Genomic DNA, 57,671 nt, shown 5'->3' with positions numbered 1-57,671 from the left:
CCGCTCGATGTCATCAACGCTGAACGCCAGATGGCGCAGACCGCAGGCCTCCGGGCGGCTGACGCGGGCCGGCGGCGAAGGGAAAGAAAACAGTTCGATAGTGTATTGCCCGTTGAGCGCGAGATCCGCTTTCCAGGAGTCGCGCTCCTCGCGGTAGACTTCGCCCAACAGGGTAAAACCGAGAATATTGCAGTAAAAATGCTTGCTGGCAGCGTAGTCCGCGCCAATGATCGCGATATGGTGTACCTGACGTAATCCCAGCATAGAAACCCTCTCCTGTTCATTCTGATGGGGCACGGTATCCGGCGGCGGCGATGACGTCAACGGCAAAAACCCCGCGGATTGCCGCGGGGCATGATTCAGCACACGGCGTCTCAGGCCTTCAGATCCACCAACGCCGCGCCGAAGTTGATGTGCAGCACCTGCCCATCGACCACCAGCGCCGGTACACTCTGCACGCCGAGGCGCTCAGCTTCCGCCACGCGCGTTGGGCGTTCCCCCAGGTGCACCACTTCCACCTGCACGTTATCGCTCAACAGTCCCAACAGCTGCTGTTCGGCACTCACGCATACCGGGCAGCCGGCATGATAAAACACGGCCTTAGTCATCCTCATTCTCCTTGGTATTGACGGTTTCGGGCACGTTTACTTACCCATATTGTTTCGAATCGAAACAATGTGAACAGTATGCCAGCATCAATGACTTGTCAATATAGTTTTTAATCGATACTATTTACGCAGCCTGATGAGGATACGATGCTAAAACTGTTTGATCTGCTTGAACGCCTGAATAGCCTGCAACGCAGCTGGCTGCGCAGCCACGAAGAATTGGAAAGCCTGCCGCCGGTGCAGCTGAGCGCGCTCTACTATCTGGCACGCTGTAATCATTACTCCAACACGCCGATGGCCGTGGCGGAATACCTTGGCCTGACCAAGGGAACGGTGTCCCAATCGCTGAAAAAGCTGGAGCTGAACGGCATGATCGCCCGCACGGCGGACGCAAAGGATCGCCGCAGCGTGCGGCTGCGGCTGACAGAAAAATCGCGAAGTTTAATGGAGACTCTGTTTCCTCCTGCCTATCTGCAGCAGGCGCAAGACGCCATGCAGCAGGACGGCGAACAGTTGCAGGCGCTGTTAACCCAGCTGCTGCGCCAACTGCAGCGGCAGGAAAATGCGGCGCTGTTCGGCGAATGCCACCGCTGCCGCTATCACCAGCAGCGCAATGGCCAACCGTTTTGCGGCCTGACACAGGAACCGCTGCCGCTCGACAGCGTGAACCTGATCTGCCGAGAATTCGCCTAAACGATTATGCTGGCGCTTTCAACACCTTCACCAGATAGCGCCCGTCCTCCGTCAGTTTGGCGCCGTGGATGTCGGTTTCAAAACCGGGATAGCGCTCACCGATAGAGCACAGCATCAGCAGGAAATCGAGCACCGCCCGGCTCTCTTCGGTGATCATTTCTCCCGGCATCACCAGCGGCACGCCCGGCGGATAAGGCAGGATCATATTGGCCGCCACCTTGCCCACCAACTGATCCAGCTCGCAGGTTTCCACATTGCCGCGCACCTGCTCCTGGAACATCTGGTGCGGCGTCAGCTTCATTTCAGGCAGCACGTCGAACGCCCGCTGCATCAGGCGCGGCAGATCGTGTTGGCGGATCAGCCGATGAATGCCGGCAGCCAGATCCTGGATACGCATATGGCGATAAAAATCCGGATCCTCGGCGTACAGATCCGGCAGCATGTTCTTCACCCGCAGGTTGAGATCGTAGGCGCGCTTGAAATCAGTCAGGCCGCGCAACAGGCTCATCGCCTTGGTTTTGTCGATGCCGATGCTGAACAGGAACAGCAGGTTGTACGGCCCGGTCTTCTCCACCACGATGCCGCGCTCGTCGAGATACTTCGCCACCAGCGCCGCCGGGATCCCCTCTTCCTCCAGCGCCCCCAGCTCATTCATGCCCGGCGTCAGGATCGTCACCTTGATCGGATCGAGGTACATATGATCGCGATCGGTCTGGCCGAAGCCGTGCCAGTTATCGTCAGGATCCAATGGCCAACACTGCGCCTCATCGATCTCCTCCGGCTGCCAAATGTCAAAGAACCAACTGTCGCTCTCCTCGCGCAGCCGCTGCACTTCACGGCGAAAATGCAGCGCGCGCTCCACCGATCGATTGATCAAGCGGCGCCCCGGGTTGCCGCGCAGCATGGCGGCGGCGGTCTCCATCGATGCCACAATGCCATAGTGCGGCGAGGTGGTGGTGTGCATCATGTAGGCTTCGTTGAAGGTGCTCTCGTCGTAGTCGCCCTTGATATGAATCATCGAGGCCTGGGAGAAGGCCGCCAGCAGCTTGTGGGTGGACTGGGTTTCGTAGATGACCTTACCGGGCACCCGATCGCCGCTCATGCCGCTCTTGCCGTCGTAAATCGGATGGAAGTTGGTGTAAGGCACCCAGGCGGAGTCAAAGTGGATCGACGGCACTGCCAGCGTCTGCTTGATGTAGTCGGTGTTATACAGCAGGCCATCATAGGTGGAATTGGTGATCACCGCATGCACCGGCCAGGTGGCGTTCGGGGTCTCCTGCACCCGAGCGGCGATGCTGGCGCGGGTGAACTCACGCTGCGGAATGCCGCCAAGGATGCCGTAGGCGTTGCGCAGCGGGCGCAGATAGATCGGAACGATATCGCTCATCATCAGCAAGTGGCACAGCGATTTGTGGCAGTTGCGGTCGATCAGCACCGTGCTGCCCGCCGGCGCCGAATACATGCCGACGATCTTGTTGGCGGTGGAGGTGCCGTTGGTAACCAGATAGCTCTGCTCGGCGTTGAAAGTACGCGCAATATACTCTTCGGCCTCGAGGTGCGGCCCGGTGTGATCCAACAGCGAGCCGAGCTCGGTGACCGAAATCGAAATGTCGGCCTTCAGGGTATTGGCGCCGAAAAAGTCATAGAACAGGCAGCCCACCGGGCTTTTTTGGAACGCGGTACCGGCCATGTGGCCCGGCGTGCAGAAGGTGTACTTCCCTTCACGCACGTAGTTGAACAGCGCCTTGGTCAGCGGCGGCGTAATGGTATCAATATATTCTGCGGTGTACTGCTGGATGCGCTGCGCGATATCGTCCGCCGCATTCAGGCCATACTCGAAGAAATAGAGCACCATGCGCATTTCATGCAGGCTGACGTCGAAGGTGGAGTGGGTATTGATAAAGGCGTACAGCGGTAGGTATTCGTTCAGCTCGTTGATCTCGCTGCACAGCTCCAGGCTGTAGTCGTCCCAGTCGAAGATCACCCCACAGATGCGGGCATTGGCTTCGATCAGCTTCAGCAGGTCACCGCTGTTTTTGGGGTACACCAGTTGGAATCCCATGGTGGCCAGCGCAGCGTGGAGCTCGCGGATCGGCTCATCTTTGTAGTAGACGCCCGTCGGGCCCATGATGGCGATGATATTCATCGGCAGCTCCTGTCAGTTAACGGCCAAGTCTCTATAACACCACGAAAATCCGGCGGTGTGTAGCCAAAAAAAAACCGCCCGGAGGCGGTTTCTTGCAGCGAAGAACAGAACTCAGCAGTAGCCGTAGTTCATCAGACGCTGGTAGCGACGGTTGAGCAATTCTTCGTCGTTCAGACCATCCAGATCTTTCAGATCGGCCAGCAGCTGCGCTTTCAGCGCGGCAGCCATCGCCGGCACGTCGCGGTGCGCGGAACCCAGCGGCTCCGGGATCACCGAATCGATCAGCTTCAACTCTTTCAGACGCGGTGCGGTAATGCCCATCGCTTCTGCGGCCAGCGGCGCCTTGTCGGCACTCTTCCACAGGATGGAGGCACAGCCTTCCGGCGAAATCACCGAGTAGGTGCTGTACTGCAGCATGTTCACCTTATCGCCCACGCCGATCGCCAGCGCGCCGCCGGAGCCACCTTCGCCGATGACGGTGCAGATGACCGGGATGTTCAGACGCGACATCTCACGCAGGTTGCGCGCGATGGCTTCTGACTGGCCGCGTTCTTCCGCACCCACGCCCGGATAAGCGCCCGGAGTATCGATAAAGGTGATGAGCGGCATCTTGAAGCGGGCGGCCATTTCCATCAGGCGCAGCGCCTTACGGTAACCTTCCGGCGCCGGCATGCCGAAGTTGCGGCGGATCTTCTCTTTGGTTTCACGGCCTTTCTGGTGCCCGATGATCATCACCGGGCGGCCATCCAGGCGCGCAATGCCACCGACGATCGCTTTGTCGTCAGCGTAAGCGCGATCGCCCGCCAACTCTTCGAAGTCGGTAAAGATGTGTTTGATATAATCCAGGGTATAAGGACGGCGCGGGTGGCGTGCCAATTGGGCAATCTGCCAGGCCCCAAGATCGGCAAAAATCTTGCGCGTCAGCTCAACGCTCTTTTCACGCAGGCGCTGAACCTCTTCGTCCAGATTAATATCTAATTTTTCGTCTTGACGGCTGACTGCAGTCAGCGAGTCAATTTTCGCTTCCAGCTCTGCAATCGGCTGTTCAAAATCAAGAAAATTCAGACTCATAGCATTCCTATTTTAGTCAAATTCCAAGTCCACCTGCTCATTGCCTACCAACGTCCGCAAATCGATCAACAAGCGGTCGGTGGGCGTCACGCGCCAGGTTGCGCCAAAACGCAGCTTGGCTCGTGCATCTTCCCGTTGATAGTAGAGATGCACTGGAATCGTCCCCGAGCGATGGGGTTCCAACGACTGACGGAGACGGTTCAAAAGCTGGTCATCAATTTGCCTGTCAGTCAGCGAGATAGCAAGCCCGCGAGCGTATTTTTCCCGGGCTTCACTGATGTCCATTACCTCGCGGGCCATCATTTTAAGCCCGCCGCTAAAGTCATCAAAGCTGACCTGTCCACTGGCGATAAGGATACGGTCTTTTTCCAACAAATGCTGGTATTTTTCTAGCGCTTCGGTGAATAGCATCACTTCCAGACGGCCCGAACGGTCATCCAGCGTGCAAATGCCGATACGGTTGCCGCGCTTGGTCACCATGACCCGCGCGGCGACCACCAACCCGACGGCGGTAGTCATTTTGCCCCGATCCGTCGGGTGCATGTCTTTCAAACGCTGGCCACCGGCGTAACGTTCGATTTCCTTCAGGTACTGGGTGATCGGGTGGCCAGTCAGGTACAGCCCCAGCGTCTCCCGTTCACCGTCCAGCACCACCTGCTCCGGCCAGGGCGCGATATTGGCGTAGGATTGCTCCACCTGCTCCGGCGCTTCCGCCAGCACGCCAAACATATCCACCTGGCCAATAGCTTCGGCTTTCGCATGCTGATCCGCCGCTTTCAACGCGTCGCCGAGCGAATTCATCAGCGCAGCGCGGTGCGGCCCAAGGCGATCGAACGCCCCGGACATGATCAGTTTTTCCAGAATGCGGCGGTTCAGTTTCTTGATGTCAGAGCGCGCGCACAGGTCGAACAGGTCTTTGAAGTAACCTTGTTCGCCGCTGTTGCGCGCCTCGATAATGGCCTCGATCGGCCCTTCCCCCACGCCCTTGATCGCGCCGATGCCATAAACGATCTCGCCGTCGTCGTTGACGTGGAAGTGATACAGGCCACTGTTGATGTCCGGCGGCAGGATCTTCAGCCCCATGCGCCAACATTCGTCCACCAGCCCCACCACTTTGTCGGTGTTGTCCATATCGGCGGTCATGACCGCCGCCATAAACTCGGCCGGATAGTGCGCCTTCAGCCACAACGTCTGATACGACACCAGCGCATAGGCGGCGGAGTGCGATTTGTTGAAGCCGTAACCGGCGAATTTCTCCACCAGGTCGAAGATTTTCACCGACAGTTCACCGTCGATGCCGCGCGATTTCGCGCCGTCTTCAAAGCCGCCGCGCTGCTTGGCCATTTCGACCGGGTTCTTTTTACCCATCGCACGACGCAGCATATCCGCGCCACCCAAGGTGTAGCCGGCCAACACCTGGGCAATCTGCATCACCTGTTCCTGATACAGGATGATGCCGTAGGTCGGTTCCAGCACCGGCTTGAGCGACTCGTGCTGCCACTGAATGTCCGGGTAGGAGATCTCTTCGCGGCCATGCTTGCGGTCGATGAAGTTATCCACCATCCCTGACTGCAGCGGCCCCGGACGGAACAGCGCCACCAGTGCGATCATGTCTTCGAAGCAGTCGGGCTTCAGGCGTTTGATCAAATCTTTCATGCCGCGCGATTCAAGCTGGAACACCGCCGTGGTTTCCGAGCGCTGCAGCATGTCGAAGCTTTTCTTGTCGTCGAGCGGAATGGCGGCGATGTCGATCGGTTCCAGCCCGGTCTTGGCGCGCCGGGCGTTGATCATTTCCAGCGCCCAGTCGATGATGGTCAGGGTGCGCAGGCCGAGGAAGTCGAACTTCACCAGCCCGGCATATTCCACGTCGTTCTTGTCGAACTGGGTCACCGGATGGTGCCCTTCGGCGTCGCAGTACAGCGGCGCGAAGTCGGTGATCTTGGTCGGCGCGATCACCACGCCCCCGGCGTGTTTACCGGCGTTGCGCGTTACCCCTTCCAGCTTGCGCGCCATGTCGATCAGCGCCTTGACCTCTTCATCGGCCTCGTAAATCTCCGGCAGCTGCGGTTCGGCGGCAAAGGCTTTCTCCAGCGTCATGCCCGGATCCGGCGGCACCAGTTTGGAGATGCGATCGACGAAGCCGTACGGGTGCCCCAGCACCCGGCCTACGTCGCGGATAACCGCTTTCGCCGCCATGGTCCCGAAGGTGATGATCTGCGATACCGCTTCGCGGCCGTACATCTCCGCCACGTGCTCGATCACCTGGTCGCGCTTCTCCATGCAGAAGTCGACGTCGAAGTCGGGCATCGAAACACGTTCCGGGTTCAGGAAGCGTTCGAACAGCAGGTCGAATTCCAGCGGATCGAGGTCGGTGATTTTCAACGCATAGGCCACCAGAGAACCGGCGCCGGAGCCGCGCCCTGGGCCCACCGGCACGTTGTTGTCCTTCGACCACTGGATAAACTCCATCACGATCAGGAAGTAGCCGGGGAACCCCATCTGGTTGATCACCTTCAGCTCGACGTCCAGACGCTCGTCGTATTCCGGGCGGCGCTGCGCGCGCACTTCAGGATCGGGGAACAGGAACTCGAGACGCTCTTCCAGCCCTTCTTTAGATTTGAGCACCAGGAAGTCCTCGGTGCTCATATCGCCGGTTGGGAACTGCGGCAGGAAGTATTCGCCGAGGCGAATGGTGACGTTACAGCGCTTGGCGATCTCGACGCTGTTCAGCAGCGCTTCCGGGATGTCGGCGAACAGCTCGCACATCTCGTCTTCGCTGCGCATGTATTGCTGCGGGCTGTAGTTGCGTGGCCGCTTGGGATCGTCCAGCGTAAAACCGTCGTGAATGGCGACGCGAATTTCATGAGCGTCAAAATCGTCTTCCACCAGGAAGCGCACGTCGTTGGTGGCCACCACCGGCAAACCGCGCTCGGTGGCCAGCGCCACCGCCGCATGCAGATAGTTCTCTTCGTCCGGGCGGCCGGTGCGGATCAGTTCCAGGTAGTAACAGTCCGGGAAATACTGTTGGTAGAAGTCCAGGCATTGATCCACCTGCGCCTGGTTACCGCGCAGCAGGAACTTGCCGACGTCGCCCTGACGCGCGCCGGAAAGCAGGATCAGCCCTTCGCGATGTTCAATCAGCCAGTCGCGATCAATGGTCGGGCCGGCGGCGCCGTAGCCACGCTGATAGGCGCGGGAAATCAGCAGCGTCAGGTTCTGGTAGCCTTCGTTGTTGCTGGCCAGCACCGTCAGCTGAGCCAGTTCGTCGCCCAGCTCATCGCTTTGCACATGGAAATCCGCGCCGATGATCGGTTTGATCCCGGCGCCGTGCGCGCTGCCGTAGAACTTCACCAGCCCGCACAGGTTGGTGAAATCAGTGATTGCCAGAGCAGGCATGGCTAACGCGGCGGCTCTTTTCACCAGCGGCGCCGTCTTGGCCAATCCATCAATCATGGAGTAGTCACTGTGGACGCGCAGGTGAATAAAACGAGGTTCGGCCATCTCCAGATACCTGATTGAAGGGGCTCAGCAGGCTGAGCCCGGGTTAATGCTATCGTCGAGCCCGGTCAGGCCCGCAGACTACAGCGCCAGCGCTCTTTTCACCGGCGCGAAGCTGCGGCGATGATGCTCGGTGGCGCCCAACGCAGCCAGCCGCTCCAGGTGGAGGGCGGTCGGGTAGCCTTTATGCTGCGCGAAACCGTAGTCCGGGAACTCGCTGTCCAGCTCGGCCATTTCGCGATCGCGCGTGACCTTCGCCAGAATGGACGCCGCGCTGATCTCCGCCACACGGCTGTCGCCCTTCACCACCGCCTGCGAACGCATCGGCAGGTTCGGGCAACGGTTACCGTCGATTAAAACCATGTCCGGCGCGATATGCAACCCGGCCACCGCGCGCTGCATCGCCAACATGGTGGCGTGCAAAATATTCAGCTGGTCGATTTCCGCCGGTTCGGCGCGCCCCAGGCTCCAGGAGAGCGCCTTGGCGACGATTTCGTCATACAGCGCCAGGCGGCGTTTTTCACTGAGTTTCTTGGAGTCCGCCAGACCGACGATCGGCTGCGCCGGATCGAGGATCACGGCAGCGGTGACCACCGCGCCGACCAACGGGCCGCGGCCCACTTCGTCCACACCGGCAATCAGCGTGGCAGCGGGATAGATAAAGGGTTCAATCATGCTTTCGCCAGCTCCAACACAGCCTGAGCGGCCTGTTCGTCCGCACCGCAACGAATGCTTTGGTGCAAGGTAAGGAAAGTTTGTTTCAGCGCGTCGGTTTCCGGGCTCTCTTCCAACAGTGGCATCACGGCGGCGGCCAGTTTGTCCGGCACGCAGTCATGCTGCAGCAGCTCGGTGACAATTTCGCGCCCCGCCAACAGATTCGGCAGCGAAACGTAAGGCGTTTTCACCAGCTTCTGCGCCAGCCAGAAAGTGAACGGCTTCATGCGATAGCCCACCACCATCGGGCACTTGGCCAGCATGCACTCCAGCGCCGCCGTGCCGGACGCCAGCAGCGCCGCGTCGCTGGCGATCATCGCCTCGCGCCCCTGGCCGTTCAGCAGATGTACCGTCAGATCCGGCGCAACCTCGGCCTTGATGCGCTCAAACTGCTCGCGCCGTTTGGCGTTAACCAGCGGCACCACCACTTCCAGCTCGGGATAACGCGTGCGCAGCAGCTGCGCGGTTTTGAGGAAGTCGGCGCTCAGCATCTCGACTTCGGCGCCGCGGCTGCCCGGCAGCAAGGCCAAACAGCGCGCCTGCGGAGCGATGCCAAGCTGAGCGCGCGCCGCCAACCGATCGGGCTGCAGCGGCATGGCGTCCGCCATGGTGTGGCCGATAAACCGGCAGGGGACGTTGAAACGATCGTAAAACGCTTTTTCGAAAGGGAGAAAGGCCAGCACCAAATCGGTGGCTTTGCCTATTTTGAAAACGCGCTTTTGTCGCCAGGCCCACACGGACGGGCTGACGTAGTGGATGGTGCGAATGCCGCGCTGCTTGAGGCGGCCTTCCAGCGTGATGTTGAAGTCCGGCGCGTCGATGCCGACAAACACGTCCGGCCGCAGCTCAACGAAGCGGCGAGTGAGATCCTTGCGGATCTTCAACAGGCGTGGCAAGCGCTCGAGCACTTCCACCACGCCCATGACCGCCAGCTCTTCCATTTCGTACCAGGCTTCGCAGCCTTCGGCCTGCATCAGCGGGCCGGCGACGCCAACGAAACGCGCGTCGGGGATCTGCGCCTTGAGCGCGCGGATCAAACCGGCGCCGAGAATGTCACCGGAGGTTTCTCCGGCGACCAGTCCGATAGTCAATGGACGATTCGACATAACTCAGCGAATGATGCCGCGGGTAGAACGGGTGAAGAAATCGAGGTACTGCTGCACCACCGGCTGCTCTTTGGCCAGGGCTTCGATTTCCGCCTTCGCTTCATCCAGCGTTTTTTCACTGCGATACAGGATTTTGTAGGCGTTGCGGATCGCCTGCATTTCATCCTTATCAAAACCGCGGCGCTTCAGGCCGACCGCGTTGACGCCGAACGGCGTCGCGTGGTTGCCCTGAGCGATGACGAATGGAGGCACGTCCTGAGCGACACCGGAACAACCGCCTACCATCACATGCGCACCGATAATGCAGAACTGGTGGATCGCCGTCATGCCGCCGATAATGGCGTGATCGTCGATTTCCACGTGCCCTGCGAGCGTAGCGTTGTTGGCCAGCACGCAAGCGTTGCCGACCACGCAGTCGTGTGCAACGTGCACATTGACCATCAGCAGGTTATCGTTGCCCACTTTGGTCAGGCCGGTGCCCTGCGCGGTGCCGCGGTGAATGGTGACGCTTTCGCGGATGCGGTTGCGATCGCCCACTTCAACGCGCGTCGGTTCGCCTGCGTATTTCAGATCCTGGTTCACTTCACCGATGGAAGCGAACTGATAAATCTGGTTATCGCAGCCAATCTTGGTAATACCGTTCACCACCACGTGGGATTTCAGCACCGTGCCGGCGCCGATTTCCACCTGGGAGCCGACGTAGCAGAAAGGGCCGATATGCACGTTGGCGCCGATCACGGCGCCCTCTTCGACTATCGCGCTAGGATGGATAAAGGCGGTTTGGTCAATCACGGATTAAGCCTCCCGGCTGCGGGCACACATCATGGTTGCTTCGCAGACAATTTTACCGTCAACGGTCGCCACGCCTTTGAAGCGAGTCAGACCGCGGCGAGTTTTCTCGAAGGTGACTTCCATGACCATCTGATCGCCTGGCACCACAGGGCGCTTGAAGCGTGCTTCGTCGATACCGGCGAAGTAATACAGCTCGCCCGGCTCCAGTTTGCCGACGCTTTTAAACGCCAGGATACCGGTGGCCTGCGCCATGGCTTCCAGGATCAATACGCCTGGGAAAATCGGTTTGCCAGGGAAGTGGCCCTGGAAAAACGGTTCGTTCACCGATACGTTCTTCACCGCACGCAGATATTTGTGCTCTTCAAACTCGAGGACGCGGTCGACCAGCAAGAACGGGTAACGGTGAGGAAGCAGATCCAAAATTTCTGCAATATCCAGAGTATGAGTGTCAGTAGTCAAAATACTCTTCCTGTCTCTAAAAACTGATGGCATCAACAACACGGCCTGCGCTGACCCCAAAAGGAGATCATCATGCAGGCCGCAAATTAACATCTCTTTGCGCTTTTGGTCTCACGACCAACGCGTTTCGTTTTGTACCCGCCAGGGCGGGCGGCAATGATTAGTCTTTTCCGACTTTACGTTCGACAGCTTTCAAGCGTTTGCTGATCTCATCGATATTCATCACCAACGCAGCGGTTTTACGCCAAACCTTGTTAGGCTGCAACGGAATGCCCGAAGAGTATACCCCAGGTTCGGTGATTGGTCGCATAACCATTCCCATTCCGGTGACAACCACCTTGTCGGCAATTTCCATGTGACCGTTGATCACGCTGGCACCGCCAATCTGGCAGTAGCGGCCGATTTTCAGGCTGCCGGCCATGATCACACCGCCGGCGACGGCGGTATTGTCGCCAATCACGACGTTATGTGCAATCTGGCATTGGTTGTCGATGATAACACCATTCCCGATTTGGGTGTTATCCAAAGCGCCGCGGTCAATGGTGGTGCAAGCGCCGATTTCGACGCGATCGCCGATAATCACCGTGCCCAACTGAGGGATTTTGATCCACTCGCCGCGCTCATTCGCATAGCCGAAACCGTCTGCGCCGATCACGGTGCCCGACTGGATCAGGCAACGCTGGCCGATTTCGACCGCATGATAAATCGTGACGTTCGCCCACAGACGCGTTCCCGCGCCGATGCGTGCGTGTTTGCCGATGAAGCAGCCCGGGCCGATAACCACGTTATCGCCAAGCACCGCACCCGACTCGATCACCGCGTTCGCCCCAATGGCGACGTTCTGCCCCAGCTGCGCTTCAGGTGAGATCACCGAGCTTGGCGCGATATCCTGGGCCGGCGACGGCGTGGTGTCCATCAGCTGCGCCATGCGCGCATAGGTCAGGTAAGGGTTCTTAACCACCAGCGCCGCAGCACGGCAGTGTGGTAAATCCGCTTCGGTAAGCACCACGGCGCTTGCCTGGCAGGAAGACAGCTGCTCTTGATAGCGGCTGTTTGACAAAAACGTGATTTGGCCAGGCTGTGCCGAATGCATAGAAGCAATGCCGGTGATGACGAGATCGCCATCACCGTGCAATTGTGCATCCAACTGCTGCGCTAAATCAGCCAGTCGAATTGAAAGCATGTGTTATTTAACCTGTTTCAGCACGTCAGCAGTGATATCTTTGGAAGAGTCTGCATAGGCAACGGCGTTGGCGTCGATCACCACGTCATAACCGCCTTTGCTGGCGACAGATTTCACCGCGTCCTGAATGCGGCTCAGGATCTTGTTACGCTCTTCCATCTGGCGACGACGGTTGTCCTGCTCGAAAGCCTGCGCTTTCTGAGAGAACTGCTCGCGCTGCGCCATCACGTCTTTTTCCAACTTGCTGCGATCGCTGGCTTTCATGGTAGCGCCGTCACGCTGCAGACGCTGCATTTTGGTCTGCAGGCTACGTTCCATGTTCTGGAGTTCGCTTGCACGGCCTTTAAACTCGTTTTCCAGCTGTTTAGCGACCGTTTCGCGGGCCGGCAGCTGTTGGAAAATGCTGGAGACGTTAACGACAGCGATCTTATCTGCTGCCTGAACGCCAGCTGAAGCAGCCATTGCTAAACCGAGGCCTGCGGCACACAACCACTTTTTCACTATAAACTCCTTACCATCACCCATTTGTGTCATATGACACTGAAGTACACAATTTGCCAGACTTGTCCCACCAAACAATGAGAATCATCTCCCTCTGCCGGCGGGCGCCTGGCCATTGCGATTCTTAATAACTGTTATGCCCAGAGGCGAGACCCGTTACCAGGTCTTACCGATGTTAAACTGGAACTGTTCGGACTTGTCGCCTTCGTATTTCTTGATCGGGTTGGCGTAAGAGAACACCAACGGCCCCAGTGGCGACATCCACTGCAGCGCGATACCGGCGGAAGAACGAATATTACTGGCTTTACTGTAGTCCGGCACGCCGTACATCAGCGTTTCGTTGGTATTCTTCCACTTGGTGTCCCACACGGTACCGGCATCGATGAACAGCGACGTCCGCACCGAGTTGGCGTATTTCTCGCTGATGAACGGCGTCGGGGTGATCAGCTCCAGGCTGGCGACCGCCATGGCGTTACCGCCTACCGCGTCATCCGAGCTACAGATGCTCTGACGATCGGTCGTGCTGCCGGCGTTGAACTGACACTGGTACGAGTTGGAATTGTAGTACACCGCCTTCGGACCAATGGTGTTGGACTGGAAGCCGCGCACGGTGCTCGAACCACCGGCATAGAAGTTCTCATAGAACGGCATTTCCTTGCCGCCCAGCCCATCCGCGTAACCCAGACGACCGCGACCCAACAGCACCCAGGTGCGGTCGTCGTTGATCGGCACGTACTGTACGCTGTCCAGCGTCACCTTGTAGTATTCGTTGTCCGAGCCCGGAATGGTGACCTTGCCGTTCAACGTGGTACGGTTACCCGAGGTCGGGAAGTAGCCGCGGTCCAGGTTGTTATAGGTCCAGCCCAGGTTCAGCGTAAAGTCGTCCGTCGAGTAGCTGGCGCGGTCGGTCTTGTTCGCATCCACGCCCATCGAGTCGAGGTAACGCCACATGGCGATCTGCGGCTGCATGTTCGACAGACCGTTGTGGACGTAGCCCAGGCCGGTGCGCAACGAGTTGTTTTCGTTGATCGGGAAGCCCAGCGTGCCGTCGATACCGTAACTCTTGTTGGTATAGTCCGACAGATCCGCGTCATCCGCCTTAAAGTCGTTGTAGAAAATGCGGCCGCCCAGGCTCACACCGTCAACGGTGAAGTACGGGTTGGTGACCGACAGTTCGGTATAGGTCTGGTAGTCGTTCTTAGTGCCGCTGATGCCGACCGAGTAGCCGGTACCCAACCAGTTATCCTGCTGCACGCCGGCCTGGAAGCTGACGCCGCTCTCGGTGCCGTAACCGACGCCGAAGTTAAAGGTACCGGTGTTGCGTTCTTTCACCTTATAGGTCACGTCGACCTGATCGGCGGTGCCCGGCACGCGCTGGGTTTCCACGTCAACCGTTTCGAAATAGCCCAGACGGTTCAGACGCTCTTTACCCTGCTCGACCTGCTCGTTGCCGAGCCAGGCGCCTTCCATCTGGCGCATTTCGCGACGCAGTACGGAATCCTTGCTGGTGTCGTTACCTTCGAACTTGATGCGACGCACGTAGAAGCGGTTGCCCGCGTCAACGTTGACGTGCAGCTTGACGGTTTTATCCGCGTCGTTGATCTCAGGCTGAGTGCCGACGCGCGGGTAGGCGTAACCATAACGGCCCAACATCGTTTTGATGTTGTCTTCCATTTTGGTCACCTTGCTGCCGTTGTACAGCTCGCCTGGCTCAATTTTGGTGATCTGAGCGACTTCCGCCGAGTGGCCGGCCAGGTTGCCATTCACGACAACATCGGAAAGCTTGTACTGCTCGCCTTCGGTGATGTTGATGGTGATGTAGATGCCTTTTTTATCCGGCGTCAGGCTCACCTGGGTAGAATCGATGTTGAAGCGGGCATAGCCGCGATCCAGATAGAAGCTGCGCAGGGTTTCGAGATCGCCCGCCAGTTTCTGCTTCTGGTATTTGCGGTCGCCGACCAGGTTCCACCACGGCACTTCGTCACGCAGTTGGAAGCGTGAGATCAGTTCGTCGTTGGTGAAAGCATGGTTGCCGACGATGTTGATTTGTTGAATCTTGGCGGAGACCCCTTCCGTGAACACCAGTTTCAGGTCGACACGGTTGCGCGGCAACGGCGTGACTACGGCTTTCACCGAGGCGCTGTATTTACCGACGCTGTAGTAGAAGTCTTCCAGCCCTTTTTCAATGCTGGAGATCGTGGTGCGGTCGAGCGCCTCGCCCACCCGGACGCCGGAGGCTTCCAGGTTCTGCTTGAGCATGTCATCTTTCACCGACTTGTTGCCGGAGAAAGTGATGCTGGCGATGGTAGGACGTTCCTTCACCTGCACGATCAAGGTATTACCATCGCGCAGTACGCGCACGTCCTCGAAGTTGCCGGTGGCAAACAAGGCACGAATGGTATTACTGATGTCATCGTCAGTGACGGTATCGCCGACGCGAACCGGCATGTTGAGTAACGCCGCACCGACGGCAACTCGCTGCAGGCCTTCGAAATGAATGTCTTTCACTACGAACCCGTCTGCACCGTATACGGTGGCGCTGCCAAACAGCAGCGACGCTATGAGCAACTTTTTCATCGCCATCGTTGTTATGCGTTCTTCCTAACCTATCCCCGCCCCTAGAGGCGGGAAAAATCATTGAAAAGTGCAAGACCCATCAACAACACCAGCACGATCGAACCTATGCGGTAGCTGTAGTCCTGTACTCGCTCGGAAACCGGCCCACCCTTCAGCTTTTCTATCGCCAGGAAGAGGAGATGCCCACCATCTAACACCGGTAATGGGAACAGGTTGATGATCCCCAGGTTGACGCTAATCAACGCCAGGAACATCAGATAATACACGAATCCGACTCCGGCTGACGCCCCAGCTCCCTGTGCAATCGAGATCGGGCCACTCAGGTTGTTCAGCTTTACATCACCGGTTATTAATTTGCCCAGCATGTTGACCGTCAGCCGCATCAGCTGCCAGGTCTTGTCGCCGGCCTGATACAGCGCCGGGAACGGTCCATACTGGCGAATCGTCTTATACTCTTCCGGCAGCGGCAGCACCTTTGGAATGATGCCTGCAAACCCCACCGATTTGTCTTTTCCCACCGGCTTTGTATCCGGTATCAGCGTCAAAGACAAGGGGGCGCCGTTTCTTTCAATCTCCAAAGCCAGCGGCTGCCCCGGGCCATCGTGGATACGCTTCACCAGCGTCTGCCAACGACCCAACGGCTGACCATCGACTTTAACGATCCTGTCCCCCGCTTGTAAACCCGCCTTTTGCGCCGCCGAGTTAGGCTGCACTTCCGCCAACACGGATTCGATCTGCGGGCCGCGCGGCATAATGCCCAGCGCGACAACGGGATCCTGCTTGTCCGGTTCAAAGTTCCACTGGCGCAAATCCAGGGTTTTGGTCACCACCTGCGAAGAGCCGAACGGCGCGACGCCGACTTCGGTTTGCGCATCGCCAATCTTCGCCACCAGCGCCAGACGAACTGATTCCCAATCAGGCGTTTCGATGCCGTCAACCGACTTTAGTTCCATGCCAGACGAAATTTCGGCCTTGGCGGCGATGGATTGCGGCGCGATTTCGCCGATCACCGGGCGGAAACTCGGCACGCCGATGATGAACACCAGCCAATAGGCAAGGATAGCAAACAGGAAGTTGGCGATGGGGCCGGCGCTGATGATGGCCGCGCGCTGCCAGACGGTTTTGTTGTTAAAGGCCTGATGGCGCATTTCCGGCGCCACCGACTCCACGCGCTCGTCCAGCATCTTCACGTAACCGCCAAGCGGGATCAAGGCGATGACGTACTCGGTGCCCTGGCGATCGGTACGGCGCCACAGCGCCCGGCCGAAGCCGATGGAAAAGCGTTCAACGCGTACGCCGCAACGACGGGCAACCCAAAAGTGTCCGAACTCATGCACGGTAATCAAGATACCGAGCGCAATCAGAAACGCCACCAGGTTCCAAAGCACGCTGACCATCATCCCTCACTTTCCGTCATCGACGGATTAAAACACCAACAGCATCAGGCAGGCAAACACCGGCACCGCCGCGGTCAGGCTGTCGATACGATCCAGTATGCCGCCGTGACCGGGAATCAAATGCCCGCTGTCCTTGATGCCCGCTTCGCGTTTGAACATGCTTTCGGTCAAATCGCCCAGCACCGAAGCCAGCGCGGCGAGCACCGAACAGGCCAACAGCGTGGTCGGCACCACGTTCAGTGGCGCGTAGCGGCCGAACAGCCAGGAAATGACCGCCGACGTCAGCAGCCCGCCGATCAACCCTTCCCAGGTTTTACCCGGCGAGACCTTCGGCGCCAGTTTATGCTTGCCGAACAGCTTGCCGAACATGTAGGCGCCGGAATCCGCGCCCCACACCAGCAGCATCACGTACAGCAGCCACCAGGCGCCGGTAAACGGATTTTGCTCGTAGCCGAACTGGCGCAGCGCCAGCATGCCCCAAAAGAACGGCACGATGGTCAGCAAGCCGAACAGCAGGCGCAGCGGACGCGAATTGCGCCAGATAGAGGCCGAGCCGGGATAGAACAACACCAGCAGCAACGCCGCCAGCCACCAGGCCAGCGACAGCCACAGCGAGCCGCTTATCTGCGGCACGGATTGATGGTAAGCGGGGACGCTGAGCATCATCAACGCCAGCAGAAAACCGCACAGTATCGCCAACCAGATGCGCTGCGAACGGGAGGTAAAACCGGCCAATTGGCCCCACTCCCAGGCTGCTAACATGCACACGACGAGCGTTACCAGAGCAAAGGCCAGCGGCGGCAACAGGAACAGCGCCGCGATAACGATCGGGATTAAAATCAGAGCAGTTATGAGGCGATACTTCAGCAAAAGTTCTCCCTAGGACGCATCGGCGCCGATAGGTGTTGTTCCCCCGAAGCGGCGCTCACGTTGTGCAAATGCATTCAGCGCACCTTCAAAGACAAGTTCATCGAAATCAGGCCAGAGCACATCAGTAAAGTAAAGTTCAGCATAGGCGATTTGCCACAGCAGGAAGTTACTGATGCGATGCTCGCCACCGGTGCGGATAACCAGATCCACCGGCGCCAGGTCGCTCATGCAAACCCGCTCGCTCAATAATTCCTCGCTGATCTGATCCGGGTGCAACTCCCCTACCCGTACCTGTTCGGCCAGTTCCCTTACTCCCTGAATGATATCCCAACGGCCACCGTAGTTGGCAGCGATATTGAGCGTCAGGCCATCGTTATTTTCCGTCAGTGCTTCAGAGCGGCGGATCCGCTCCTGCAAACGCGCGCTGAATCGGCTGATATCGCCGATCACCCGCAGCCTGACGTTATGTTTATGCAGGCTTTTTACTTCACTATCCAGAGCGCGGACAAAAAGCTCCATCAGGGCGGAGACTTCCTGCACCGGACGGTTCCAGTTTTCGCTGCTGAAGGCATAAAGCGTGAGTGCATCTAAATGGTGGCTGGCGGCAAAACTGACCGCGCGGCGAACCGATTTCACCCCTGCTTTATGACCGAAGACACGTAACTTGCCCTGACGTTTGGCCCAGCGTCCGTTACCGTCCATGATAATGGCGACATGGCGCGGCCCCTGGGAAGATGGATTAGCCTCTTGTTGGTTTGCGGACGACATAACTCGTACTTATTTCCTCAGTAGAAATATAACTGCCTTTCCGGAACATCAGGCCCTTACGCGCAAAAAAAGCCGTGTGCCCGACACGGCTTTCAGCCTGCCCTCGCGATACCCGGCACAGCCGGGCCGCCATTGGCGCACAGAGCGCCAATCGGGCCATAATTCAACGGTATAACCGCTGACAGGTGGCGCAGACTATACCACCTCAGCGGGGCATGAACAAACGGCCCCGCTGCGGCACGCGCGAATTACGAGCAAAATCGGATAATCGCCGTGATCAGCCGCACAACGCGCGAACGCGCTCCTCGGCAGCGGCGCGCGCCTGACGGTCAATGTCTAAGACCGCGTCGATGCAGGTCGGTTCCTGCAGCGCGAGACGTTCCACCACCTGGCGGTTGACCGCGGCAATGTCGGTAAAGCGGATCTGCTGCTGCAAAAATGCCGCCACGGCGATTTCGTTGGCCGCGTTCAGTGCGGTGGTCGCCGCCTGACCGGCCTCGAACGCCTCGATCGCCAAGTACAGGCAAGGATAACGTTCGCGTTCCGGTTCGGCGAAGGTCAGCGAACCGATGCGGCAGAAGTCCAGCGCTTCCACGCCGGAGTTCACGCGCTGCGGATACGCCATCGCGTGGGCGATCGGCGTGCGCATATCCGGCGTCCCCAACTGCGCCAGCACACTGCCGTCGGCATAGCGCACCATCGAGTGAATCACCGACTGCGGGTGCAGGATCACTTCCATTTGCTCGGCCGAGGCGTTAAACAGCCAGCGGGCCTCAATGTATTCCAGACCTTTGTTCATCATGGTGGCGGAATCCACCGAGATCTTGCGGCCCATCGACCAGTTCGGGTGGGCGCAGGCTTGATCCGGCGTCATCGCGGCGAACTGTTCCAACGGCGTGGTGCGGAACGGGCCGCCGGAACCGGTAAGCACGATGCGCGAAACACCATGACTGTCCAGTGAAGAGTATCCCAACTGACGCTGAATGTTCTCAGGCAAACTCTGAAAAATTGCGTTGTGCTCGCTGTCGAGCGGCAGCAGTTGCGCCTGGCTTTGCCGCACCGCGTCCATAAACAGACGGCCGCAGGTGACCAGCGATTCTTTGTTGGCCAGCAGTACCTGTTTGCCGGCGCGGATCGCCGCCAGCGTCGGCAATAGCCCCGCAGCGCCGACGATGGCCGCCGTCACTTGATCGACGTCATCCAACGCTGCCAGCTCGCAGGCCGCTTGTTCTCCGGCCAAGACTTCGGTAGCGACACCGTTTTCCGCCAGGACAGCGCGCAGCTCGCGCGCGGCGTTTTCATCCGCCATCGCGGCGAAGGCGGGCCGGAATTCCATGCATTGCTGCGCCATGAGCGCGACGTTACGGCCGGCCACCAGCGCTTTGATCGCAAAACGGTCGGGATTCGCCCTGACCACGGCCAGGGTACTGGTCCCTACCGAGCCGGTCGAGCCAAGAATGGTCAGTTGCTTCATGAGTTCACTCTGAATAACTGTCTGATGAGATCGGAGGTGTTCCAGTGTGGAACCTTGGACACCGCTTGTCCATGATCTTTCAGTACGATGAAACGGGATCTGCGCCACAAAAAACAAAGCGCCGCCCAGGCGACGCTTTCTTTCTGCGCGATGCTGATTAGAAATCCATCAGCTCTTTTTCTTTCTCCGCCAGCGCGGCGTCGACCAGCTTGATGTAAGCGTCAGTCATTTTCTGAATCTCGTCTTGTGAGCGACGTTCTTCGTCTTCGCTGATCTCTTTGTCTTTCAGCAGCGCCTTGACCTTGTCGTTGGCGTCACGACGCACGTTACGCACCGCTACGCGGCCCTGCTCGGCTTCGCCGCGCACGATCTTGATCAGATCCTTACGACGCTCTTCGGTCAGCGGAGGCAGCGGAACGCGAATGTCAGAACCGGCGGAAGACGGGTTGAGGCCCAGATCGGAGCTCATGATCGCTTTCTCAACGGCCTGGCTCAGGCTGCGGTCGAACACGTTGATTTTCAGCGTGCGGGAGTCTTCTACGGTTACGTTGGCCAGCTGACGCAGCGGCGTAGCGGCGCCGTAGTATTCCACCATGATGCCGTCCAGAATGCTTGGAGAAGCGCGGCCGGTGCGGATCTTGCTGATTTGGTTTTTGAATGCTTCTACGCTTTTTTCCATGCGTGAATCAGCATCTTTTCTGATTTCATTAGTCACGTTGCAAACCCTTGGAAGCTGGTTACTTGGCAGGCGATACTCAAGTATAGCCCGTAATCGTACTCGAAGAGCGCGCGGCGCCTGGCGTCACGCGCTCCGAAAAAGGGGGGCGAACAGCCTTACTTGCTGATCAGCGTACCTTCGTTCTCACCCATCACCACGCGGCGCAGTGCGCCAGGCTTGTTCATGTTGAACACGCGGATCGGCAGACCGTGATCGCGGGCCAGCGTAAACGCCGCCAGATCCATCACTTTCAGCTCGCGCTCCAGCACGTCCTGATAGGTTAATTGTTCATACAGCGTCGCATCCGGGTTTTTCACCGGATCGGCGGAGTATACGCCATCCACTTTGGTGGCTTTCAGCACCACGTCCGCTTCGATCTCGATACCGCGCAGGCAAGCGGCGGAATCGGTGGTGAAGAACGGGTTGCCGGTACCGGCGGAGAAGATCACCACGCGGTTGTTGCGCAGCAGGCTGATCGCCTCTGCCCAGCTGTAATTATCACACACGCCGTTCAGCGGGATCGCCGACATCAGGCGGGCGTTCACATAGGCACGGTGCAGTGCATCACGCATAGCCAGGCCGTTCATCACGGTAGCCAGCATTCCCATGTGGTCGCCCACTACGCGGTTCATGCCGGCTTGCGCCAGGCCCGCGCCGCGGAACAAGTTCCCGCCGCCAATAACTACACCGACCTGAATTCCCAGTTCGACCAGCTCTTTCACTTCCTGAGCCATGCGATCCAAAACGCTGGCGTCGATACCAAAACCTTCTGCACCTTGCAGGGCTTCGCCACTCAGTTTAAGCAGAATACGCTGATATACGGGTTTTGCATTGGTTGCCATGGTGTTCTGTCCTAAGAAGCAGTATTAGTATTGGGGATTTCAGCCGATGAAACGCGCCTGAGGTGAGTATCACGCTGCAGGGCCTGCCACCGGTGTAATTCTGGCTGGATAGTATGGAACCGCCAGACGGCGGTTCCATCGACAGTCATTAAGACTGTTTGCTCATCGCGGCAACTTCAGCAGCGAAGTCGGTTTCGACTTTCTCGATGCCTTCGCCCACTTCGAAGCGAATGAAGTTGGTCACGTCAGCGTTGTGCTCTTTCAGCACCTGAGCAACAGATTTGCTCGGATCCATAACGAAAGGCTGACCGGTCAGAGAAACTTCACCGGTGAATTTCTTCATGCGGCCTTCAACCATTTTCTCTGCGATTTCTTTCGGCTTGCCGGACTGCATGGCGATGTCCAGCTGAACCTGGTACTCTTTTTCTACCACTTCAGCAGACACGTCTTCTGGCTTCACGAACTCTGGCTTGCTCGCCGCAATGTGCATTGCGATTTGCTTGACCAGCTCGTCGTCAGCGCCTTTAGCCGCAACCAGAACGCCGATACGCGCGCCGTGCAGGTAGCTGCCCAGCACGTCGCCTTCCAGGGAAGCAACGCGGCGAATGTTGATGTTTTCACCGATTTTTGCCACCAGCGCTACGCGCTCTTCTTCGAACTGTGCTTTCAGCACGTCAACGTCAGTGATTTTGCCGGCCATAGCGGCATCCAGCACTTTGTCGGCGAACGCCTGGAAACCGGCGTCTTTCGCGACGAAGTCAGTCTGGCAGTTAACTTCCAGAATGATGCCGTAGTTGCCTTCGATCTTGGTTTTGATCACGCCGTCAGCAGCTACGTTGCCTGCTTTTTTAGCGGCTTTGATCGCACCGGACTTACGCATGTTTTCGATTGCCAGTTCGATGTCGCCGTTGGATTCAACCAGCGCCTTCTTGCAATCCATCATGCCAGCGCCGGTACGCTCGCGCAGTTCTTTTACCAGGGCAGCGGTAATATCAGCCATTTATTTTTCCTCGGTTATCTCGCGTGGAGACAGTTCTCATTCAGATAAGCAAAGGGGGCCTTTACAGGCCCCCCTAACCAACATATGTCAATACCTGGTTAATAAGGGCTCAGTGACGAGCTTGCCTTATTATTCAGCTTCTACGAAGCCTTCTTCCGCCTGAACGGCCAGATCTTGAGAACGACCTTCACGCACAGCGGCAGCAACAGCAGTCAGGTACAGGTTTACTGCACGGATTGCGTCGTCGTTACCAGGGATGATGAAGTCAACGCCGTCTGGGTTGGAGTTGGTATCAACGATAGAGAATACCGGGATACCCAGGTTGTTGGCTTCTTTGATCGCGATGTGCTCGTGATCGGCATCGATAACGAACAGTGCGTCTGGCAGACCGCCCATATCCTTGATACCGCCCAGGGAGTTTTCCAGCTTGGCCAGTTCACGAGTGCGCATCAGCGCTTCTTTCTTGGTCAGCTTGTCCAGGGTGCCGTCTTGAGACTGGATTTCCAGATCTTTCAAACGCTTGATGGACTGACGAACGGTTTTCCAGTTAGTCAGCATGCCACCCAACCAGCGGTGGTTCACGAAGAACTGATCACAGCTGTTCGCAGCGTCTTTTACCGCTTCGCTTGCTGCGCGTTTGGTACCAACGAACAGGATCTTGCCTTTACGGGAAGAGATCTTGCTCAGTTCAGCCAGAGCGGCGTTGAACATTGGTACGGTCTGCTCCAGGTTGATGATGTGAACCTTGTTACGAGCGCCGAAGATGAAAGGCTTCATTTTCGGGTTCCAGTAACGGGTCTGGTGACCAAAGTGAACACCAGCCTTGAGCATGTCGCGCATGGAAACAGTTGCCATGATTAAACCTCTATAGATTAATTGGGGTTATGCCTCCACGTATCCCATAACGCCGACCCTGGCGGCGACAAGTCACCTCAGGGCACCCCGGCGGATGTGCCGATACGTGTGTGTTATTTACACAAAATGAGTGCAGTTAAAGTATTTTCGGCCAATTCCTGCCAGGTCACAAGAACCAAGTCGCGGATCGCCGGCGCGCTTTATACCATAAACCCGCTGCCGACACCAACTTTTGTTGCTTTTCGCCGGGCGTCGGGAAATGAAATTTGGCAGCCTCCGGCCGGGCTGATACCATAAGTCACTGCTTCTTATTGTCGACGATAACGACACCTGCGGACAAATTTCATGGCAATCTCAATTAAAACACCTGATGACATCCAAAAAATGCGCGTGGCCGGCCGCCTGGCCGCCGAAGTGCTGGAGATCATCGAGCCGCACGTCAAACCTGGCGTGACCACCGGCGAGCTGGACCGTATCTGTCACGAGTACATCACCAACGAGCAGCAGGCCATTTCCGCCTGCCTCGGCTATCACGGCTTCCCGAAATCCGTGTGTATATCGGTGAACGAAGTGGTGTGCCACGGCATCCCGAGCGACGACAAAACGCTGAAAGACGGCGACATCGTCAATATCGACGTGACCGTGATTAAAGACGGTTTCCATGGCGACACCTCTAAGATGTTCATCGTCGGCAAACCGACCATTCTGGGCGAGCGCCTGTGCCGCGTCACTCAGGAAAGCCTGTATCTGGCGCTGAAGATGGTCAAACCGGGCATCCGTCTGCGCACCCTGGGCAAGGCTATTCAGCAATTCGTCGAAGCCGAGAAGTTCTCCGTGGTGCGCGAGTACTGCGGCCACGGCATCGGCGAAGTGTTCCACGAAGAGCCGCAGGTGCTGCACTATGACGCGGACGACGGTGGTGTAGTGCTGCAGGCAGGCATGGCTTTCACCATCGAACCGATGGTCAACGCCGGCGACTACCGCATCCGCACCATGAAAGACGGCTGGACGGTAAAAACCAAAGATCGCAGCTTGTCGGCGCAGTATGAGCATACTATTGTGGTCACTGATAACGGCTGCGAGATAATGACGTTGCGCAAGGATGACACCATCCCCAACATCATTACGCACGAGATGTAAGCACCGCGGCGAACGCCGCGTGCAGAATATCACCAGGCCGGCTTATGCCGGCCTTTTTTATGGGCTGCGCACTATGTCTGACAATCTTCTTCAACAGGCGGCCCCGGCCGTGCCGATGCCGCCCGTCTCTCCCAGCGCTTACGGCGACGACGAGCTCACCTGTCCAGAACTGAAACAGCGGCTGGAACAGTTCCAGCTGTGGCTGGCGGCGGCGTTCGACGCCGGCTCCAGCGCCGAAAGCCTGGTGGCGGCGCGCAGCGACTTCATCGATCGCCTGCTGCGCCGGCTGTGGACCTTCTACGGTTTCGAGGATATCCCGGAAACCGCGCTGGTGGCGGTCGGCGGCTATGGCCGCGGCGAGCTGCATCCGCTGTCGGACATCGACGTATTGGTGCTCAGCCAACGCCGGCTGACGGAACAGCAGTCGCAGCGAGTCGGCGAATTCATCACCCTGCTGTGGGATCTCAAGCTGGAGGTGGGCCACAGCGTGCGCACCCTGGAAGAGTGCCTGCTGGAAGGCCTGGCGGATCTGACCGTGGCCACCAACCTGATCGAATCGCGCATGATCTGCGGCGACGTCGCGCTGTTCCTGCAGATGCAAAAGCACATCTTCAGCGACGGCTTTTGGCCTTCGCCGCAGTTTTTCCACGCCAAGATCAACGAGCAGCAGGAACGCCACCAGCGCTACCATGGCACCAGCTATAACCTGGAACCGGATATCAAAAGCAGCCCTGGCGGCCTGCGCGACATCCACACGCTGCTGTGGGTGGCGCGCCGCCACTTCGGTGCCACCTCGCTGGACGAAATGGTCGGTTTCGGTTTCCTCACCCAGGCCGAGCGCAACGAACTGAACGAATGTCAGAGCTTCCTGTGGCGCATCCGCTTTGCGCTGCATCTGGTGCTGCCGCGTTACGACAACCGTCTGCTGTTCGATCGTCAGCTCAACGTGGCGCAGCTGCTGCGCTATGAAGGTGAAGGCAACGAGCCGGTCGAACGCATGATGAAAGACTTCTACCGCATGACGCGGCGCGTCAGCGAGCTGAACCACATGCTGCTGCAGCTGTTCGACGAGGCCATCCTGGCGCTGGACGCCACCGAGAAACCGCGTCCGCTGAACGACGATTTCCAGCTGCGCGGCGATCTGATCGATCTGCGTGACGAAACGCTGTTCATCCGCGAGCCGCAAGCCATCATGCGCATGTTCTACCTGATGGTGCGCAACCGCGAGATCAAAGGCATTTACTCCACCACCGTGCGCCAGCTGCGCCACGCGCGCCGTCACCTGAAACAGCCGCTGTGCACCATCCCGGAAGCGCGCGATCTGTTTATGGCCATCCTGCGCCACCCCGGCGCGGTGTCGCGCGCGCTGGTGCCGATGCACCGTCACAGTGTGCTATGGGCTTATATGCCGCAGTGGGGCAAGATCGTCGGGCAGATGCAGTTCGATCTGTTCCACGCCTATACCGTCGACGAGCACACTATCCGGGTGCTGCAGAAGCTAGAGAGCTTCGCCGATGCGCAAACCCGGCCGCGCCATCCGCTGTGCGTGGAGCTGTATCCGCGCCTGCCGCACCCGGAACTGCTGCTGCTGGCGGCCTTGTTCCACGATATCGCCAAAGGGCGCGGCGGCGATCACTCGATCCTCGGCGCGGAGGACGTGGTCGAGTTCGCCGAGCTGCACGGTCTCAACTCGCGAGAAACCCAACTGGTGGCCTGGCTGGTGCGCTGCCACCTGCTGATGTCGGTCACCGCGCAGCGCCGCGATATCCAGGATCCGACGGTGATCCAGCAGTTCAGCAGCGAAGTGCAGAGCGAAACTCGCCTGCGCTACCTGGTATGCCTGACGGTGGCGGATATCTGCGCCACCAACGAAACCCTGTGGAACAGCTGGAAGCAGAGCCTGTTGCGCGAGCTGTATTTCGCCACCGAGAAACAGCTGCGCCGCGGCATGCAAAACAGCCCGGATCTGCGCGAACGCGTGCGCCACCATCGGCTGCAGGCGCTGGCGCTGCTGCGCATGGACAACATCGACGAAGAGGCGCTGCACCGCATCTGGAGCCGCTGCCGCGCCGACTATTTCCTGCGCCACTCGCCGAATCAGCTGGCCTGGCACGCCCGCCATCTGCTTGCCCACGATTCCACCCAGCCGCTGGTGCTGGTCAGCCGCCAGGCGACGCGCGGCGGCACCGAGATCTTCATCTGGAGCCCGGATCGTCCTTATCTGTTCGCCGCCGTCGCCGGGGAGATGGATCGCCGCAACCTCAGCGTGCACGACGCACAGATCTTCACCAACCGCGACGGTATGGCGATGGACACCTTTATCGTGCTGGAACCGGACGGCAGCCCGCTGGCGCAGGATCGCCACGCGGCGATCCGTCAGGCGCTGCTACAGGCCATCACCCAACGAGAGTATCAGCCGCCGCGTGTGCGCCGCCCCTCTTCCAAGCTGCGCCACTTCAGCGTGCCGACCGAGGTCACCTTCCTGCCGACCCACACCGATCGCCGCAGCTACCTGGAGCTGACGGCGCTCGACCAACCCGGCCTGCTGGCGCGGGTGGGCGAAGTGTTCGCCGACCTGGGGCTGTCGCTGCACGGCGCGCGCATTTCCACCATCGGCGAGCGGGTCGAGGATTTGTTTATCCTGGCTGACGGCGAGCGGCGCGCGCTCGACCAAGAAACGCGCAGAAAGTTGGAGCAACGGTTGACAGAGGCCCTCACCCCGAACGATAAAATGTGATACAAGTAACTTTTTACCGACAACATCAGGAAAGAGAACAGCATGCAGCAATTACAGAACGTTATTGAAAGCGCCTTCGAACGCCGTGCGGACATCACCCCGGTGAACGTAGACACCGTAACGCGCGAAGCGGTAAACCAAGTGATCGGCCTGTTGGACAGCGGCGCCCTGCGCGTTGCCGAGAAGATCGACGGTCAATGGGTCACCCATCAGTGGCTGAAGAAAGCCGTGCTGCTCTCTTTCCGCATCAACGACAACAAAGTGATGGACGGCGCGGAAACCCGCTACTACGACAAGGTGCCGATGAAGTTCGCCGACTACGACGAAGCGCGCTTCCAGAAGGAAGGTTTCCGCGTTGTGCCGCCGGCCACCGTGCGCCAGGGCGCGTTCATCGCGCGCAACACCGTGCTGATGCCGTCTTACGTTAACATCGGCGCCTACGTCGACGAAGGCACCATGGTCGATACCTGGGCCACCGTCGGTTCTTGCGCTCAGATCGGCAAGAACGTTCACCTGTCCGGCGGCGTCGGCATCGGCGGCGTGCTGGAGCCGCTGCAGGCCAACCCGACCATCATCGAAGACAACTGCTTCATCGGCGCGCGCTCCGAAGTGGTGGAAGGCGTGATCGTGGAAGAAGGCTCGGTGATTTCGATGGGCGTCTACCTCGGCCAGAGCACCCGCATCTATGACCGCGAGACCGGCGAAATCCATTACGGCCGCGTGCCGGCGGGTTCGGTGGTGGTTTCCGGTAACCTGCCGTCGAAAGACGGTTCTTACAGCCTGTACTGCGCGGTGATCGTCAAGAAAGTCGACGCCAAAACGCGCGGTAAAGTCGGCATTAATGAGTTATTGCGTACTATCGACTAAATTGAAATAGCGGGTGATTCACCCGCTATTTTTTTGTCTGCGTTTCGCTGGCAGTCACAGTCGCAGATCTCGCTTTCCGCCATAATCGCAGTCGTGGAATATAACGATCACATCTAAAGAGGGCGCAGTATGTACGATAACTTGAAGAGTTTGGGCATCAATCAACCGGAAGACGTCGATCGCTATAGCCTGCGTCAAGAGGCCAACAACGACATCCTCAAGATCTATTTCCGCAAGGACAAGGGCGAGTTCTTCGCCAAGAGCGTGAAGTTCAAGTATCCGCGCCAGCGTAAAACCGTGGTGGCGGACAACGCCGGCCAGGGCTACAAGGAAATTCACGAGATCAACCCGAACCTGCGTTACGTGATCGACGAACTGGATCAGCTGTGCCAGCGCGATCAGGTGGAAGTGGATCTGAAGCGTAAAATCCTCGACGACCTGCGCCATCTCGAGGGCGTGGTGTCGCACAAGATTGCCGAGATCGAAGCCGATCTGGAAAAACTCACCCGCGGCAAATAATGCGGATCGGCTGATCCGCATCATCGTTAAGGCGCCCTGTTACGGCGCCTTTTTACGTTATGACTGCAGCAGCGTGCCCCACTGCTCGACCCACGGGCAGGCGGCCACTTCCGGCTCCGGCTGTTCCATCGCATCGATTTCCAGCACTTCGCCAACGCGGGTGGCGCCCTGTTCCTGCAGCAGCGCATCGAACGTGCGCCCGGCGCCGCAGAAGTGGTCATAGCTGCTGTCGCCGAGGGCGATCAGCCCATAGCGCAGCTCCGGCTGATAGCCAACCTGATCGCGGATAGCGTGGAACAGCGGCGCGATGCTGTCCGGCAGATCGCCCTGCCCGGTAGTGGAGGTGATCACCAGCGCGTAGTGCTGACGATAAAACTGCCAGGCCTCCAGCGTGCCCTCTTCGAACAGTTTGACCTCATGGCCCTGCTCGCTGAGGATGTTTTGCGCCTCTTCCGCCACCAGCAGCGAATTGCCGTAGACCGTTCCCACGAAGATACCAACCTGAGCCATGGCTCCTACTCCCTTCATTACCTTTAAAAATTGTCAGCTATCCTGACCGTTAGCCGCGCTAAACTCAACCCCGGCAAGTTCAGGGAATACCCCCGCCCAGCCGAACTGCGCCATCACCCCTTGCCAGTCTTCGTCCCAGCGCGCCGTCACCTGTAGCGGCTCGCCGCTCACCGGGTGCGTCAGCTGCAGATGGCTGGCGTGCAGCATCAGGCGCGGGCAGCCGAAATGCTGCGCCATCCCACGGTTCTGCCGCAGATCGCCGTGCTTGCTGTCACCGATGATCGGATGGCGAAGATGCGCCATGTGGCGCCGCAATTGGTGCTTGCGGCCGGTTTCCGGCTGCAGTTCCACCAGACTGTAACGCGCGCTGTCGTAGCGGCCGACGGCCACCGGCATCTCTACCTGCGCCAACGGCCGGTAGTGCGTGACGGCCGGCTGCGGCCCCTTGTCGGCATCGGCATGTTTATCGGCGATTTTGTCCAGCTCCGCCGTCAGCGGGTAGTCGAGGGTCGCCCCCTCCTGCACGTAACCGCGCACCACCGCATGGTAGGTTTTCTGCACCTGATGCTGCTCGAACTGCTGCGACAGCAGGCGCGCCACCTCGCTGGAAAGCGCCATCAGCAGCACGCCGGAGGTCGGGCGATCGAGACGGTGCACGGTAAAGACGTGCTGCCCGAGCTGATCGCGCACCGTTTGCATCATAAAACGTGTTTCATGACGATCCAGCCAACTGCGGTGTACCAACCAGCCCGACGGTTTGTTCACCGCCACCAGGTGTTCATCCTGATACAAAATCTCAATCACATCGCTTTCCCAGGTCAATAGCCGTTTCGGGCGCGAGTATAACAGGCGTGCGGCTCAGCGCTAGTTTACCCATTCGATGGTCACCAGGCGCGTATCGGCGCGGCCGCGATCGTCCACCGCCCGAATGCGATAACGCCCGTTGTTGATCGGCCGCCAGTCGATCGGCTTTTTGCTGGCGCTGCTACCGAGATAGATATCGTCGACAAACCAGTACACCGTCTTGCTGTCGGCATCCGTCACCGCATTGAAGGCGATTTTGTCCCGCCCCTGCTGCGACTGGCGCAGGGTATAGGTGGTATTTTTCAGCGGCGAAGTGATGCGCGGTGCGTTGCCGCCGACGGCGATGCCGTTATCCTTGCAGTGGTTAACCGGCGGCGTCCGTTTCGGCAGCCCGGCCTGGGCGAACACGTTGGCCAAATCGGAAGGCCAGAATTCAAAGATTTCGGTACGAGTCTGCGCCGCGTCATACGGCGGGCAAACGACCTCGCCGCTGTGAATATCCAGCACCACAGGCCGATAGACGCTGTCCACCTTGATCGGCGACTTGCCGGGAATGAACCAGGTCTTGCCCTTTTGCTGGCACCACGGCGTCGGCAGATCGCCGCTGGCGAGACAAATCTCCACCCGCCGCAGCCGTTGGGGGAACGGATGTTTCGGTTCCCGCAGGCCAGGGTAGCTGGCGTTGACGCTGTCGATGATATTGAAAAACAGCGGCGCGGCCGCCTCGGCGCCGACCAACGCATTGTTGCCGCGCCCGTCGAAGTTGCCTTCCCACACCACCAGCACGTAAGGGCCGAAGATTCCGACGCTCCAGGCGTCGCGAAAGCCCCATGAAGTCCCGGTCTTCCAATACACCGGCAGCGAAGAAGAACGCTGTGCCAGCGTATCGCCCGGCCGCCGGTGCTGGCGCAGCATATCCAGCGTGATGAAACTGGCCTCCTCACTCAGCAGCCGCACCGGCGTCGATTCGGCCTCGTTCAATCGCATGCGAAGCGGCCGCAGCTCGCCGCGGTTCGCCAGCAGCGCATACAGCTTCGCCAATTCCTGCGCCGTCACCTCACCGCCGCCCAATACCAGCGACAGCCCGTAGTGGCTCTCATTGGCCATATTGGCGACGCCGCTCAGGCGTAAGAACTGATAAAAAGTCGGCTGGCGCAGCTGCGAGGCGACATATACCGCCGGGATGTTACGGCTGAAGTTCAGCGCATCGGTGGCGGTCACCGGGCCGAGAAAGCGCCGGTCGAAGTTTTCCGGCGCATAGGCGCCGAACGACGAAGGCACGTCTTTCAGGATAGTCATCGGATGCAACACGCCTTGCTCCACGCCCAGCGCGTAGATGAACGGCTTCAGCGTCGATCCCGGCGAACGTTTGGCGTTGGTGCCGTTCACCTGCCCCTGGATCGGCCGATTGTAATAGTCCGCCGATCCTACCAGCGCGCGCACCCCCATATCGCGGCTGTCCACCAGCAGCACCGCGGCGTTTTGAATGCCGCGGCTGCGGTTGCGGGCGATAAAGGCGTTAACCTGCCGCTCGACCAGCCGCTGCAACCCGACGTCCAGCGTAGTGTCGACGCGAGTGTCGCGCTGCACCAGTTGCTGCGTCTGCAGGCGTAGCTGTTCGATAAAGTGCGGCGCAATATAGGGTACTTGCTCAGGCTGCCGCAGCGCCAGCGGCAGGCGGAACAGCGTTTGCTGGCTGGCGTCGGTCGGGTAAACCTGCTGCCAGCGCTGGAACAGACGGTTGCGCGCCTGCGTCAATGCGGCACCGAGCACGCCGGTTTTTGGCTCCAGACGGTAGCTAGGCGACTGCGGCAGCACCGCCAGCGTCAGCGCCTCCGGCAGGGTCAACGCCTTCGGCGACTTGGCGAAGTAGATCAGGCTGGCGGCGCCGATGCTTTCAATGTTGCGACCGTAGGGCGCGTAATTCAAATAGGCTTCCAGGATATCGCGCTTGGAGTAGCTCAGTTCCAGCTGCACCGCGCGCAGCACCTGCAACAGCTTGCCGCCCGGCGTGCGGGTATTGAGATGCCAGCGCATCCGCGCCAGCTGCATGCTGATGGTCGATCCGCCCTGCATTTTGCCGCCGGCGACATAGCTGCGCCAGAAGCCGCGCATCAGGCTGACGGGGTTAAAGCCGGGGTTGTAGTAGAACCAGCGATCTTCGTGCAGCAGCAGCCCACGCACCGCCAACGGCGACACCTGCTCCAGCGGGGTCCACAGCCGGTAGCGATCGTCGTTGGCCAGCGTGATGCGCAGCAACGCGCCGTGCCTGTCGTAATAAACGGAAGACTGCGGCAGCCCCTGCCACAGGGGCGGATGCGGCCACAGCCGAATCGCGGCCAACAGCAGCGCCAGTAAAAACACCGCCATCAAGCCGTTTTGCAGCACGCGCCCGGTCAGGATCTTCATACGTTCTCAGCATTCCGGCGCCAGACGCTGGCCTGGCGCCGGATATGGCCTAGTCGTTGCCCGCCGGCACCACCACCAGCTTGCCGCCGCCGGCCGACATGGCCTGCACTTCACGGTCGTACATGGCTTCGCCGTAGGCCGGTGGAACAATAAAGCTGCCGGTATTGGTGGCCTTGATCTGATAGACGAACTCCTGCACCTCGGTGCCAGCGCTGCCGTAGATAATCACCCGATCTTCGCGGATATCGCTGTAATCCGGCGCCCAGGTGGAGCCGGTGGCGGCCAGCGGCGACTGCCAGCCGCCGCGATCGTCGCTCTCCTCGCCGGTATCGGCCGGTTCCGGCGGCGTCTGCTGCACCACTTCGAACCCGCCCGGCAGCAGATCGACGATCGCCAGGTTGCTCTGCCCCTCTTTCGAGTTGGCGCGCACCTTCAGATGGACGTTGATCTTCTGCCCCAGCGTCACCTGCGTCACCGCTTTGCCTTGCTCGTCGGTGTAATCGCGGACAATCTCAATGCCGCGCGACAGCGCTTTTTGCGGCGCATTCAGATCGTAACCGGCCTGCGTCACCACATACCAGGCCGGCGCATTGCCGCCGTTGGTGAAGCGCACGGCGGTGGCATCGGCGTTAAACTGCCCCTGAACGAACAGCCCCTGCAGCTCACTGATGCGCTGCGGCTCGCTGCCGCTTTTGCCCACCTGCACGATGCCTAACGCGTCCGCATTGGCGGATTGCGCCGCCACCTCAGTCGAATAGCTTTCCAGCGCCAGGATGCTCATTGCAGAGGAGTACGTGGTGTAACGCTCTTCTTTCAGTGCCTTGACCATATTCTCCAGCACCTGCGGCGGAATCGACGCCACCTTCTCAGGGAAGTGACGGGTAATCAAATACAGCCGCGTCGCATCCTGCACCAGCGGATCGAAATAGTTCTGCGTCCACCAGGCGCTGTCATAGGCTTTGCTCAGTTGCTGCCAGCTCGGTTGCAGCAACGCGACGGCTTCGTCGTCCATCTTCAACAGGCGATAGGAAGAGGCCAGATACAGCGCGCTCAGGTCGGTTTTCCACTCCTCGCCATAGCGTTTTTGCAGCGTATCCTGCACCGCCGCCAGCGAGTTGGTGGTCACTTCGCCCTGCAGCGTCAGCAGGTAAACCGCCCAGCTGCGCAGGCGCAGCAGATACAGATCGTCGAACCCGCTGGCCGCCAGCTCGCGCAACGCGCCGTTGGCTTCATCCAGCATGCCTTCCGGCAGGGCGTAGCCCGCCGCTTTGGCTTCGAGCAGATACTGCACCACATAAGGCGTGACGAAAGGATCGGCATCCGGCGATGAACGCCAGGCGCCGATCGCCCCGCTGTCGTTCTGGCGGGCGCGCAGCACGCCAAGCAGATTGCGCAGCTGCTTGCTGACTTCCGCCTGGCTCAGGCTGCTTTTCATCTCTGGGTGACGGCTCTGCAGCATCAGCGGAATGGAACGGCTGACGATCTGCTCGGAACAGTAATATGGGTAATCCGCCAGGTATTGCGCCAGCCCATTGGTCAGCACCAGCGGTGAATTCGACACCGCAGCCCGGCGCTGCGCGAAAGCATCGAACATCTGGCGCAGGCCATCGACGTTCTGGCTGCTGCCACTCATGCGCCCCATCACCGACTGGGTGCGGTACGGCGCCGCCGGCCGCACCGAGGTGCTGACGGTGCGGCGGCTGGCCTGGTCGCCGTAACGGGCGTCGAACACCAGCGGCGCATCGCCCAAAACGGCTTTGGCGCGCAGGCGGAAAGCGATCACGCCCTCGCGTTTTTCCGCCAGCGTCAGGCTTTGCGTCGCGTTGCCCACCACCTCCAATTGCGGCGGCGGCGTCAGCAGGACGTTGATGGCTGCCGACTGGCCGTTCAGCCCTTCGAGGTTGTTGCTGATGCCCACGCTGACGTCGAACTCATCGCCCGGCGCCACCATCGCCGGCACGTTCGGCGTCATGATGAAGCTGTCACGCACCGTGGCGGCGGTTTGCGCCTTGCCGATTTTCTCCGGCGTCACCGAAATCGCCATGACGCGGATCTTGCCGTTGAAGTAGTCCGGCACCGGGTAGACGAACTGCTTCTCGCCGCTGACTTCGGTAATGCCGGACCAGTAGGCCACCGGCTTGTCACGCTTGCGTTTGAACGGGTTGAGGTTGAGATCCAACCCTTCGCCCGCATCGCCGCCCGGCGCCGCGGTCAGCGCCATCAGCTTGCTGAACTCCGGCAGGATCAGATCAAGGATCTGCGAGCTGCTCACGTTCAGTTCGCGCTTGCTGAAGAAGAACTCCAGCGGATCCTTCAGGCGGTAACGCGCCACCTGCAGAATGCCCTCATCGACGGCGAACAGCGCCACCTGCTGCGGCGCATCGGTCTTGACCGTCATCGTCAGGTTTTCACCCGGCTTGATGACCGCCGGCGCCGTCACCTCGAGGCTGTTTTGGCGCGCCTTGGTGCTGATCTTGAACGGCATCACGCCGTAGCTCAGCGGGCTCATGAAGATCTCGCTGGAGTTGATGTCGCGCACGAACTGCACGTTGATGTAGCCGTTGCCCTCCATGCCGGCCGGCACGCGGATCGTCTGCACCGAGCTGGTGGTATCGCTGTGGAACCACTGCCAGGCGTAAACTTTGTCCTTCTCGATGGTGATCAAACCGCTGCCGGTATAAGGCGCGTTAATCGCCACCTCGATCTCCTCGCCCGGCTGGTATTCCGCCTGGTTCAGTTTCAGCTTCAGTTCGGCGTTGCGATCCAGCGAACGGCTCAGGTTGGCGTTGCCGGCCACGCTGTAGGCGACGCGGTTGAGCGTCTTGCCCTGCGCATCTTCAATCACCAGCACGAAGTCGCCCGGCTTATCAGTCGTCAGCCGCAGATCCGCGCCCTGCTCGCTCAGCGCCAGCGGCTGTTCCGACAGCTGCACTTCCTTCATCTTCGACTGGTATTTGTAAACGCCCGAATCCTGTTTGGTCAGCACCGAAATGTATTTCTGTTCGATCAGCACCTGCTTCAGATTCGGCATGGCGATCTGTTTCAGGGCCGGATCGATGGCGATCACATTCAGATGCCGCTCCGCGTCGCGATTGATGTAGCCCAGATCGCCGTCGGCCTTCACCCCAATCAGATAATCGTAAGGCGAAACCAGCGTACGGGCGGTAGCCGCCACCGAACGCCCGCCGCCGGCGACGAACGCCTCCGACAACAGCTGCAGCTGATAGGTCGCGTCGGCGTAGGATTTCAGATCGAGCGGAATATCGGCCGCGCCATGCTCATCGGTGGTGCGATCTTCCAGCTCGGTTTCGAACCCGTCGCTGTTTTGCCGGTTTTCGTAGAACGCATAATCCGGGAAGCGATCGAAGCTCGGATACATCGGCCGCAGCGTCAGCCTGGTGGTCACGCGGCGATCTTGCGCCGGGGTGCCGAACAGGTTCTGCACGTCGATGCTGGCCTTCAGCTCAGACGGTTTTACCCAGCCTTGCTGGCGGTCCGGCGTCAACGCCAGCTTCACTTTCAGCTGATCCGGTTCGAACTCCTTCACATTGACCGCGGTATGGCCGAGCAGCGTGGAGGTATCGTTGTTTTTGCCGATCAGATACAGATAGACGTTCCACTCGCCGGTCGGTGAGTTTTCATCGGTGGTATAGCTCAGCTCGTTGAAACCGCTGGCGCCCAGCGTCAGCGGTACGGTGGACATCAGCTTGTCGCGCGGATCGCGAATTTCGGCACGCACCGGCACGCCGGCCAGGCCAACGCCCCAGTCGGCGGCGCGGGTGATCAGGCCAATATTGAAAGTATCCCCCGGCCGATAAACGCCGCGATCGGAGAATAGATAACTGCTGAGGGTGCGCGGATCGGTCGGCGTTTGTTCACCGGCGACGTCGAAGCGCGAGAAGTCCAGCCCGCGATCGTTATAGCTACCGGTCGGCAGGAAGGAGACATCCCCTTCCTTTTCCACCAGGAACATCACCGGCTGGCGCTCGTTGGTGTATACATCGAGCGCCGGGAAACGCACGTGGCCGTCGGCCCCGGTGGTTTGGCTGAGCAGCGTCACGCCGTTTTTGGCCACTACCGACACGGTGGCGCCGCTGACCGGTGCGCCGCTTTGGATCGACTGCACAAAGACATCGCGCGTCTTATCCTGCGAGCTCTTGGCGACGATGCCCAGATCGGTCACCACCACAAAGCGCGAATCGCCGACGTCGGGCTGCTCTTCCCCTTCGCTTTCATCTTGTTCCTGATCCTGCTCGGTGCCCGCCTCTTCCGCCGCCGGTTTTCGGTTCGGCTGCCATTCGGACAGCGTTAGCAGGAATACCCCGCGATGGGAGCTGACGTTGGTGGAGAGATAACGGGAGAGATCGATGCCCTGATAGTTCACTTCCCCCGGCCGCTCGTTGTTGAGCGCCGTTTGGTATTTGAAATGCTCGGTGAAATATTCGTCGTTGAGACGGTTGAATTCCGTGGACGAGTAGTCCCGACTTTTGAAGGAGACAATGTGCTGCAGCTGGCTCGGGATCACCCGTTTGATGTCCAGCCGCAGGCCCGCCACGTTACGCGCCGCCACGCTGATCTGCTTGTCGCCGTTAACCGACAGCAGCGAGCCCTGCGACATGAACTGCAGCGATTTCGGGAACTCCGGCACGTCGACCACCCGATAAACCTTCTTCGGCATCTTGTAACCGCCGACAGAGACCAGCTGGTTGTCTATCTCGAGCAACACAAAGCGGTGCGCCGGAGCGTCGAAACGGAAGCTGAACTGCGGTTGATAGGCCTCTTCCGCCTCGTTAAGCGTCAACGGCAGTGGCGTCGCCTGCGCCAGCACGTTTTTGCCGACGCTGTCGACCGTCCATTGATAGAAGTCTTCGGCATCGTTGGCGGCCTCGGCATCGCTCGGATCGTGCTGCGGCAGCAGCCAGGCTTTGGTGGCCCGCACCAACTCTTTATCCTTCACCGCATCGCTGAAACCGACCACCAGCGCACGCTGCCCTTGGCCGCCGTCGGTGTCCACGACCTGAGCGCTGGCGTCGCTCAGCGCCAGGCTGTAGAGGGTGGGTACCTTGACCCAGTTGCTTTTCGCCTCTTCGACCGCGTTGCCGGCCGCCGTCGATTTAACGCCCTTACCGACGGTCAGATGCACCGCGCCGCCCTGATCCAGCGCCTGAAGAGGCTCGGAATGCACCCAGGCGTTCAGTTTTTTCTCGTCATAGACCAGAGAGAAGTTCAGCTTTTTCTCGGAGGACGTGCTGCCTTCCTTCAATCCCAGCGAAATCTGTTTTTCAAAGCTGGCGACGTCGACCGGCGCGTTGAACTGCAGATTGAAAATCGCGCTGCGTTTCTGTGCATCCTGCGGATCGCGGTAATACTCGGCCTGCCCCAGACGGTAATCGAACGCGGGCACGGTGAAGGCATAGCGGGTTTTGGCGAGCTTGACCTGCGGCGCCAGCAAGGTGGCGGGCTCCAGGGCCACCTCATATTTCGCCCCCATCGGCAGCGGTTTTTTCGGCGAGAACACCAGCGTTGATTCATTGCTCCACGCCCACTGCCCTTCTGCCGTCGGTTTGAGGGTGATACCGGCGCTCACGGTTTTACCCACCACGGCGATCGGCGCGACCGAGCCGCTGAAGGTCAGGCTCACCGTTTGCGGCGCCTGCCGGGCGGCGGCGTAATCTATCGGCTCGGGGTTGGCCACCTCGGCGCTGATCTCCTGAACCACCAACGGCGCCGGCTCGATGGGCTGGGGCCGATTTTGCCACCAGTGCCAACCGTAAAACGCGCCGCCCGCGGCCCCCGCCAGCAGCAGCAGGCCCAGACCGATCGCTTTCGGGTGTTTATCCACGCCGCTTTCGAGCCGCAAAAAACCGCGCGGCAGCGCAGCCCACCAGGCCGGCGCGCGCCAGCTGAGGTTGCCGACCAGCGGTCTCAGCAACCGTCCCAACAGCGACAACGCCCCACCCAGCAGGCGACAAACGCCCTTAACCAGGGTAAAAGGCAAACGCAGGATAAACCTTAATAAATCCATTATTGCAGCACCTCATCATCCTAATGCAGCCCCCGGTCAACCGTCGCGGTTCAACCGAGCCGAAAGACACCGTCGGCTCTCCTGCCCGGCATCCGCGCGAGTACTCTACACTGCCGGGCGGCAAAAATCTGCGCGCCGCCGGTGAATTACGGCTCTTTGTTTAACATCAAATCCAGCTGTTGCAGCAGCACCAGCAGCGGCAGGCTGCTCGGCTCACGATCTTTCAGCGCCTCTTCGAAATAAGGCGTGATGGCGAAGCGCGTCGGCAGCGGCGCTTGGGCGTCCAGCAGCGCATACATACGCGGCAGAAACACCCACTGCAGCCAGGCTTCGGCCGACATGCTGTCGATACAGAACGGCTCGGTGCTGGAAAAAGCCTCATGCTCAGGCGGCGCGGCCTGCCACAGCGCCAGATCGCGCATGGATTGTTCAATCGCCTGCAAACTGCGGCGCACCTGGTTATGTATACTCATCTGCATTCCCGATCTCTTTTCATTATGGTATTCAGCTCGCTGGCTGAAAGGCGGCAAAGCATAGCATTTTTATAGCCCAAATTTGGCGCGCCCGAGACCGGCTGCCGTTTTTATCTGGTGGCGATCGCCGCCGCGCGGCACAATAGGCCACCGAATTCACCACACAGATAAAGATTCATGTCCGTAATAACAGAGAAAAAAAACCACGCGACGCCCGGTAAAGCCATGCTGGCCTCGGTCACCGGTTATGCCATGGACGGGTTTGACCTGCTGATCCTCGGCTTTATGCTGCCGGCCATCAGCATCGAATTAGGATTAACCTCATCGGCCGCCGGTTCGCTGGTCACCTGGACGCTGATCGGCGCGGTGCTGGGCGGCGTGATCTTCGGCCACCTCAGCGATCGTTTCGGCCGCATCCGGGTGCTGACCATCACCATTCTGATGTTTTCCCTGTTCACCGGCCTGTGCGCCGTGGCGCAAGGGTATTGGGATCTGCTGGCCTATCGCACCCTGGCGGGCATCGGGCTGGGCGGCGAATTCGGCATCGGCATGGCGCTGATCGCCGAAGCCTGGCCGGCGGAGAAACGCAACCGCGCTTCGGCTTACGTCGGCATGGGCTGGCAATTGGGCGTGCTGGCAGCCGCCTTCCTGACGCCGCTGCTGCTGGAACACATCGGCTGGCGCGGTATGTTCCTGGTCGGTCTGCTGCCGGCGCTGGCGTCATTCCTGATCCGCCGCACGCTGGGCGAGCCGGAGGCGTTCGTGCGGCAGAAAGACGCCGGGCGGCCGCTCTCCTTCCTGCAGCGTTTGCGCCTGCTGTTTAAGGATCGCACTACCAGCAAGGCCAGCATCGGCATCTTCATTCTCTGTTCGGTGCAGAACTTCGGTTACTACGGGCTGATGATCTGGATGCCGACTTACCTGGCGAAAAACTTCGGCTTCTCACTCACCAAGTCCGGCCTGTGGACGGCGGTGACGGTGGTCGGCATGACGTTCGGTATCTGGCTGTTTGGCGTTCTGGCCGATCGCTTCGCCCGCTGGAAGATTTTCGTGTTGTATCAGGTAGGCGCGGTAGTGATGGTGATCGGTTACGCTCAGTTGAGCGATCCGATGCTGATGCTGTTCGCCGGCGCCGTGATGGGCATGTTCGTCAACGGCATGATCGGCGGCTACGGCGCATTGATTTCCGATACCTACCCGGTACAGGCGCGCGCCACCGCGCAAAACATCCTGTTCAATCTGGGGCGCGGCGTCGGCGGCCTGGGGCCATTGGTGATCGGTGCGCTGGTGACGCAGGTGTCATTTACCGCCGCCATCAGCCTGCTGGCGGCGATTTACCTGCTGGATATCTACGCCACGCTGTTCCTGCTGCCGAAAAAACAGGGCGCAGGCGATACGCTGGGCGCGATTGGTTAACGCTGGCGATGGATTAAGCAGAGGAGCACGCACGGCGGGAGAGAACAAAAAGTTGGGGGCACTGCGTTAACAGTGCCCCCGGTTCGTTTTATAGCTATCCCGCTACACAGTGTGCTCCCTGCTCAATCCTTGAAAACTTTTCCTGCGGCCATCCTGACCAAGTGATCCTTGCATCATCCTGCAGCATCGTCCTGACGCGGTTCCTCAGCCTTCCTGACCCGCCGACAGTCCTGTGCCGGCTCTCAATCTCCGTCCTGGAGGTGTCCCTGGTTTCTATCCTGAAACATCCTGGGCATCTCCTGACGCCATCCTTCGCTCGTGCCTGAGCGCATCCCTTTCTTCTTCCTGAAGCTGCATCATCCTGATGCTTTCCTGCTCCGCCGGTTCCGTTCCGGTAACGATAAGATCGCTTAAATTCCCCGGAATCACAAGGGTTTGGGAGGTGTCTCACACTAAATTAAGACTAAGAGTTATCCTAAAGAAATTCTAACCAATTGATCTGGATAACAATAATCTCATAGCCTGGAAAAAGGTGGGAAAAATTAAGAGCGATATCTCACAGCCCGTGTGAGAGATCTCTCACACGGGCGACGGCGAATCCGTCGCGATTCAGTCCAACACCGGGCGCAGCGCATCGAGGAAATTCCCGAGCGTCGCCGCCAACAAGGTGCGCTTATCGCTGCCGAACTGCTCCAGTACCACGTTGCCGCTGACGTTGCACAGCGACACCATCGTCATCTCGGATTCGGTGGTCGCCAGGAAGAGGGTCGGCGACAATTTGAGGCGCTTTTGCGTCACTAAATGGCCGATCAGGTTTTCCTGCAGGCGGATAAAATCCTCTTCGCTCCAGACCTGCAGCAGGCTCAGGCGATGCTCGCCGAACTGCGCGCTCATGTCGCCGGCGTATTGCTGCGTGTAGAAGCGATGCGCATCCGGCTGCAAACGTAGCTCCAGCGCGGTCTCTACCTTTTCCAGCGTCGCCGCCGGTTCGAAAGGCTGCGGCAACCACAGCACGTCGTCCTCGCGATTCTCCACGATGCAGGGCGACGGCACGCCGTACAGCGCCTCGCTGGCCGGCGCGTGGCCGCGCTCTTGCTGCCACAACTCGACATAGCGTTGAGTGAATTCACGCAGGGCGTGCGATACATCATGGTCCATATTCTTTCTCGCATACGTTAAACTGACGGCCATTGTACCTATCTCTGACCGAGGTGACAGCAGATGTCCTCATATCAAGACCACCAGGCCCTGTCGGGGCTGACGCTGGGCAAACCCACCGCCTACCGCGATCGCTACGACGCCACGCTGCTGCAGGCGGTGCCGCGCAGCATGAACCGCGAGCCGCTGGGGCTGTACCCCGACAACCTGCCCTTCCACGGCGCGGACATCTGGACGCTGTACGAACTCTCTTGGCTCAACGCCAACGGGCTGCCGCAGGTGGCGGTCGGCGAGATCAGCCTCAACGCCGACAGCCTGAACCTGATCGAATCGAAAAGCTTCAAGCTGTATCTCAACAGCTTCAACCAAACGCCGTTCGCCGATGGGGAAACGGTGCGCAGCACCCTGCAGCGCGATCTGTCCGCCTGCGCCCAGGGCGAAGTCAGCGTCACCCTGTTCAGCGTCGAGCAGTTGGAAGGCACGCCGATCGCCCGTCTGGCCGGCGACTGCATCGACCAACAGGATATCCGCATCGACAATTATGAGTTCAACGCCGACTACCTGCTGAACGCCGTCGGAGAAGAGGCAGTGGAAGAGCAATTGGTCAGCCACCTGCTGAAGTCCAACTGCCTGATCACCCATCAACCGGACTGGGGCTCGGTGCAGATAAGCTATCGCGGCGGCAAGATCGATCGCGAAGCGCTCCTGCGCTACCTGGTCTCCTTCCGCCACCACAACGAATTCCACGAACAGTGCGTCGAGCGCATCTTCAATGATTTGATGCGCTACTGCCGGCCGCAGAGCCTGACGGTTTACGCCCGCTACACCCGTCGCGGCGGGCTGGACATCAACCCGTGGCGCAGCAACGTCGCGTTCACTCCCGAGCACGGCCGCCTGGCGCGCCAATAAGTGCGAAACATTGCTCAACAACTGAGCTAACGAGCGGTTTGTGTTGGTAAAAGCGCAGGGACGGCGGTAAGGTTAAAACGAGGCTGCAGCCGGGCAGAACGCCCGTTGCACCGCAGTACACCAACCATAACGAGATGCTGTTTTGCTGCGTATGGATTACTACCGCCCCGCACCGGGTGCAAAGGAGTTACCTTGATTACACACATCAGCCCGCTTGGCTCTATGGATTTATTGTCGCAGCTGGAAGTAGACATGCTGAAACGCACTGCCAGCAGCGACCTGTACCGCCTGTTCCGCAACTGTTCGCTGGCCGTGTTGAACTCCGGCAGCCAAACCGACAACAGCAAACAGCTGCTGTCGCGCTATGAAACCTTCGATATCAACGTGCTGCGCCGCGAGCGTGGCGTGAAACTGGAGCTGGTCAACCCGCCGGAAGAGGCGTTCGTCGACGGCCGCATCATCCGTTCATTGCAGGCCAACCTGTTCGCCGTGTTGCGCGACATCCTGTTCGTGCACGGCCAAATCGCCAGCGCCGGCCGTTTCCAGCATCTGAACCTGGAAAACTCGGCCCACATCACCAACCTGGTGTTCTCGATCCTGCGCAATGCACGCACGCTGCATCTGGATGAAGATCCCAACATGGTGGTGTGCTGGGGCGGCCACTCAATCAACGAGAACGAATACCTGTACGCGCGCAAGGTCGGCAGCCAGCTGGGCCTGCGCGAGTTGAACATCTGCACCGGCTGCGGGCCGGGCGCCATGGAAGCGCCGATGAAAGGCGCGGCGGTCGGTCACGCGCAGCAGCGTTATCGCAACAGCCGCTTCATCGGCATGACCGAACCGTCGATCATCGCCGCCGAGCCGCCTAACCCGCTGGTGAACGAGCTGGTGATCATGCCGGACATCGAAAAACGCCTGGAAGCCTTCGTGCGCATCGCGCACGGCATCATCATCTTCCCTGGCGGCGTCGGCACCGCCGAAGAGCTGCTGTACCTGCTGGGTATCCTGATGAACCCGGAGAACAGCGAACAGGTGCTGCCGCTGATCCTGACTGGGCCGAAAGAGAGCGCCGACTACTTCCGCGTGCTGGACGAGTTCATCATGAACACGCTGGGCGACGCGGCGCGCCGTCACTACACCATTATCATCGACGATCCGGCGGAAGTGGCGCGGCAGATGAAGAAAGCCATGCCGCTGGTGAAGGAAAACCGCCGCAACACCGGCGACGCCTACAGCTTTAACTGGTCGATCCGCATCGCGCCGGATCTGCAGCTGCCGTTCGAGCCGACCCACGAGAACATGGCGAACCTCAATCTGTATCCGAACCAGCCGCCGGAGCAATTGGCCGCCGCGCTGCGCCGCGCGTTCTCCGGCATCGTGGCCGGCAACGTGAAGGAAAACGGCATCCACGCCATTGAACAGTTCGGCCCGTACAAGCTGCACGGCGAACCGCAGATGATGAAGCAGATGGACAGCCTGCTGCAGGGCTTTGTCGCCCAGCACCGCATGAAGCTGCCGGGCAGCGCCTATGTGCCCTGCTACGAAATCGTCGCCTGATCCTCAATCCTGGGCGGCGTAACGGCCGCCCTGTTTTTTCTGACCTTGCCGCCCATGATGATACACCTACTGATTGTCGACGCCCTGAACCTCATCCGCCGCATTCACGCCGTACAGGGCTCTCCTTGCGTCAACGCCTGCCGCCACGCGCTGCAGCAGCTGATCCAGCACAGCCGCCCGACCCACGCGGTAGCGGTATTCGACGAGGACGATCGCAGCGATAGCTGGCGTCACCAAATTCTGCCGGACTACAAGGCCGGGCGTTCGCCGATGCCGGAAAACCTGCAGCAGGAGATGCCGCAGTTGCGTGAGGCCTTCGCCGAGCTGGGCGTCGCCAGCTGGCATTCGCCCGGCAACGAAGCGGACGATCTGGCGGCCACGCTGGCGGCGAAGGTCGCCGGCGGCGGCCACCAGGTGACCATCGTCTCCACCGACAAAGGCTATTGCCAGCTGCTGGCGCCGAACGTACAGATCCGCGATTACTTCCAGAAACGCTGGTTGGATATGCCTTTCGTGCAGCAGGAATTCGGCGTGCAGCCGCAGCAACTGCCGGACTACTGGGGGTTAGCGGGGATCGGCAGCAGCAAGATCCCCGGCGTGGCCGGCATCGGGCCGAAAACCGCCGTGCTGCTGTTGCAGCAGTCGGGCAGTCTGGACGGGATCTATCAGCACCTGGAGCAGGTGCCGGAGAAATGGCGCGGCAAGCTGGAGCAGCACCGCGAGCTGGCCTACGTCAGCAAACACGTCGCCACGCTGCGCACCGATCTGTCGCTGGACGGCAACCTGCAGCAGCTGCGACTGCCGATACAATAAGGGCGCTGCAAGCAGCGCCCTTCATCAGGTTTAACGCGATTAATCGCGCTCGTCGCGGCGACCCGGCACCGCCGACCACATGCGGCGCACGTGTACGGTGATCTCTTCGCGGTCGTGATACAGCTGTTTGGCGTGCACTTCGACGCTGATGCCGGCAGCGCCCAGCGCTTCGCGGATGCTCATCAGGTTTTGCGACACTTCCTCATAGCGCTTTTTCATCGGCAGCTTGAGGTTAAAGATCGCTTCGCGGCACCAACCTTTCACCAGCCACTGAATCATCAGGCTGGTCACTTTCGCCGGTTTCTCCACCATGTCGCACACCAGCCAGTAGATTTTGCTGCTGTTCGGCTCGAACTTGAAGCCGTCGGCGCGGTGGTGCGTCACCTGGCCGGTTTCCATCAGGCTCGGCGCCATCGGGCCGTTATCCACCGAATGCACCATCATGCTGCGTTTCACCAGCTGATAGGTCCAGCCGCCCGGGCAGGCGCCCAGATCGACCGCGTGCATGCCGCTGGCCAGGCGTTCGTCCCACTCGTCGGCGGGGATGAACACGTGGAACGCTTCTTCCAGCTTCAGCGTCGAACGGCTCGGCGCATCGGCTGGGAAGCGCAGACGCGGAATGCCCATGTAGAACGGCGAGTTGTTGTTGCTGTAGGAGTAACCGACGTAGCAGCAGCCCGGCGCGATGAAGAACACGTGCACCACCGGGCGAGTCGGGTTCTCGCGCGCCATCAGCACCTTCTGCTCGCGCATCGCGGCGCGCAGCGGCACCGTCAATTTGCGGCAGAATTTCATCAGCTCTTTGCTTTCGTTGGTGTCCGGCACTTCCACCCGCAGCTCGCCGCCGCGATCAACCACGCCGATCAGCATGCCAACGATCGGCGATACCCGATCCTCCGGTGGCAGATCGCGCAGCAGCTCACCCACCACGATCATCTGGCGGGCGAAAATCAGTTCGCGGAACGGAATCTCCCGCGCCAGGCGATCGGCATCGTCCGGCTGATAGCATTCGAACAGCACGTAACCGCTGTGCTCTTTTACCCGTGCAAAGCCGTAAATCTCCAACTGGGCGGCTTTGTCGGTGATCTCTGCCGCACACTCTTTTTCAAAGCCGGGGCGGCAGTACAACGCAATCTTATTCATGGCGCTCGGCCTTTTTCCTCAGACGCAAAGCGCCAATCAACATCAATATCCAGCCGATCAGGAAGCACACGCCGCCAACCGGCGTGATATATACCCAGACCTTCAGGTGCGACAGCGCCAGGCAATAGAGGCTGCCGCTGAACAACACGGTGCCGAACGCCAACAGCGCTCCGCTCCAGTAAAACCACAGGCTCACGCGGCGCTGCATCGCGACCGCCAGCGCCAGGATGGCCAGGGTGTGGAACCCCTGATACTCCAGCCCGGTACGGATCCAGGCCATTTCATTGGCGCCGAGCGTACCGCTTAACACATGCGCGCCGAATGCGCCCAGCGCGACAAACACAAAGCCGCTGATAGCGGCGAAAACCAGCATGGAACGGCTGCTCATCGTGATCTATCCCATTAAAAATCACCGGCCGCGGCAAGGCGGCGGCCGGCCTTATTGTTCGTAGCGGAAGCGGAACTTCTCTTGTTCGCTGGCGGCACGCGCCAGGATCCACTGCCGGAAGGCGGCTATTTTACCCAGTTCTGCCTGGCTGTCATGACATACCAGATAAAAAGCGTTTTTACTGACCAGCACATCGTTGAACGGGCACACCAGGCGACCGGCTTCAATCTCGGTTTGCGCCATCACGTTGTTCACCAGCGCCACGCCCTGACCGTGCACCGCCGCCTGCACCACCATGGCGCTGTGGCTGAAGATCGGCCCCTGCTGCACGTTGATGTGCTGCAACCCCAGCTGGCGCGTATAGGCCAGCCAGTCGCGGCGTGAAACGTCATGCAGCAACGTATGATAAGCCAGATCCTCTGCGGTTTTCAGCGGATGATCGCCGGTCAGCAGGCTCGGCGAACACACCGGCAGCAAATATTCCGCATACAGGCGCTCGGCGCGCAGTCCCGGCCAGTTGCCGCGGCCGTAGAAAATCGCCACGTCGACGTCGTCCGCCAGCTTGTCCTCTTCGCGGTCCACCGCCTGGATGCGCACGTCGATGCCCGGATAAGCTGAGTTAAAGCCGGACAGCCGTGGCACCAGCCACTGAATGGCGAAGCTCGGCGGCAGACTGACGGTCAATGCCCCCTTGGCGCTACGCGCCTGCAGCTTGCGCGTCGCCTCGTTGATCGAAGAGAAAATCTCCTTGATATCGAGGTAGTAACTTTGGCCCTCTTCGGTCAGCAGCAGCGAGCGATTGCGCCGGCGAAACAGCTTCAGTCCGAGAAAGTCCTCCAGCGACTTGATCTGGTGGCTCACCGCGGCCTGGGTCACGAACAACTCTTCCGCCGCCTTGGTGAAACTCAGGTGGCGAGCGGCCGCATCGAACACGCGCAGCGCATTGAGGGGAGGTAAGCGTTTAGACATTAAATTAGCTACTTTTGTGTAACATTAATCCGAATGATTCGGCGCCGAAAATCGGGCGGCTTTGTGTGGCAAGCCATCGGTAAACGCTAACGGCGTATTGCCATTAGTTTTTTTAATCCGAGCCATTATAATTTGTCCGTTGAGGATGCGCCAGCAAATACCTATAGTGGCGGCACTTCCCGGGCCGGAACGAAAAGGGAGTGGGTGTCGAGGACGCCGATGAACTTTTGGCTTGTGGTTGTGATGTTGTGTTTGCAAATTGTCCGGCGATTCCGGACATGGTAGCTAGGCTACTGTTTTTTCACTTCCTGTACATTTACCCTGTCTGTCCATAGTGATTTTATGCAGCACCGCAAAACTTGCGGTGCTTTTTTTTGCCTGACGGTTACTGGTTGCTTTCAACCATCTCTTTCACATCGGCGCGGTTGATCTGCTGCTCGACGCCGTTAGCGTCTTTATAGCTGATCATGCCGGTATCGTTGTCCACTTTTGGCTTGCCGTCAGCGACAATGGTGCGTCCGTCATTGGTATGCATCACGTAGTTGCTGGAACAGGCGGCCAGGGTGAACGTAAGCATCAGGGCAGAGAGAACTGCGGCTGTTTTCTTCATTGAGGACTCCTTTTTAGTTTTAAATGCTGATAAATACCTTTTATGTGTATAGATGCGATTAATAAGCGCACATTTAATAGCATAACAAACTTTTCCAATTTTGCCAGGCGATAAGTCCTAATAGGCAGGATCGCTTGTCTCCGGCGGCAAAATAGGACAGGATCACCCATCGACTCAAGCCAGTGACAATCAGGGTATGACGCCTTTTAACCCCAGCCTTTTTCGCCAACAGTTTCCCGCGCTCGCGCAGGATGGTATCTATCTGGACAGCGCCGCCACCGCGTTGAAACCGCAGGCGGTCATCGACGCCACGCAGCAATTTTATCGCGATGACGCCGCCACCGTGCACCGCAGCCAGCATCGGGCGGCGCAGGATCTGACTGCCCGCTTCGAGCAGGCACGCGGCCAGGTGGCGAAATTGATCAATGCGCCGTCGGCCGACGACATCGTCTGGACGCGCGGCACCACCGAGGCGATCAACCTGGTGGCGCAGAGCTACCTGCGCCCGCGTCTGCTGCCGGGCGATGAAATCCTGGTGAGCGAAGCGGAACACCACGCTAACCTGATCCCCTGGCTGATGGTGGCGGAACAAACCGGCGCGCGGGTGGTGAAACTGCCCATCGGCGCCGATCGGTTGCCGGATTTGACGCAGCTGCCCGCCCTGCTCAACGACAAAACCCGCCTGTTGGCGTTGGGGCAAATGTCCAACGTCACCGGCGGCTGCCCGGATCTGGCACCGGCAATCGCCATGGCGCATGCCGCCGGCGCGCACGTGATGATTGACGGCGCTCAGGGCGTGGTTCACGGCCCGGCCGACGTACAGCGGCTCGATATCGATTTCTACGCCTTCTCCGGCCACAAGCTGTATGGCCCGACCGGCATCGGCGCGCTGTACGGCAAAGCCGAGCTGCTGGCGCAGATGGCCCCCTGGCAAGGCGGCGGCAAGATGCTGACCCAGGCGTCGTTCGACGGTTTTACCCCACAAAAGCCGCCGCACTGTTTCGAAGCCGGCACGCCAAACATCGCCGGCGTGCTGGGGTTGGCCGCCGCACTCACCTGGCTCAGCGAACAGGACATGGCGGCGGCGGAGCGCTACAGCCGCGAGCTGGCGGATCAGGCCGAACAGCGGTTGGCGCAGCTGCCGGGCTTCCGCAGCTTCCGCAGCTCCGGCTCCAGCCTGCTGGCGTTCGATGTCGCCGGCATACACCACAGCGACATCGTCACGCTGCTGGCGGAGCAAGGCATTGCGCTGCGCGCCGGCCAGCACTGCGCGCAGCCGCTGATGGCGGCATTAGGCGTCAGCGGCACGCTGCGCGCGTCGTTCGCCCCCTACAATACACAACAGGATGTCGATACGCTGGTCAGCGCGTTGACTCACGCCCTCGATCTGCTGGCCGACTGACGTGATTTCCGGAGACACTATGCTCGCCCCCCATCCTTTTGGCCGAGAGATCACCGCCGAAGCCTTGATCGCTACCTTCAGCGCGCTGAAACAGTGGGAAGACCGCTACCGCCAGCTGATCATGCTCGCAAAACGGCTACCGCCGCTGCCGGAGGCCTTGCGCAGTGAAGAAATGGCGTTGAGCGGGTGTGAAAACCGTGTCTGGTTAGGGCACCAATTGCTGGAAGACGGCACGCTGCACTTCTATGGCGACAGCGAGGGCCGCATCGTGCGCGGCTTGCTGGCGGTGCTGCTGACCGAAGTGGAAGGAAAAACGCCGCAGCAGATCGCCGCATTGGATCCGCTGGCGCTGTTCGACCGTCTGGCATTGCGCGCGCAGCTGAGCGCCACCCGCGCCAGCGGCCTGGCGGCCTTGGGCTCCGCCGTCAAGGCGATCGCCGCCCGTTACGCCTGACGCGCCGCCTTCGCCACCATCTTTTTCAGCGCGTGCGATACGGCGACGAAACCGAAGGTGGCGGTAACCATGGTCGCCGCACCGAACCCCGCGCTGCAATCCATTCTTTTTGGCCCTTCCGCCGTGCTGCGCGAAGCGCACACCGAACCGTCCGGCTGCGGGTAAACCAGCGGTTCGCTGGAGAAGACGCAGTCGATGCCCAGCTTACCCTTACCGTTTTTCACCACGTTGAAATCGTGCTTCAACCGCTCGCGCAGCTTGGCGGCCAGCGGATCCTGGATGGTTTTGGCCAGATCGGCCACTTCGATTTTGGTCGGATCGACCTGACCGCCGGCGCCGCCGGTGGTCACCACCGGGATCTTGAAGCGGCGGCAGTATGACAGCAACGCCGCCTTCGGCCGCACGCTGTCGATCGCGTCGATGACGTAGCTGAAGTTATGGTCCAGCAGCTCGGCGACGTTGTCCGGGGTGATGAAATCGTCGATGCAGGTCACCCGGCATTCCGGGTTGATCGCCAGGATACGCTCCGCCATCACCTCGGTTTTCGATTGCCCGACATGCTGGCGCAACGCGTGGATCTGGCGGTTGGTATTGGTAACGCAGACATCATCCATGTCGATCAGGGTGATGGCGCCGATGCCGGTGCGCGCCAGCGCCTCAGCCGCCCAGGAACCCACGCCGCCGATACCGATCACGCAGACGTGCGCCTGCGCGAACACCGCCAGCGCCTGCTGGCCGTACAATCGCGCCGTGCCGCCGAAACGCTGCAGATAGGCTTCCGAATAAGCTGTGCTCATAACGCTTTAATTACCTTCGTAATGCAAATGATAAGGGCCGGAAAATCCGGCCCTTGCGGGTCAATCTTTTCACGTCGTATGCGTTTACCGAGTGGCCAGCAACGAACCGCCGCCGTTTGACTGATTGGCGCTGAACAACTGACCGCCACCGTTGTTCTTCAGCACCCAGACGCGGCCATAGTGGTTGTAGTATCCCGCCGAGTGGCCGGCATCCGGCCCGATGCCCTGATACATGTCAAAATGCTGGCCCTTGATGGCCCCGCCCACGTCGAGTGCGACCATCAGACGCATCTCGTATTTTCCCGTGAATTTACCCTTGTTGTCCAGCAGCGGCACTTCGGCCAGCAACGTAGTGCCCGCCGGGATCAGCGAACGGTCGGAGGCCACCGAGGCTTTGGCGATCAGCGGCACCGCACTGGCGCCCTTCACCGGCGCAAAAGCTTCCGGACGGAAAAACACGAACGACGGGTTCTGCTCCAGCAGCTCACGCACCTCTGCGGCGCTGTGGGTATCCGCCCACTGACGGATCGCCTGCATCGACATGTCCGCCTTGGCCACTTCACCGCGATCGATCAGCACCTTGCCGATGCTGCGATAGGCGTGGCCGTTCTTGCCGCCGTAGCCGAAGAACACCAGCGGCTGGCCGTTGCCGTAGTCGACATAGCCACTGCCCTGGACTTCCATCATGAAGTTGTCCATCAGCGAGTTGGTGTAAGCGATGATATAGCGATCGTCAAGCGCGCCGGAATAGATGCCCGCGCGATCCGGCAAGCGGCCTCTGCCCTTCGGCGGCATGCGGTACAGCGGATAGCGGAACTCGCCCTGTTGGGTATAGCGCGCCTGCACCACCGGCGTATAGTAGCCGGTAAACTGCACGTTGCCGTAATTGTCGACACCTTCCATCTGGTAAGCGCTGAGGCCGTACTGGCTCAGCATGCGCGTGTCGGCGCCGGACGCCATCCAGCTTTGCACCGCCTGATAGGTGCTGTTGTTGCGGTTAAACAGCGAAGGTGACGCGTACTTGATCTCCATCAGCTGATCCGAATAATCCTTGGCGTTGACCGGTGAACCTTTGGCGTTGGGCTGATTGACCAGCTCCAGCGATTGATCCAGACGGCCGTCTTTATATTGCTGACCCCGATCGGTCGGCTTGGACGAACAGCCCGCCAACACCGCCACCAACAACCCGCCCAGCAGGTATTTGCCCCAACGTCCTTTCATCGCGCACACTCTCAAACTGATATGATCTACCGGCTGAACGATAACAAACGCTCATTGATAAAGGAATCGCTGCAAATAAAAAAAGCCGCACGGAGGATGGTGATGAAAAAGAAGGCAAATTGCGGGCAAATCCAGCAGAAAAACGGGTTTAGGCCAATAAAATGCAAAAAGGGTTTGCAACAAAACGCACGGAGAGTATAGTGCGCATCCATCGGACGCGGGGTGGAGCAGCCTGGTAGCTCGTCGGGCTCATAACCCGAAGGTCGTCGGTTCAAATCCGGCCCCCGCAACCAACCGAATGTCGTACCAGCGGCATAACATGAACGGTGGTTTCGTAGTAATACAGCATCAAGACGGACGCGGGGTGGAGCAGCCTGGTAGCTCGTCGGGCTCATAACCCGAAGGTCGTCGGTTCAAATCCGGCCTCCGCAACCAACTCTTGATGACAACAGATAAGCACCCTTCCGGGTGTTTTTTTGTATCTGCAATCCGCAAAAATAGCCGGACTCGCGCCCGGCCCTGCTTTTATCGGCTCGCCAGCGCGCCGCCGTTGGCGAAATAAGCCTTGATCCCCGCCAGAATCGACTCCGCCACCTGCTGCTGGAAATGGCTGGTGCGCAGCTTGCGCTCCTCTTCGATGTTGCTGATAAATGCCGTCTCTACCAGGATCGACGGGATATCCGGCGCCTTCAACACCGCAAAACCGGCCTGATCGACGCGATTCTTGTGCAACCGGTTGATTTTCCCCATCCGATTCAATACTTCCTTGCCGAACTTCAGGCTGTCGTTGATGGTCGCGGTCTGGATCAGATCGAACATGGTATGGTCGAGATAGCGGTCGCCGCTCTTGCTGACGCCGCCGATTTGGTCCGACGCGTTCTGCGTCTGCGCCAGGAACTTGGCCGCCGAGCTGGTGGCGCCCTTGGTGGACAACGCGAACACCGATGAACCGCGCGCGGCGCGGCTGGTAAAGGCGTCAGCGTGAATCGAAACGAACAGATCGGCGCGCTGCTTGCGCGCCTTGGCGACACGCACCTTGAGCGGGATAAACACATCTTCGTTGCGCGTCATGAACACTTTCATGTTCGGCTCGCGCTTGATCATGGCGCTCAGCTTGCGGGCAATCTGCAGCACGATATCTTTCTCGCGCGTCTTGTACTTGCCGATAGCGCCGGGATCTTCGCCGCCGTGGCCAGGATCCAGCATGATGACGATCGGCCGATCGCGCCCCGCCTTGCCGGCCTGCGGCGCTTCCGGCGGCAGCGTGCGCTCCAGATCGCCCTTGTTGTAATCTTCCAGTAACGCCAGTAGCGGATCATACTCCTCACCGCCGCTGCCGCCCTTGGTCGGGTAGAGATCCATCACCAAACGGTTGCGATACTCCGGTACCGGCGCCAGCGTGAAAATATGCGGGCTGACGCTCTGCTTGAGCTCAAGCACCAGCCGCACGGTATTCTGATCAAACTGGCCGACGCGCGCCTGCTTGAGATACGGATCGTCGGCGCGCACCTGCCCGGCAATACCTTTCAGCACGCTGTTGAGGTGGACGCCTTCGATATCCACCACCACGCGATCGGGATTGGTCAGGGCAAACTGCTTGTATTTCAGCTCGACGTTGGATTCCAGCGTGACGCGGGTATAAGTGGAGGATGGCCAGACGCGCACGGCAATCACGTGCGACGACGCGGCGAAGCCCGTGCGACTAACACTCAGCAACCAGCTGGCGGCAACGCCCTGTAATAAACGACGGCGGCCCAGATTGTGATTAGCGTTTGGCATGCGGCTCCGGCAGTAATAGCTGTTTACAACAGGTTAAAAAAACACCAATAAAATGGGGGTGCCGAAAAACTTTAACCAATCATGCCAGCCCTGTCATCAGAAAATCTTTTTATGGTTTTTCAATTTATTAACGATTTAGCGCCCTTAGCTCGCTCTTCATGACGATTTCCCACTTGCCATTAGCGCCATAAAAGAATAAAAATACAAAAATATCGTATAAATATTCACAAGAGGTTTGCCCGTGAAGGAACGTAGTACAGAGCTGGTGCAAGGATTCCGTCACTCAGTCCCTTATATCAATGCCCACCGTGGCAAGACGTTTGTCATCATGCTCGGCGGGGAAGCCATCGAACACGAGAATTTCTCCAACATCGTCAACGATATCGGGCTGTTGCATAGTCTGGGCATCCGCCTGGTAGTGGTTTACGGCGCACGGCCGCAGATCGACGCCAACCTGGCGCAGCATAACTCTGAGCCGATCTACCACAAGCACACGCGCGTAACCGACGCCCATACGCTCGAACTGGTCAAGCAGGCCGCCGGTTTGTTGCAGCTGGACATCACCGCCCGCCTGTCGATGAGCCTCAACAACACGCCGCTGCAGGGCGCGCACATTAACGTGGTCAGCGGCAATTTCATCATCGCTCAGCCGCTGGGTATCGATGACGGCATCGACTATTGCCACAGCGGCCGCATTCGCCGCATCGATGAAGAAGCGATCCATCGCCAACTCGACAGCAACGCCATCGTGCTGATCGGTCCGGTCGCGGTCTCAGTCACCGGCGAGAGTTTCAACCTGACTTCGGAAGAAGTGGCCACCCAGTTGGCGATCAAACTGAAAGCGGAAAAAATGATCGGTTTCTGCTCCTCACAGGGCGTGACCGATGCAGAAGGCAATATCCTTTCCGAACTGTTCCCCAACGACGCGCAAAAGCGCCTTGAAGAACTGGAGGAAGGCGGCGATTACCATTCCGGCACCGTGCGCTTCCTGCGCGGCGCAGTGAAAGGCTGCCGCAGCGGCGTGCGCCGCAGCCACTTGATCAGCTATCAGGAGGATGGCGCGCTGGTGCAAGAGCTGTTCTCGCGCGACGGCATCGGCACCCAAATCGTGATGGAAAGCGCCGAGCAGGTGCGCCGGGCGACGATCAACGACATCGGCGGCATCCTGGAACTGATCCGGCCGCTCGAACAACAGGGTATTCTGGTGCGCCGTTCACGTGAACAGCTGGAGATGGAGATCGACAAGTTCACCATTATCGAACGCGACAACCTGACCATCGCCTGTGCGGCGCTGTACCCGTTCCTGGAGGAAAAAATCGGTGAGATGGCCTGTGTCGCGGTACATCCCGATTACCGCAGTTCTTCGCGCGGCGAGATGCTGCTGCAGCGGGTAGAAAACCAGGCGCGCCAGATGGGGCTGAAGAAGCTGTTCGTGCTGACCACCCGTAGCATCCACTGGTTCCAGGAACGTGGCTTTACCCCGGCGGAGGTCGACGTGCTGCCGATGCAGAAACAGGCGTTGTACAACTACCAGCGCCGCTCCAAAATTCTGCTGGCGGATCTGTAATCACAGTGGGCGCGGCCGTTGCCGCGCCCGTTCATCGCTTATTCCGTTGCCTGCAACCGTTCAGCCAATCCGCTGCGGCGCTGGGTCGGCGTGCGAATAGCCCGCAGCAGTACCGTCTCCGTAGCGTACAGTGAGAGCTGCTTACGCGCACGAGTGATCGCGGTATAGACCAGCTCACGCGTCAGCACCGGCAGGAAATGGTTCGGCAACACCAGAACCGTATGGTCAAACTCCGATCCCTGTGATTTGTGCACCGTCATGGCATAAGCGGTTTCATGCGCCGGCAAACGGCTTGGCTGTACCGACTTGATGCTGCCGTCGGGCAGTTGGAAATGCACGCGCAGATCGCCGTGCTCATCCGGCAATGTAATGCCGATATCCCCATTGAACAGCCCCAGTGCGCTGTCGTTGCGGCCGATCATCACCGGCCGCCCCCGGTACCAGCGGCCGAGCACGCCCGGTTTGCGGTCGATCAGGCCCGCACGCTGCAGCCCGAGCTCAATGCGCTCGTTCAGGCCGGCGACGCCGAACGGCCCTTCACGCAGCGCACACAGCACCTGGAAACGGCTAAAGGCGGCCAGCACCGCCGCCGCGTCCGCCCCTTCGGCGGTCAGCCGCAGATAGTCGCGGTAGCCCGCCACGCAGGCATCCAACAGCGCCTGATACTCTTCGCTCGTCGCCAGCGCATAGCCCGCGACATCGCCGAAACTGCCGTTTAGTGCCGCCAGTGCGCGATCCCCCGCGCCGGCGTTGACCGCCAACGCCAGCTGGCCGATGCCGGAACGTGCATCGAAGCGATAGCTCTTGCGCAGCAGACACAGGCTATCGCGCACCGCCGCTTCCGCGTCGGCCTGCCGCCCTTCGATCGAACAGCCGGTCAGGCGGCTCAGCTCTGCGGCACGCGCATCGCTGTATCCCTGCTCGGCAAAACGGCAAATATCCCCCAGCACCGCGCCGGCCTCTACCGAAGCCAGCTGATCGCGGTCGCCAAGGAAAATCACCCGCGCCCGATCGGGCAGCGCGGCAATCAGGCGCGCCATCATCGGCAGATCGACCATCGAAGCCTCATCCACCACCAGCACATCCAAATGCAGCCGGTTGCCACGGTGATAGCGCATGCGCTGACTGTTCGGTTGCGCTCCCAACAGACGGTGCAACGTCGCCGCCTCCGTCGGGAACAACGCCTGCTGCGCCGGGGTCAATGCCAGTTGACGGCTGGCGCTGCCAAGCGACTCCGTCAGGCGCGCCGCTGCCTTGCCGGTCGGCGCCGCCAGCTGGATGCGCAAGCGTTCGCCTTCATCCAGCTGCACCAGCGCCGCCAACAGCTTGGCGACGGTGGTGGTTTTACCGGTACCCGGTCCGCCGGAAATCACCGCGATACGCCGCGTAGCCGCCACCGCGGCGGCGATCTTCTGCCAGTCGGGTTCGTCACTCGCCGTGCCGAACAAGCGGTCGAGAATGGCGCGCAACGCCTCCTCCGGCACCGCCAGCGATTCACCTTCGCCGCCGATAAACGCCGCTACTTCACCTTCGTTTTGCCACATGCGCTGCAGGTATAAACGCGGCCCGTGCAGTACCAGCGGCGTTGCGCCGCTGCCATCCCCGACCGCCGCACTGGCCGCCAAACGCTGCTGCCAACGCGCGCTATCCGGTCGCCCGACGGCCTCCCACAGCGCCAACGCCAGCGCCGGTTGGCGCCCTTCAAACAGCGTGTCCGCCTGCAGCTGCTCCAGCATCAGGCAGACATGACCTGCCCCCGCCTCTGCGCTCAGGCAGGCGGCGGCCAGCAAAATATCAGGCTCGTCTTCGTTCGCCACCACGCGGGCGAACTGCACGTCCAGCGGGCGCAGCGCGCCAAGCGCCACCGCCTGCTCCAGCAGTGCGATCATGATCCTTCCTCCGCCGCCGCAGCCTCGCCGCTGAACAAGCGATCCATCCCCTCCACCAACTCAAACTCGGGGAGACAGGTGAAAATGCCATTGCCCGGGTGCGCCGCATCCACGCCGCGCAGGAACAGATAAATCACCCCGCCAAAATGGCGTCGGTAATCATAATCCGGCAACCGATGGCGCAGATAACGATGCAACGCCAGCGTGTACAGCTGGTATTGCAGATCGTAACGATGCTCCGCCATCGCCTGCTCCATCGCCGGCCGGGTATAGGCGCTGCTGTCCTCTCCTAGCCAGTTGGACTTGTAGTCCAGCAGGTAGTATTTGCCCTGCCAGCAGAACACCAGGTCGATAAAGCCTTTCAGCATGCCCTGCACCTGGTGAAAATCCAGCGCCGGACAGCGGGCGGAAAGCGGATCGTAACGCTTCACCAGGGAATCGAGCTCCTTCGCCTGCAACAGCCGATTAATCGGTAAATAGAACTGCAGCTCTGCCTGCTTATGCTGCGGCGTCAGCGCCGCCAGCGTCACGCCGCTGTCGTCGAGCGACGTATTGAGCAGCACCTGCATCCACGCCAGCAGAATCGGTTGCCAGTGTTCGGCGAACCCTTGCTGCTGTAGCTGTTCCAGCAGCCACTGTTCGTCGAGCGGCTGGGTGAAGTCCAGCGTTTCAAACAGGCTGTGCAGGAAGGTGCCGGGCGTTGCGCCGCGCGGGAAGGTATGCGGTGTAAGCGCTGGCTCACTTTCTTCCCCGCGCTCACCGGCCGCGTCGACATCCAGACGCGGCAGCAGATCCTGCATCAGGCTCGCGCCGTGCTGTTGCAAACCGGTATAGCTGGTCACC

Annotated in this window: 47 protein-coding genes and 2 tRNA genes (2 of these 49 running past the window's edge); 14 read left to right on the top strand and 35 right to left on the bottom strand. The window is 59.8% G+C overall.

Going from position 1 to position 57,671, the window contains the following annotated elements; genetic code table 11:
• On the bottom strand, nucleotides 1–264 hold the 5' portion of the coding sequence (locus QMZ29_RS04740) for a VOC family protein (RefSeq protein WP_261427034.1). 126 nt of this gene lie to the left of the window's left edge; the window shows 264 of its 390 coding nt (coding positions 1–264); it begins with the start codon at nucleotides 262–264; the stop codon falls past the left edge of the window.
• A 110-nt stretch (nucleotides 265–374) separates the two neighbouring features.
• Nucleotides 375–608: a glutaredoxin domain-containing protein gene (locus QMZ29_RS04735; RefSeq protein ID WP_060435087.1), complete on the bottom strand. Its 234-nt coding sequence runs from the start codon at nucleotides 606–608 to the stop codon at nucleotides 375–377.
• Nucleotides 609–755: 147 nt separating this feature from the next.
• Here QMZ29_RS04735 and QMZ29_RS04730 point away from each other — a divergent pair, with 147 nt between their 5' ends.
• On the top strand, nucleotides 756–1,301 hold the full coding sequence (locus QMZ29_RS04730) for a MarR family winged helix-turn-helix transcriptional regulator (protein ID WP_025304025.1): 546 nt from the start codon (nucleotides 756–758) through the stop codon (nucleotides 1,299–1,301).
• Between the two features lie 4 nt (nucleotides 1,302–1,305).
• Here the strand turns inward: QMZ29_RS04730 and QMZ29_RS04725 are convergent, their stop codons facing one another.
• From QMZ29_RS04725 to rpsB, 18 genes are all read right to left on the bottom strand, one after another.
• The gene (locus QMZ29_RS04725) at nucleotides 1,306–3,447 is read right to left on the bottom strand and encodes a lysine decarboxylase LdcC (RefSeq protein WP_025304026.1); all 2,142 of its coding nucleotides are present in this window, start codon (nucleotides 3,445–3,447) and stop codon (nucleotides 1,306–1,308) included.
• A 111-nt stretch (nucleotides 3,448–3,558) separates the two neighbouring features.
• Nucleotides 3,559–4,518, bottom strand: a complete 960-nt coding sequence (gene accA, locus QMZ29_RS04720; protein ID WP_019455765.1) for an acetyl-CoA carboxylase carboxyl transferase subunit alpha — start codon at nucleotides 4,516–4,518, stop codon at nucleotides 3,559–3,561.
• A 12-nt stretch (nucleotides 4,519–4,530) separates the two neighbouring features.
• Nucleotides 4,531–8,019: a DNA polymerase III subunit alpha gene (gene dnaE / locus QMZ29_RS04715; RefSeq protein ID WP_025304027.1), complete on the bottom strand. Its 3,489-nt coding sequence runs from the start codon at nucleotides 8,017–8,019 to the stop codon at nucleotides 4,531–4,533.
• A 78-nt stretch (nucleotides 8,020–8,097) separates the two neighbouring features.
• Entirely contained in the window at nucleotides 8,098–8,691 is a 594-nt protein-coding gene (gene rnhB / locus QMZ29_RS04710) for a ribonuclease HII (protein WP_025304028.1), read from the bottom strand.
• A complete protein-coding gene (gene lpxB, locus QMZ29_RS04705; RefSeq protein ID WP_166445360.1) occupies nucleotides 8,688–9,836 on the bottom strand; it encodes a lipid-A-disaccharide synthase in 1,149 nt (382 codons plus the stop codon). Before lpxB ends, rnhB begins: the two co-directional genes overlap by 4 nt.
• Before the next feature lie 3 nt (nucleotides 9,837–9,839).
• Nucleotides 9,840–10,628 (bottom strand): acyl-ACP--UDP-N-acetylglucosamine O-acyltransferase, encoded by a 789-nt coding sequence (gene lpxA / locus QMZ29_RS04700; protein ID WP_004931964.1) that lies wholly within the window; start codon nucleotides 10,626–10,628, stop codon nucleotides 9,840–9,842.
• 3 nt (nucleotides 10,629–10,631) lie between these two features.
• Complete coding sequence (gene fabZ, locus QMZ29_RS04695; protein WP_004931962.1) at nucleotides 10,632–11,087, bottom strand: 3-hydroxyacyl-ACP dehydratase FabZ; 456 nt, start codon at nucleotides 11,085–11,087, stop codon at nucleotides 10,632–10,634.
• Between the two features lie 160 nt (nucleotides 11,088–11,247).
• The gene (lpxD, locus tag QMZ29_RS04690) at nucleotides 11,248–12,270 is read right to left on the bottom strand and encodes a UDP-3-O-(3-hydroxymyristoyl)glucosamine N-acyltransferase (RefSeq protein WP_049207283.1); all 1,023 of its coding nucleotides are present in this window, start codon (nucleotides 12,268–12,270) and stop codon (nucleotides 11,248–11,250) included.
• Between the two features lie 3 nt (nucleotides 12,271–12,273).
• Nucleotides 12,274–12,771: a molecular chaperone Skp gene (gene skp, locus QMZ29_RS04685; RefSeq protein ID WP_025304031.1), complete on the bottom strand. Its 498-nt coding sequence runs from the start codon at nucleotides 12,769–12,771 to the stop codon at nucleotides 12,274–12,276.
• Nucleotides 12,772–12,927: 156 nt separating this feature from the next.
• Nucleotides 12,928–15,354 carry an outer membrane protein assembly factor BamA gene (gene bamA, locus QMZ29_RS04680; protein ID WP_033639522.1) on the bottom strand — a complete coding sequence of 809 codons (2,427 nt, stop codon included), beginning with the start codon at nucleotides 15,352–15,354 and terminating at the stop codon, nucleotides 12,928–12,930.
• A gap of 35 nt (nucleotides 15,355–15,389) precedes the next feature.
• Nucleotides 15,390–16,745: a sigma E protease regulator RseP gene (gene rseP, locus QMZ29_RS04675; protein WP_025304033.1), complete on the bottom strand. Its 1,356-nt coding sequence runs from the start codon at nucleotides 16,743–16,745 to the stop codon at nucleotides 15,390–15,392.
• Nucleotides 16,746–16,772: 27 nt separating this feature from the next.
• Nucleotides 16,773–17,615, bottom strand: coding sequence for a phosphatidate cytidylyltransferase (cdsA, locus tag QMZ29_RS04670; protein ID WP_043139905.1), 843 nt, complete (start codon nucleotides 17,613–17,615; stop codon nucleotides 16,773–16,775).
• A 9-nt stretch (nucleotides 17,616–17,624) separates the two neighbouring features.
• The gene (gene ispU, locus QMZ29_RS04665) at nucleotides 17,625–18,383 is read right to left on the bottom strand and encodes a (2E,6E)-farnesyl-diphosphate-specific ditrans,polycis-undecaprenyl-diphosphate synthase (protein WP_025304035.1); all 759 of its coding nucleotides are present in this window, start codon (nucleotides 18,381–18,383) and stop codon (nucleotides 17,625–17,627) included.
• 277 nt (nucleotides 18,384–18,660) lie between these two features.
• Nucleotides 18,661–19,857 (bottom strand): 1-deoxy-D-xylulose-5-phosphate reductoisomerase, encoded by a 1,197-nt coding sequence (gene ispC / locus QMZ29_RS04660; RefSeq protein WP_060435085.1) that lies wholly within the window; start codon nucleotides 19,855–19,857, stop codon nucleotides 18,661–18,663.
• Between the two features lie 157 nt (nucleotides 19,858–20,014).
• On the bottom strand, nucleotides 20,015–20,572 hold the full coding sequence (frr, locus tag QMZ29_RS04655) for a ribosome recycling factor (protein ID WP_004931943.1): 558 nt from the start codon (nucleotides 20,570–20,572) through the stop codon (nucleotides 20,015–20,017).
• 119 nt (nucleotides 20,573–20,691) lie between these two features.
• Nucleotides 20,692–21,417 (bottom strand): UMP kinase, encoded by a 726-nt coding sequence (gene pyrH, locus QMZ29_RS04650; protein WP_004931940.1) that lies wholly within the window; start codon nucleotides 21,415–21,417, stop codon nucleotides 20,692–20,694.
• Between the two features lie 148 nt (nucleotides 21,418–21,565).
• Nucleotides 21,566–22,417: a translation elongation factor Ts gene (gene tsf / locus QMZ29_RS04645; protein ID WP_025304037.1), complete on the bottom strand. Its 852-nt coding sequence runs from the start codon at nucleotides 22,415–22,417 to the stop codon at nucleotides 21,566–21,568.
• 129 nt (nucleotides 22,418–22,546) lie between these two features.
• Nucleotides 22,547–23,272: a 30S ribosomal protein S2 gene (rpsB, locus tag QMZ29_RS04640; RefSeq protein ID WP_016929891.1), complete on the bottom strand. Its 726-nt coding sequence runs from the start codon at nucleotides 23,270–23,272 to the stop codon at nucleotides 22,547–22,549.
• Nucleotides 23,273–23,617: 345 nt separating this feature from the next.
• Between rpsB and map the strand changes: the two genes are divergently transcribed.
• The 4 genes from map (at nucleotide 23,618) to QMZ29_RS04620 (ending at nucleotide 28,535) form a co-directional block, all read left to right on the top strand.
• Nucleotides 23,618–24,412, top strand: coding sequence for a type I methionyl aminopeptidase (gene map, locus QMZ29_RS04635; protein WP_004931936.1), 795 nt, complete (start codon nucleotides 23,618–23,620; stop codon nucleotides 24,410–24,412).
• 73 nt (nucleotides 24,413–24,485) lie between these two features.
• Nucleotides 24,486–27,149: a bifunctional uridylyltransferase/uridylyl-removing protein GlnD gene (gene glnD / locus QMZ29_RS04630; RefSeq protein WP_147823294.1), complete on the top strand. Its 2,664-nt coding sequence runs from the start codon at nucleotides 24,486–24,488 to the stop codon at nucleotides 27,147–27,149.
• A gap of 42 nt (nucleotides 27,150–27,191) precedes the next feature.
• Nucleotides 27,192–28,016, top strand: coding sequence for a 2,3,4,5-tetrahydropyridine-2,6-dicarboxylate N-succinyltransferase (dapD, locus tag QMZ29_RS04625; RefSeq protein WP_025304039.1), 825 nt, complete (start codon nucleotides 27,192–27,194; stop codon nucleotides 28,014–28,016).
• A gap of 129 nt (nucleotides 28,017–28,145) precedes the next feature.
• On the top strand, nucleotides 28,146–28,535 hold the full coding sequence (locus QMZ29_RS04620) for a DUF3461 family protein (protein WP_004931929.1): 390 nt from the start codon (nucleotides 28,146–28,148) through the stop codon (nucleotides 28,533–28,535).
• Nucleotides 28,536–28,592: 57 nt separating this feature from the next.
• Here QMZ29_RS04620 and QMZ29_RS04615 read toward each other — a convergent pair whose 3' ends face one another.
• The 5 genes from QMZ29_RS04615 to QMZ29_RS04595 all read right to left on the bottom strand — a co-directional run bounded on the left by QMZ29_RS04615 (nucleotide 28,593) and on the right by QMZ29_RS04595 (nucleotide 38,756).
• Nucleotides 28,593–29,045: a flavodoxin gene (locus tag QMZ29_RS04615; protein WP_033644870.1), complete on the bottom strand. Its 453-nt coding sequence runs from the start codon at nucleotides 29,043–29,045 to the stop codon at nucleotides 28,593–28,595.
• A gap of 33 nt (nucleotides 29,046–29,078) precedes the next feature.
• On the bottom strand, nucleotides 29,079–29,849 hold the full coding sequence (gene truC / locus QMZ29_RS04610) for a tRNA pseudouridine(65) synthase TruC (RefSeq protein ID WP_025304040.1): 771 nt from the start codon (nucleotides 29,847–29,849) through the stop codon (nucleotides 29,079–29,081).
• A 60-nt stretch (nucleotides 29,850–29,909) separates the two neighbouring features.
• Nucleotides 29,910–32,258 (bottom strand): penicillin-binding protein 1C, encoded by a 2,349-nt coding sequence (gene pbpC / locus QMZ29_RS04605; protein WP_261427009.1) that lies wholly within the window; start codon nucleotides 32,256–32,258, stop codon nucleotides 29,910–29,912.
• A gap of 49 nt (nucleotides 32,259–32,307) precedes the next feature.
• Nucleotides 32,308–38,283 (bottom strand): alpha-2-macroglobulin family protein, encoded by a 5,976-nt coding sequence (locus QMZ29_RS04600; RefSeq protein ID WP_060435083.1) that lies wholly within the window; start codon nucleotides 38,281–38,283, stop codon nucleotides 32,308–32,310.
• Nucleotides 38,284–38,429: 146 nt separating this feature from the next.
• Complete coding sequence (locus QMZ29_RS04595) at nucleotides 38,430–38,756, bottom strand: YqcC family protein (RefSeq protein ID WP_025304043.1); 327 nt, start codon at nucleotides 38,754–38,756, stop codon at nucleotides 38,430–38,432.
• A 177-nt stretch (nucleotides 38,757–38,933) separates the two neighbouring features.
• Here QMZ29_RS04595 and QMZ29_RS04590 point away from each other — a divergent pair, with 177 nt between their 5' ends.
• Nucleotides 38,934–40,172, top strand: a complete 1,239-nt coding sequence (locus QMZ29_RS04590) for an MFS transporter (RefSeq protein WP_147823292.1) — start codon at nucleotides 38,934–38,936, stop codon at nucleotides 40,170–40,172.
• A gap of 609 nt (nucleotides 40,173–40,781) precedes the next feature.
• Here the strand turns inward: QMZ29_RS04590 and syd are convergent.
• Entirely contained in the window at nucleotides 40,782–41,330 is a 549-nt protein-coding gene (gene syd / locus QMZ29_RS04585; protein ID WP_025304045.1) for a SecY-interacting protein, read from the bottom strand.
• Nucleotides 41,331–41,393: 63 nt separating this feature from the next.
• Here syd and queF point away from each other — a divergent pair, with 63 nt between their 5' ends.
• The 3 genes from queF (at nucleotide 41,394) to xni (ending at nucleotide 44,609) form a co-directional block, all read left to right on the top strand.
• The gene (gene queF, locus QMZ29_RS04580; protein WP_049296155.1) at nucleotides 41,394–42,239 is read left to right on the top strand and encodes an NADPH-dependent 7-cyano-7-deazaguanine reductase QueF; all 846 of its coding nucleotides are present in this window, start codon (nucleotides 41,394–41,396) and stop codon (nucleotides 42,237–42,239) included.
• A 192-nt stretch (nucleotides 42,240–42,431) separates the two neighbouring features.
• A complete protein-coding gene (gene ppnN, locus QMZ29_RS04575) occupies nucleotides 42,432–43,796 on the top strand; it encodes a nucleotide 5'-monophosphate nucleosidase PpnN (RefSeq protein WP_019455737.1) in 1,365 nt (454 codons plus the stop codon).
• 54 nt (nucleotides 43,797–43,850) lie between these two features.
• The gene (gene xni, locus QMZ29_RS04570) at nucleotides 43,851–44,609 is read left to right on the top strand and encodes a flap endonuclease Xni (RefSeq protein WP_197836011.1); all 759 of its coding nucleotides are present in this window, start codon (nucleotides 43,851–43,853) and stop codon (nucleotides 44,607–44,609) included.
• A gap of 39 nt (nucleotides 44,610–44,648) precedes the next feature.
• Here xni and rlmM read toward each other — a convergent pair whose 3' ends face one another.
• From rlmM to QMZ29_RS04550, 4 genes are all read right to left on the bottom strand, one after another.
• The gene (gene rlmM / locus QMZ29_RS04565; protein WP_019455735.1) at nucleotides 44,649–45,752 is read right to left on the bottom strand and encodes a 23S rRNA (cytidine(2498)-2'-O)-methyltransferase RlmM; all 1,104 of its coding nucleotides are present in this window, start codon (nucleotides 45,750–45,752) and stop codon (nucleotides 44,649–44,651) included.
• Complete coding sequence (locus QMZ29_RS04560; RefSeq protein ID WP_004931896.1) at nucleotides 45,745–46,140, bottom strand: DUF423 domain-containing protein; 396 nt, start codon at nucleotides 46,138–46,140, stop codon at nucleotides 45,745–45,747. Before QMZ29_RS04560 ends, rlmM begins: the two co-directional genes overlap by 8 nt.
• A gap of 51 nt (nucleotides 46,141–46,191) precedes the next feature.
• Entirely contained in the window at nucleotides 46,192–47,109 is a 918-nt protein-coding gene (locus QMZ29_RS04555) for a transcriptional regulator GcvA (RefSeq protein ID WP_025304049.1), read from the bottom strand.
• 385 nt (nucleotides 47,110–47,494) lie between these two features.
• Complete coding sequence (locus QMZ29_RS04550; protein WP_025304050.1) at nucleotides 47,495–47,719, bottom strand: YgdI/YgdR family lipoprotein; 225 nt, start codon at nucleotides 47,717–47,719, stop codon at nucleotides 47,495–47,497.
• Between the two features lie 196 nt (nucleotides 47,720–47,915).
• Here QMZ29_RS04550 and csdA point away from each other — a divergent pair, with 196 nt between their 5' ends.
• Nucleotides 47,916–49,121 carry a cysteine desulfurase CsdA gene (gene csdA, locus QMZ29_RS04545; RefSeq protein WP_141998858.1) on the top strand — a complete coding sequence of 402 codons (1,206 nt, stop codon included), beginning with the start codon at nucleotides 47,916–47,918 and terminating at the stop codon, nucleotides 49,119–49,121.
• Between the two features lie 19 nt (nucleotides 49,122–49,140).
• Nucleotides 49,141–49,575 (top strand): cysteine desulfurase sulfur acceptor subunit CsdE, encoded by a 435-nt coding sequence (gene csdE / locus QMZ29_RS04540; RefSeq protein ID WP_049206161.1) that lies wholly within the window; start codon nucleotides 49,141–49,143, stop codon nucleotides 49,573–49,575.
• Here csdE and tcdA read toward each other — a convergent pair.
• On the bottom strand, nucleotides 49,566–50,372 hold the full coding sequence (tcdA, locus tag QMZ29_RS04535) for a tRNA cyclic N6-threonylcarbamoyladenosine(37) synthase TcdA (RefSeq protein ID WP_025304053.1): 807 nt from the start codon (nucleotides 50,370–50,372) through the stop codon (nucleotides 49,566–49,568). The two genes, csdE and tcdA, sit on opposite strands and share 10 nt — an antisense overlap.
• Nucleotides 50,373–50,456: 84 nt before the next feature.
• Entirely contained in the window at nucleotides 50,457–51,593 is a 1,137-nt protein-coding gene (gene mltA / locus QMZ29_RS04530) for a murein transglycosylase A (RefSeq protein WP_025304054.1), read from the bottom strand.
• Between the two features lie 216 nt (nucleotides 51,594–51,809).
• Between mltA and QMZ29_RS04525 the strand changes: the two genes are divergently transcribed.
• Nucleotides 51,810–51,886 (top strand) — tRNA-Met (locus QMZ29_RS04525).
• Between the two features lie 65 nt (nucleotides 51,887–51,951).
• Nucleotides 51,952–52,028: transfer RNA gene (locus tag QMZ29_RS04520), tRNA-Met, on the top strand.
• A 90-nt stretch (nucleotides 52,029–52,118) separates the two neighbouring features.
• Here QMZ29_RS04520 and amiC read toward each other — a convergent pair.
• Nucleotides 52,119–53,372 (bottom strand): N-acetylmuramoyl-L-alanine amidase AmiC, encoded by a 1,254-nt coding sequence (gene amiC / locus QMZ29_RS04515; protein ID WP_004931882.1) that lies wholly within the window; start codon nucleotides 53,370–53,372, stop codon nucleotides 52,119–52,121.
• 241 nt (nucleotides 53,373–53,613) lie between these two features.
• Between amiC and argA the strand changes: the two genes are divergently transcribed.
• The gene (gene argA / locus QMZ29_RS04510; RefSeq protein ID WP_025304056.1) at nucleotides 53,614–54,939 is read left to right on the top strand and encodes an amino-acid N-acetyltransferase; all 1,326 of its coding nucleotides are present in this window, start codon (nucleotides 53,614–53,616) and stop codon (nucleotides 54,937–54,939) included.
• Nucleotides 54,940–54,977: 38 nt separating this feature from the next.
• On the opposite strand, the gene recD is transcribed toward argA, so the two are convergent.
• Together recD and recB are read right to left on the bottom strand one after the other, a co-directional pair.
• A complete protein-coding gene (gene recD / locus QMZ29_RS04505; protein ID WP_261426991.1) occupies nucleotides 54,978–56,828 on the bottom strand; it encodes an exodeoxyribonuclease V subunit alpha in 1,851 nt (616 codons plus the stop codon).
• Nucleotides 56,825–57,671, bottom strand: the end of a protein-coding gene (recB, locus tag QMZ29_RS04500) for an exodeoxyribonuclease V subunit beta (RefSeq protein ID WP_261426983.1). It continues 2,714 nt past the right edge of the window; the window shows 847 of its 3,561 coding nt (coding positions 2,715–3,561); its start codon lies beyond the right edge, outside the window; its stop codon occupies nucleotides 56,825–56,827. Before recB ends, recD begins: the two co-directional genes overlap by 4 nt.

This window comes from Serratia sp. PF-27 (assembly GCF_030053255.1).
In the GTDB taxonomy this organism is placed as follows: domain Bacteria; phylum Pseudomonadota; class Gammaproteobacteria; order Enterobacterales; family Enterobacteriaceae; genus Serratia; species Serratia bockelmannii.
The sequence above is the reverse complement of the archived record's forward strand: the minus strand, read 5'-3'. Positions and strand labels throughout refer to the sequence as shown.

What these genes read in the sequence shown, in the direction of transcription:
- QMZ29_RS04735 (WP_060435087.1), bottom strand. Translation starts at nt 608, where the DNA reads ATGACTAAGGCCGTGTTTTATCATGCCGGCTGCCCGGTATGCGTGAGT.
- QMZ29_RS04730 (WP_025304025.1), top strand. Translation starts at nt 756, where the DNA reads ATGCTAAAACTGTTTGATCTGCTTGAACGCCTGAATAGCCTGCAACGC.
- QMZ29_RS04725 (WP_025304026.1), bottom strand. Translation starts at nt 3,447, where the DNA reads ATGAATATCATCGCCATCATGGGCCCGACGGGCGTCTACTACAAAGAT.
- accA (WP_019455765.1), bottom strand. Translation starts at nt 4,518, where the DNA reads ATGAGTCTGAATTTTCTTGATTTTGAACAGCCGATTGCAGAGCTGGAA.
- dnaE (WP_025304027.1), bottom strand. Translation starts at nt 8,019, where the DNA reads ATGGCCGAACCTCGTTTTATTCACCTGCGCGTCCACAGTGACTACTCC.
- rnhB (WP_025304028.1), bottom strand. Translation starts at nt 8,691, where the DNA reads ATGATTGAACCCTTTATCTATCCCGCTGCCACGCTGATTGCCGGTGTG.
- lpxB (WP_166445360.1), bottom strand. Translation starts at nt 9,836, where the DNA reads ATGTCGAATCGTCCATTGACTATCGGACTGGTCGCCGGAGAAACCTCC.
- lpxD (WP_049207283.1), bottom strand. Translation starts at nt 12,270, where the DNA reads ATGCTTTCAATTCGACTGGCTGATTTAGCGCAGCAGTTGGATGCACAA.
- bamA (WP_033639522.1), bottom strand. Translation starts at nt 15,354, where the DNA reads ATGGCGATGAAAAAGTTGCTCATAGCGTCGCTGCTGTTTGGCAGCGCC.
- rseP (WP_025304033.1), bottom strand. Translation starts at nt 16,745, where the DNA reads ATGGTCAGCGTGCTTTGGAACCTGGTGGCGTTTCTGATTGCGCTCGGT.
- ispU (WP_025304035.1), bottom strand. Translation starts at nt 18,383, where the DNA reads ATGTCGTCCGCAAACCAACAAGAGGCTAATCCATCTTCCCAGGGGCCG.
- ispC (WP_060435085.1), bottom strand. Translation starts at nt 19,857, where the DNA reads ATGAAGCAACTGACCATTCTTGGCTCGACCGGCTCGGTAGGGACCAGT.
- pyrH (WP_004931940.1), bottom strand. Translation starts at nt 21,417, where the DNA reads ATGGCAACCAATGCAAAACCCGTATATCAGCGTATTCTGCTTAAACTG.
- tsf (WP_025304037.1), bottom strand. Translation starts at nt 22,417, where the DNA reads ATGGCTGATATTACCGCTGCCCTGGTAAAAGAACTGCGCGAGCGTACC.
- rpsB (WP_016929891.1), bottom strand. Translation starts at nt 23,272, where the DNA reads ATGGCAACTGTTTCCATGCGCGACATGCTCAAGGCTGGTGTTCACTTT.
- map (WP_004931936.1), top strand. Translation starts at nt 23,618, where the DNA reads ATGGCAATCTCAATTAAAACACCTGATGACATCCAAAAAATGCGCGTG.
- glnD (WP_147823294.1), top strand. Translation starts at nt 24,486, where the DNA reads ATGTCTGACAATCTTCTTCAACAGGCGGCCCCGGCCGTGCCGATGCCG.
- dapD (WP_025304039.1), top strand. Translation starts at nt 27,192, where the DNA reads ATGCAGCAATTACAGAACGTTATTGAAAGCGCCTTCGAACGCCGTGCG.
- QMZ29_RS04620 (WP_004931929.1), top strand. Translation starts at nt 28,146, where the DNA reads ATGTACGATAACTTGAAGAGTTTGGGCATCAATCAACCGGAAGACGTC.
- QMZ29_RS04615 (WP_033644870.1), bottom strand. Translation starts at nt 29,045, where the DNA reads ATGGCTCAGGTTGGTATCTTCGTGGGAACGGTCTACGGCAATTCGCTG.
- pbpC (WP_261427009.1), bottom strand. Translation starts at nt 32,258, where the DNA reads ATGAAGATCCTGACCGGGCGCGTGCTGCAAAACGGCTTGATGGCGGTG.
- QMZ29_RS04600 (WP_060435083.1), bottom strand. Translation starts at nt 38,283, where the DNA reads ATGGATTTATTAAGGTTTATCCTGCGTTTGCCTTTTACCCTGGTTAAG.
- QMZ29_RS04595 (WP_025304043.1), bottom strand. Translation starts at nt 38,756, where the DNA reads ATGAGTATACATAACCAGGTGCGCCGCAGTTTGCAGGCGATTGAACAA.
- QMZ29_RS04590 (WP_147823292.1), top strand. Translation starts at nt 38,934, where the DNA reads ATGTCCGTAATAACAGAGAAAAAAAACCACGCGACGCCCGGTAAAGCC.
- syd (WP_025304045.1), bottom strand. Translation starts at nt 41,330, where the DNA reads ATGGACCATGATGTATCGCACGCCCTGCGTGAATTCACTCAACGCTAT.
- queF (WP_049296155.1), top strand. Translation starts at nt 41,394, where the DNA reads ATGTCCTCATATCAAGACCACCAGGCCCTGTCGGGGCTGACGCTGGGC.
- xni (WP_197836011.1), top strand. Translation starts at nt 43,851, where the DNA reads ATGATGATACACCTACTGATTGTCGACGCCCTGAACCTCATCCGCCGC.
- rlmM (WP_019455735.1), bottom strand. Translation starts at nt 45,752, where the DNA reads ATGAATAAGATTGCGTTGTACTGCCGCCCCGGCTTTGAAAAAGAGTGT.
- QMZ29_RS04560 (WP_004931896.1), bottom strand. Translation starts at nt 46,140, where the DNA reads ATGAGCAGCCGTTCCATGCTGGTTTTCGCCGCTATCAGCGGCTTTGTG.
- QMZ29_RS04555 (WP_025304049.1), bottom strand. Translation starts at nt 47,109, where the DNA reads ATGTCTAAACGCTTACCTCCCCTCAATGCGCTGCGCGTGTTCGATGCG.
- QMZ29_RS04550 (WP_025304050.1), bottom strand. Translation starts at nt 47,719, where the DNA reads ATGAAGAAAACAGCCGCAGTTCTCTCTGCCCTGATGCTTACGTTCACC.
- csdA (WP_141998858.1), top strand. Translation starts at nt 47,916, where the DNA reads ATGACGCCTTTTAACCCCAGCCTTTTTCGCCAACAGTTTCCCGCGCTC.
- csdE (WP_049206161.1), top strand. Translation starts at nt 49,141, where the DNA reads ATGCTCGCCCCCCATCCTTTTGGCCGAGAGATCACCGCCGAAGCCTTG.
- tcdA (WP_025304053.1), bottom strand. Translation starts at nt 50,372, where the DNA reads ATGAGCACAGCTTATTCGGAAGCCTATCTGCAGCGTTTCGGCGGCACG.
- mltA (WP_025304054.1), bottom strand. Translation starts at nt 51,593, where the DNA reads ATGAAAGGACGTTGGGGCAAATACCTGCTGGGCGGGTTGTTGGTGGCG.
- amiC (WP_004931882.1), bottom strand. Translation starts at nt 53,372, where the DNA reads ATGCCAAACGCTAATCACAATCTGGGCCGCCGTCGTTTATTACAGGGC.
- recD (WP_261426991.1), bottom strand. Translation starts at nt 56,828, where the DNA reads ATGATCGCACTGCTGGAGCAGGCGGTGGCGCTTGGCGCGCTGCGCCCG.